The organism is Prochlorococcus marinus str. MIT 9314 (assembly GCF_000760035.1).
In the GTDB taxonomy this organism is placed as follows: domain Bacteria; phylum Cyanobacteriota; class Cyanobacteriia; order PCC-6307; family Cyanobiaceae; genus Prochlorococcus_A; species Prochlorococcus_A marinus_B.
In genome coordinates, this window is the sequence record NZ_JNAO01000013.1 from 341,345 (window position 1) to 393,049 (window position 51,705).

The window sequence follows — 51,705 nt, forward strand, 5'->3', positions numbered from 1 at the left end:
TTTCCCTTCTTCAAATAATGAGAGATCTCCTCTGAATCTATTTATAATAATTCCCTTAATAAGTTTTTTTTCTTCTGGTTTCATTAATTCAAGGGTTCCAATTATTTGTGCAAATACTCCTCCCCTTTCAATATCAGTAACTAAAATGCAATTAGCATTTAAATACTTAGCAACTTTTAAATTAGTGAGATCTCTATGAATTAAATTCATCTCGACCGGACTTCCAGCCCCTTCGACAATTAAACGGCAATTCGGATTTCGTTCGTAAATAGACTTTAAACTTTTTTTAATTACTTCCCAGCCTGGAATAAACCAATCTTTATAGTAATTTTGCGCAGTTGTAGTCCCTATGCTTTTGCCAAGGTGAATGACCTCGCTTATTGAGTTTCCTTGTGGTTTTAATAAAATGGGATTCATCTCTGCAGAGGGATTAATGCCACAAGCAAAAGCTTGAAGTGCTTGTGAATAAGCCATCTCTCCACCTTCCCAATCAACCCAAGCGTTGTTACTCATATTTTGTCCTTTAAAAGGTATTGGTTCTTCTCCTAAATTTTTAAGAATCCTGCAAATAGCAGTAACCGTTAACGATTTCCCTGCTCCACTGGAAGTCCCTAGGACCATTATTGGTTTCTTTGTTTCATGTAATTCTGCTTCTAACTCCATTAGTAATTTTTATTAATTTTAAAATTTATTAATTATTAAATTGAATTATAATTTGATAAAAAATTTGTGTTAATTCTAGCCTCTGCTTCTCAATCTAGAAAGAAATTACTAGAAAATTGTCAAATCGAATTTATCCAAATATCAAGTGACTTTGATGAAACTACTATCCAAGAAAAGAATATATTAAATTTAGCTTTGGAATTATCTTTTCAAAAGGCTAATAGTTTATCTGAAAATATTCAAAATATATCATTGCCCGAAGAATTTAATTATGGTCTTTTGGAAATCCTTGGGTGCGATTCAATTTTTGAATTTAATGGAAAAGCTTATGGAAAACCATCTAATAAAGAGGAAGCATTTATTAGATGGAAAAAAATGTCTGGAGAATTTGGATTTTTACATACTGGTCATACTCTAATAATTGGAAATTTTAATTCAACATCCAAAATTTTTAAAATCACTGAAATAATAAAAAAAACAGTAAGTTCAAGAGTTTATTTTTCTAATTTGGAAGATTGGGAAATTAAGAGTTATGTAGATACAAACGAACCTTTATATTGCGCCGGTGGATTTGCCTTGGAAGGTATAGGCGGTAAATATATAGAAAAAATAGAGGGTTGCTTCAGTAATGTTATGGGTTTAAGTTTGCCATGGCTCAGAGAAAATTTATATAGATAAAAAAATTGAGCAAAAAAAAACCCTATCTTTAGATAGGGTTTTTTAGTAGAAGTAGAAATTAATCTAAATCAGGCATTTCTAGAGCTGGTTCACTCTTTCTGTCGATTCCTTTTTCGAAACCAGCAGCGGCTGCTCTAGCACGTCCAGCATGCCAAAGATGACCTATGAATGTAAACCATCCTAGGAAGAATTGAGCTGCAGCTAACCATTGTCTTAAATTAACAAAGTTAACAGCATTTGGCTCTGTAATGATTCCACCAACGGAGTTGATAGAAGCGTTAGGAGCATGAGTCATGTATTCAGCAGCTCTTCTTACCTGCCAAGGCTGAATATCATTTTGGATTTTCTCAAGGCTTAATCCGTTAGGACCCCTTAAAGGCTCTAACCATGGACCTCTGAAATCCCAAAATCTCATTGTTTCACCACCAAATATAATTTCACCAGTAGGAGATCTCATGAGATACTTACCTAAACCTGTTGGTCCCATTGTTGAACCTACATTAGCTCCAATTCTTTGATCTCTCACTAGGAAAGTAAAGCTTTGGGCCTGTGAAGCTTCAGCATTTGTTGGGCCATAAAATTCTGAAGGGTAAGCAGTGTTGTTAAACCAGATGAAAGTTGAAGCAATGAAACTTGCTACACAAATTCCACCAAGAGCGTAACTTAATAGTCCTTCACCATTCCAGATGAATGCTCTTCTTGCCCATCCAAAGGGTTTAGTAAAGATGTGGAATATTCCTCCAATTATTGCAGTAATACCCACGTAAACATGTCCACCAACAATATCTTCAATGGAGTTCACACCGATTATTGAACCAGCTCCTCCCCATGGAGATCTGAATAGATAACCAAGGATAACTCTTGGATCTAAAGTTGGATTTACGAGTCTGACTTCACCACCACCAGGTGCCCATGTGTCATATGCACCACCAATAAAACACCAGTTTACTGACCATGCTAGTGCACCTACACCTAAAACGATCAAATGATATCCAAGGATATTTGTCATTTGATTTTTATCTCTCCAGTCGGTAGAGAAAAATGGGAAATCTTCTTCGAGTTTTTCTGGACCTGCTAATGAATGGTAAATACCACCAAAACCTAGAACAGCGGAGGCTATCAAGTGAACCACGCCTGCTTGGAAGAAAGGCATGATATCAGTAACTTCACCACCGGGGCCTATTCCATAGCCAAACATTGCAACGTGTGGCATACAGATTAAACCTTGCTCCCACATTGGTTTATCAAAGGTAAAATGATTAACCTCAAAGAGCATCATTGCTCCTGCCCAAAAGACTATTAATCCAGAGTGAGCAATGTGAGCTCCTAATAGACGTCCAGATAAATTGATTAATCTAGCGTTACCTACGTACCAGGCATAACCAGTTTCCTCAATACTTTGGTTTGGAGCTCTTAATAAATTATTAAAGGGCGTTTCCACGTGGAAGAACCTCCTCAGGGAATACAAAGTTTTCGTGTGGTTGATCCACAGAAGACATCCATGCTCGCATACCTTCGTTCAAAAGTATATTTTTTGTATAGAAAGTTTCAAATTCTGGATCTTCTGCTGCACGGATTTCTTGGCTTACGAAATCATAAGCTCTTAGATTTAGTGCTAAGCCGACAATACCAATTGAAGATGTCCACATACCCATAACAGGTACAAATAACATCAAGAAATGTAAGAAACGCTTGTTTGAGAAAGCAATACCGAAGATTTGACTCCAGAATCTATTCGCTGTAATCATTGAATAAGTTTCTTCTTCTTGAGTTGGGTCAAAAGCTCTAAATGTTGAACTTTGAACCTTACCATCTGTGTAGATACTTGTATCTTCATACAAAGTATTTTGTACTGTAGCTCCGTGAATAGCGCAAAGTAGAGCACCACCAAGAATTCCAGCAACTCCCATCATGTGGAATGGATTTAGAGTTATATTGTGAAAACCTTGAATAAACAGGATGTAGCGGAAAATTGCTGCAACACCAAATGAAGGAGCGAAAAACCAACTATGCTGTCCTAAAGGATAAATAAGGAAAATACTTGTAAATACTGCGATTACTGCTGAAAAAGCTAATGCGTTGTATGGTCTAATTCCAACAAGGCCAGCAATTTCAAACTGACGAAGCATAAAACCAATTAGGCCAAATACTCCATGTAATGCAACGAAGTTCCAAAGACCACCAAGTTGTAGCCATCTTACGAAACTACCTTGGGCTTCAGGACCCCATAAAAATAGAAGACTGTGTCCCATGGCATCACCAGGGGTGCTTACAGCTGCTGTTAAAAAGTTACAACCTTCAAGGTATGAGCTTGCAACTCCGTGTGTGTACCAAGAGGTAACAAATGTTGTTCCGACAAACCAACCACCTATAGCAAGGTATGCACAAGGAAGTAGAAGTAGTCCGGACCAACCAATAAATACAAAGCGGTCGCGCTTCAACCAATCATCGAGGATATCAAACCATCCTCTTTGTGGGGCGCTACCAACTGCGATCGTCATGAGAAATCGTTTTTAGCTTCGGGATACGCAGTGACTGTAACAAAGATTGAGAGTAATGTGGGGAAATATTTGTATATCTGAAATGCCTTGTAAAGCTTTCCTGACTTTTTTATTAAAAATTAGGTAAGAATACTCCCTTAGTTTGTTAAATTATCTGAATTAGCACTAAAAAAAGATAAAAATGAATTCAGACCTCACTTCTTTCGATAAAATCGAACAAAAAATTGGTGGATCAAGAAAAATTTCAAATTATATTATTGGAGGAATGTTAACTATTGGAGGTATTGGTTTTCTTTTGGCCTCTATTTCTAGCTACACAGGAAGGGATTTATTACCTTTAGGAAATCCTTCAACTTTATTGTTTATCCCTCAAGGAATAATAATGGGAGCATATGGAGTAATAGCCAATTTATTAAATTTTTACTTGTGGTATTTGGTTTATATAGACTTCGGTTCTGGAAGTAATTATTTTGATAAATCTTCAAAATCTGTAGAAATAAAAAGAAAAGGATTATTTAAAGATGTTGAAGTTCAATTGAATTTCGATGAAATTAAATCTGTTAAGTTGGATATAAGTGAGGGTTTTAATCCTAGAAGAAGAATTACCTTAATATTAAAAGGTAGAAAAAAACCTCTCCCTTTAAGCGGAGCAGGTGAACTTAAACCACTGCTTCAGGTTGAAGAAGAAGGAGCTCGTCTGGCTAAATTTTTAGATGTAAATCTGGAGGGCCTAAAATAAAAAAAAAATATTTTTTGAAAACATTATCTTTTATACAGGTTTTGTTTTTGTTTCAAGCTTGTACTTATAAAAATAAGATTGATTCAAATTATTACTGCCAAAAACTTAAATTTAGTTGTACTAAGAGTAATAAAGTAGTCAATTTCAAAACTTCAAAAGGTGATTTCGAGGTTCAATTATATGGTAAAGATAACCCAGTAACAGTATCAAACTTTCTGGAAAATATAGACAAAAATATTTACGTAAATCAAAAATTTTATAAAAAAATTAACCTTACCCATATAAGTTTTATACATGGTGGTGTTAATCCAGAAAATAAACACTATTTTGAACGAAAACAAAACCTTAATAAGACAAGTCCATCAATACCTTTAGAAATAAAATTCAAAGAAGAAATAAAACCAAGATATAATTATCAGATAAAAAATCCTAATGAAACTGAAAATTTAGTTAATACTTTTGAGAGTGGCTCAATCGCTATGGTTAAGAGAGGTAAGAATAAGTCTTCATCTACTGAATTTTTTTTTGTAACTGGCAAGATCCCTGAACTAGATGGAAGATATTCGATTTTTGGAAAGATTATTAAAGGATTAGATGTACTCGAAGAAATCAATAAAGAAGACTACATCAAGACAATCCAGATAATTAATTAAATTTCTAGAGAATATTTGTTTATTTTCAACATTTCTGTATTAACTCCTGAAGAGCGTTTAAGAGCTACCTTACCAGTCCTCGCTATTTCAAGGATGCCGTATGGTTCGAGTAATTTCTCTAAAGCAACTAACTTACCAGGATCTCCAACTACCTCAAGAGTTAAGGCCATATCTGATACATCAACAACTTTTGCACGGAAAATCTGTACTATATCAAGGATATTACTCCTAGTATCTTCTTTCGATGAAACTTTTAGTAACATCAATTCCCTCTCAACAGCTGCGAGATTAGTAAAATCTACAACTCCTAGGACATTAAATAACTTATTAAGTTGCTTAGTCATTTGTTGAAGAGTTTCATCATCACCTTCTACTACCATTGTTAACCTTGAAATCCCTTTGGATTCTGCAGGCCCTACTGCAAGACTATCTATGTTGAATCCCCTTCTAGCAAAGAGACCTGAGATCCTACTCAATGCTCCAGATTCGTCTTCTACAAGAACTGATAATGTATGTTTCATATTTTAAAAGGTTTTTAAATCTTTAATCCATTCATAAGAAATTCTATTGAATATTGAAGGGTCTTCATCATGGATACAATGTCCTGAATTGTATACTATTTTTAATTTTACCCATCTATGGAAATTTGCAATCTTTTTACCAACAAACAAAGGTATGAAATTATCTTTTTCGCCCCAAATCAATAAAAAAGGAACTTTTTTTGAGGCGCTAAGTTTTCTCAAAAGGTGAGAAGCTTTAAATTTTTCATCTCTTGAAGACATTCCAATACACATAGCTCTTAATGATCTAGCTGAAGTTCTCCTTAAAACTGGTTTTGTTACTAAATCTATTAGTTCGCGATCAATATTATCCTTTTTAAAATAGGCAGAATTTAGTCCCAGTTTAATAACCCCTAATTTAGTTATTAAAAATAAAATAATCTCCAAAGGGAAAAGCAAAAAAAATATTGTTATTAATCTATCTTGAAATTTCTTAAATGATGATTTTTTTGTTTTGGACTTTTTAATTTCTTGAATTTGATCTGGCAAAGGCGATGCAATAACTGTTGCAATCTGATCTTCCAATGAAACAGCACATGTTAAAGCAACTAGTGATCCAAGGGAATTGCCAATAAGAATTACTTTCCCAGAATTCTTTGGTCTTATTATCTGTGCAATAAAGTCTTTCACTTGATCACACCAAATCTCATTATTTAATTTTCCAATTTGTCTAATCCCAGGTTGATCTGAATCCCCAAATCCTATTAAATCCAAAGAATAAGAGGCAAAATTCTTTTTCGCAAAATACTCTAAGTTGTTTCTCCAATGTTTTCGACTTGCTCCAAATCCATGGAGAAAGATAATTGGAATCTCATTATCTTCGCCTCTAACGCTCCAACAAATTTTAAAACCATTCCAATTCCAGTAATTAGGAATGTTTATATTTTTTTTAAAATTATTATTCATATTTTCAAAAAATTTTCAAGATATTTGAATTATCTACATTTTTAACAAATAAATGTATTTTGAATGTAAATTATAGTAATCATTAAATTTTACTATGGCTAAAGAAATTTTTAGTATTGCAGCAGTTTTTTGGATACTGATACCAATAGGATTAGTTGGTGGTGCTTTGTTATTAAAGTTTCAGGGAGATTGATTCTCACAGATACATCACAATTTGAGTTATGGTCTTAAAGTTAAGTAAATCTTAAGTATGAAGATTCTTTTAGTAGGAGCAACAGGGACACTTGGTAGACAAATAGCAAAGCAAGCTATAGAAGATGGACATGAAGTAAGATGCTTTGTAAGAAATCCAAGAAAAGCTTCCTTTCTACAAGAATGGGGTTGTGAGCTAACAAAAGGTAATTTATTAAATTCTTCTGATATCGAATATGCATTGCAAGATATTGAAGTAGTTATTGATGCAGCTACTAGTAGGCCAGATGATCCTAAAAGTATTTATGAAATTGATTGGGATGGAAAACTTAACTTATTCAATGCTTGCGAATCTTTAAAAGTAAAAAGGGTAATATTCCTTTCTATCCTCCTAACAGAAAAGTTTAGAAATGTTCCATTAATGGATATTAAATTTTGCACTGAAAAACTTCTTGAAAAATCTGATTTAGACTATACAATCTTCAAATGTGCAGCTTTTATGCAAGGAGTTATTGGTCAATTCGCAATCCCAATCTTGGATAGTCAAGCAGTGTGGATGAGTGGGACTCCAACTAAAATTGCTTATATGAATACACAAGATATGGCGAAAGTTGTTGTAGCAGCAGTAAATAATCCAAAAACTCACAGAACATCATTGCCATTAGTAGGTCCCAAAGCATGGGATTCAAATGAAGTTATATCTTTATGTGAAAAATTTAGTGAAAAAAAGGCGAAAATTTTTAGAGTTTCCCCCTTCCTTATTAGGGTCACTCAAAAAGTAGTTTCCTTTTTCCAAGATTCTCTTAATGTTGCTGAGCGATTGGCTTTTGCTGAAGTAACTAGTAGTGGTGAATCATTAGATGCTGACATGAGCAAAACTTACGAAATATTGGAAGTTAAAAAAGAGGATATGACCTCATTAGAGAGCTATATAAAGGAGTACTATCAACAAATACTTAAAAGATTAAGGGAAATGGAAGCAGATCTTAATATTGAAGAAAAAAAGAGATTACCTTTTTAATATTGCAATTTTAGAATTAGATAGTATATTTGTACTATATTAAATATTGTTGACCTATGTCTGTTTCTAAGTCTAAAAACCTTGAACGAAAACTAGATAATTTTGCAAAAGAAGCAAAAAATGAATTGAATAATGTTTGCGGATCTTCATTATGGGAAAGCCTTGGGTTTGTTTTTTTTGATCAATTAAAAGATTCTGAAAAAATTGCGAAAGCAAATTTTTATTACGGTCAACTTCAAATAATTAATGAAATTAAATTTTCTATTTGAGTTGAATTTCATATTTTTACGTATGTAATTTTTTTTAAATCAATTTTGGCCAATCTTTTTCTGATAATATGGACTTAGTAAAAGATTAATTAATGATTGAAACTTCAGGTGTAATAGAAAAAGAGCAGGGGAATGGATTTTATTTGGTTACCTTAGAACAACCTGAAGGACATCAATGTTTATGTAGAGCTGCAGGTAAATTGACTAAATTTAGAATTAAATTATTAGCTGGAGATAAAGTTTTAGTTGAGATAAGTCCTTATGATCTTTCTAGAGGGAGGATAACTTATAGAGAGAGGAATGCAGGCAATGCCAGACCTACTACTAATAAAAATAATCCCAAGAGAAATAATAAATAAAAAGTTACTTTAGATAATATTTTTTATCGCTTCTTTAAACTCACTTCTTTGCTTAACACCTTGCCATTGTTTTTTTAATAATTTTTCTTTAAAAAGTTGAACTGTTGGTGTGCCATTAATACCAGCTTGTTTTGCAATATCTTGATCTTTATCAATATCTATTTCAACGCCAAGAACTGCACCATCAAGTTCTTTAATTACCCTTTTTAACTGAGGTTTCAAAACATGACATGGACCGCAGCTAGGGGAACTAAAAATTACTAAGATAGGTTTTTTACTCTCGTGATAAAGTTTCCTTAATGCATAACTGCCTTTTTGCCATTCAGAATTTGAATCGAAAGTCTCTTCATTAACTTCTTCTTCATTAAAATCTGATGAATTAAGCTTTTTTTCTGGTTCTGGCGTTTCTCTGACTATAGTTTTTGCTAAGTTTTTCTCGGCTAGCCATCTTTCAGTAGCTAATGCTGCCATGCATCCAGTTCCTGCAGCGGTAACTCCTTGTCTCCACTCTGAATCAACAACATCACCTGCAGCGAAGATGCCTTCAATAGATGTTTCTGGCCTTCCTGATTTGCAAGCAATATAGCCTTTATTATCTAAATCAATTTTGTTGCCCAAGAATTTCGTATTAGGTGTGTGCCCTATCGCGTAAAAAAGACCTTTTATATTGATTTCCCCTTTACCTTCTTGAGAGTGAATAGTTTCTATTTTCTCAAGCCATTCAGTACCATCCGCTTTATCAACTTTTGTATTCCAATGAATTTCTATCTTTGGATTAGCTTTTACTCTGTCAACCATTGCTGCGCTAGCCCTTAATTTTTCTGATCGAACAATCAAATGCACTTTGCTTCCATACTTTGTGAGATATGCTGCTTCTTCACAAGCAGAGTCGCCCCCTCCAATAACAGCTAATTCTTCATCTCTAAATTGTGGGGTGGCTCCATCACATATTGCACAAGCGCTTATTCCTTTACTCCAGAATTTATCTTCATTAATTACGCCTAATCTATTTGCACTTGCTCCAGTTGCAATAATAATTGAGTTAGATTTTATAGTTCCTTCTAAAGTTTTTAATTCAAAGGGATGTGAATCGGTATTAATTGAGACTACATCACTTTCGTATAAATTAGTGCCCCATCTTTCTGCTTGAGCCTTCATTAGATCCATCAATTCAGGACCCAGTACTCCATCTGGGAAACCTGGATAATTTTCAACAAATGTTGTAGTCATTAATTGCCCACCAGGAATTCCACCAGAATTAAATCCTGTTACAAGTAATGGTTGAAGATTTGCTCGTGCGGCATATATTGCAGCGGTGTAACCTGCAGGTCCCGAACCTATGATTACAACATTTTCTACGTTTGAAATCTTCTCTTTATTTTCCATTTATTTGCTAATTTCAATATTAATAATAATAAACTAACCCAAATAATGTAGGGCGGATTTCACTCGATAGATTTATAACTCAATCGTTGACTTTTTGATCTAATAACTTTTTTAATTCCTTTGGGAAGTTTAAAACAGAATCGTTTAAGTTTTCGTCCTTTTCTCCAATATGTAATATCCACTCTCTAAATTCTTCTGCGATTGCATAACTGTCTTCATACCTTTCTAAAGTGTCCATTGCAGAAATTCTATTGGTTGCCCAACAGGTCGCTATGTCGATCCTTTTTCTAATGAAATTGTCCATTCAAAGATTTAAGTTGTATATAGATAAACACACCAGAGAACGTATGTATTGTCTAATAAGTTACAACTTTGTACTTCCAAACAATAATTTAAGCTTTAATTTATATTTGAGAGGATTTTTACACTAATTATAAAGAAAATATAAAGAAATAGAATTAAACAGCCTCGCTATGATTTGCAAGTAGCCTTTCAACTTCCTCAAAACCCTCTTTAGCTGAATTTATTGCAAGTTCCTCGCTAACTTTTTCTTCTGATATTAATTTTGCGGATATTTTTTTTAAAAGAGTTTCTTTTTTTTCTCTTAGTGAACTAACAATTTCTTCTTCAATGATAGATTTTATTGCTTTAGAAATTATTTTTTTATCATTTGCTTCCTCGAATGTGCCCTGAACTAATTCTTGAATAAATAATCGATGAACCTCACTACTCCTTAGAAAGCTTTCTGTGGCATTAATAATTCCTTCAACAAGAGCTTCATCAGGTTCAGAATCATTTTCTGCCAGCTTAAATTCCCAATCTAAATGTCTTCTTTGCCAACCTGCCGAGTGGAGACTTGGCATGACTGTCTGTGAATAAGTATCAACTGACATTTCATAAATTCTCTCTGCTAATTTCTCGCACCAGTCTTTACCATGTTTTTCTAGATTTTTTTGCATAGCTTGCCTTGGAACAGCATGACCACCATGATGGCTGTGGCACACTCCATCAGGACATTCGATTGCTTTTATGCTCATTGGATTATTTAGTACTTATATATTCTAGATAGCTATTTTTTATAGAAAAGAAAATATATTTTTAACAAAAATCCAAGACTTTTGACTTTCTTCAATTTATATTTAGTATGTTAAAAAAATAAATAAATTGACAAAGATACTTATTCCTTCCGAAACAAGCTCTGGTGAAAGGAGAGTTTCAGCTACACCAGAAGCGGTAAAGAAATTAAAAAGCCTTGGATGTGATGTTTATATTGAAAGTTCAGCAGGGAAATTATCAGGATTTAGTGACTTATCATATAAAGAATCGGGCGGAACAATAATAAACAACTTAGATCAAAAAATTTGGGGTGAAGCAGACTTAATATTTTGTGTTCAAACTCCATCAGAGGGTAATTTAACTAAGTTAAAGAAAGGTGCTGTTCTTCTCGGTCTTCTTAACCCATATGGTAATAAGGAGCTTCTAAGGATTATAAATAGTAATAAGATTTCAGCTTTATCACTAGAGTTGCTTCCGAGGATTAGTAGAGCTCAATCTTCTGATGTTCTTTCTTCACAGGCCAATATTGCTGGATATAAAGCAGTTCTTTTGGCTGCAAGTGAGTTAGATAGATATTTCCCAATGCTTATGACTGCAGCTGGGACAGTCCAGCCTGCCAAAGTAGTGGTTCTTGGTGGAGGCGTTGCAGGATTACAAGCAGTTGCGACAGCAAAAAGACTTGGAGCAATAGTATTTGTATCTGATATTAGACCTGCTGTTAAAGAACAAGTAGAGTCTCTAGGAGCACGATTTATAGAACTTCCTGAAGTTGAGGAAAAGCCAGGAGAGGCAGGAGGTTATGCAAAAGCTGTAACACCCGAATTCCTCTCAAAACAGAAGGCAACTTTAACTAAATATTTATCTGAAGCTGATGTTGCTATATGTACTGCGCAAGTTCTAGGTAAAAAGGCCCCTGTTTTAATAGACTCACCCATGATTAAAAAAATGAGGCCTGGAGCAGTAGTTATTGATTTAGCAGTTTCTCAGGGAGGGAACTGCGAAGGAACAAAATCAAATGAAACTATTATTAAAGATGGGGTAAAACTTATAGGAGCGGGGGAATTACCCTCTTCAGTTCCTTATGATGCAAGTTCACTTTATGCTAAGAACTTAACATCTTTGATTACACCATTTATAAAAGATGGTCTAATTAAATTAGATAAAGAGGATGAACTCATTTCTGGATGTTTATTAAGCGATGAAGGAGTTGTTCTTCAAAATAAAGTTTTTGAAAATTGAGGTTTTAAAATTATGTCTTTTATAAGTCTTCTTTGGGTTCTTTTACTTGGTAGTTTATTAGGCCTCGAGTTAATTGGGAAAGTTCCTCCTACTCTTCACACACCTCTAATGAGTGGAGCAAATGCAATTTCGGGAATAACAATGCTTGCAGCCTTGACTTTAATTGTAAAAGCAGAGGGTAACGTACCACTTTTAATCATTGGTTCAGTTTCTCTTGGATTTGCTCTTTTCAACGTTGTGGGCGGTTTCTTTGTAACTGATCGAATGCTCGCGATGTTTAGTCGCAAACCATCAAATAAGAAGTAATTTTTAAAATGAATCTACCTGTAATCATTAAATTCGTTATTGACCTTCTAGCAGTACTTTTACTGGCGTTGGGAATAAAAGGGTTGTCAAAAGTAAAGTCTGCGAGAGATGCCAATAGATTAGCTGCATTTGCAATGTCGCTATCAGTAGTAGGATTACTTGCTTATTATTTAGGCACTTCCGGTATTGCTATACAGTCTTGGATTTGGATAATAATTGGATCAATCATAGGTAGTTTATTCGGAGCAATTCTTGCAAAAAAAGTACCTATGACCTCCATGCCTGAAACAGTGGCATTGTTCAATGGTTGTGGAGGAATGTCATCACTTTTGGTGGCCTTAGGAGTAGCTATTTTCCCTATTTCTAATAGTGTAGAAAATCTTGATTTTTTTAAGTCACTGATTAACGAAGTTTCAATATCTGTCTCTATATTTGTTGGTGCCATAACTTTCACAGGTTCAATTGTGGCGATGGCAAAGTTACAGGGTTGGTTGTCAACTCCAGGATGGACTCAGAGCAAAGTTAGACATTTTGTAAATATTGTTTTTGCAGTTGCTTCCTTGATAGCCTTTTTTGATTTGATAAACGGGAATACAAGTTCTATTTGGCTTTTAGTTATAGTTTCTTCTTTATTAGGTATTGGAGTTACCTTGCCAATTGGTGGAGCTGATATGCCAGTCGTTATATCTTTATTAAATAGCTATTCAGGGATTGCAGCAGCAGCAGCAGGTTTCGTTGTAGATAGTCAGCTTTTGATAGTAGCAGGCGCAATGGTTGGAGCGGCAGGTCTAATACTTACTCAAGTAATGTGCAAGGGTATGAATAGATCATTAGTCTCAGTTCTTTTTGGAGGATCTTTATCGGCACAAAGTACAGCCTCTTCTGGTTCAGGAGAATATACAAATATAACTTCTTGCAGTGTTGAAGAATGTGCATTGACTTTAGAGGCAGCCAATAAGGTAATTATTGTTCCTGGTTATGGTCTAGCTGTAGCTCAAGCTCAACATACTTTAAGGGAAGTGACAAAAAAACTAGAGCAAAACGGTATTGAAGTTGTTTACGCAATTCATCCTGTAGCAGGGAGGATGCCTGGACATATGAATGTACTTTTAGCAGAAGCAGATGTTCCTTACGAACAACTTAAAGAGATGGACGTTGTAAATCCTGATTTTCCAGCAACAGATGTTGTTTTAGTTTTAGGAGCAAATGATGTAGTTAATCCTCAAGCTAAAAATGATAGCTCTTCTCCTTTATATGGCATGCCAGTTCTTGATGTGCAGGAAGCAAGAACGGTATTTGTAATTAAACGTGGTATGAGTGCAGGTTACTCTGGAATAAAAAATGATTTATTTGATCTGCCAAATACCTCAATGGTCTTTGGTGATGCAAAAAAGGTACTGAATGATTTGATTGGAGAATTAAAGGATCTTGGAGTTGGGGAGAAATAATAGTATATCTTTTAGTTTTTCAGATTACTTAAAAAATAAGCCATTTCGAGAAGTCTTACCTTGGATAGGTGGCGACTTACAAACTTTGCGAGATACTTTTGTTATTGATTTTGGTAAATCAAAAAAAAATAAAAAAATATTCTTTCCGATAAATAAAATTCTTTCTAAAAAATTTGAATGTGATTATCTTCTAGGTTTTTTAGAATTACCTGAAAACTTAAACTCTCTTAGGGGTTTTGTAATCGTTACACATGGTTTAGGGGGCTCAACTAAACGTTTTGGTTTAAGAAGAATCTCTAGGAAATTAGTAAATAATGGTTTTGGAGTTCTTAAATTAAATCTAAGAGGATCTGGATCTGCGAGATATTTAGCTAAAGGAAATTATTGTGCTAAATGCTCCAGTGATGTTATTTCAGCAATTAATTATTTTAAAAAATTGATTAATTTAGAGTTTAAAGATCTCATAAAGATGAATAATCTTCCAATTTACGGAGTTGGATTATCTTTAGGCGGAACAATTCTTTTAAATGCCTGCTTAGATTACGATGAAAAAAAAGGAGAAAAACTTTTAGATGGCCTAGCCTGTGTGAGTAGCCCTTTAGATTTATCATCATGCAGTCTCTGTATTGAAAAATCTAGAAATTATATCTACCAAAAATGGTTACTTCATCGCTTAAAAAATCAGTTATGGGACGGATTTAATGATGAAGGTAAAATTCTTAATAATGAGAAATTAAGTAAAAAAATTAGAGATTTAAAAAGTATAAGGGAATTTGATCAGAAATTTACAGCTCCAAGTTGGGGATTTGATTCTTTAGAAGATTATTATGTTAAAGCTTCTCCAATATTTAGAATCCAAAACTCAATAAAAAAATTACCTCAAATCCTTTTTATTCATGCCAAGGATGATCCTTGGGTTCCTTATAATACAACTTTTAATTTAAGAGGAAAATTTATTGATAAATTGACTGTTTTTATAACTGAAAAAGGCGGTCATAATGGTTTTCACTCTATTAATGGCTGCTGGTCAGACGAAGTAGTAAAGAACTGGTTTATTAGTATCTAGGACTATTTAAAAATGGTGTTTTTTTAAAAATCCATTTTTCTATTGGCTTACCGTTAATAATATGTGAGGTAAAAATTTCTGAAATTTTTTCTGGAGAAACTTTCTCGTACCAAATGCCATCAGGCCACACAAGAAGAATTGGGCCGTTCTTACATATCCTTAAACAGTCAGCTTTTGATCTTAATATATGAACGTTTTTTATATAGGGATCATTCTCAAATTTTTTTAAAGTCTTTTTCAGACATTCCCATGTTTTTTGACCTTCATTGCCTTTAAAGCATTTCTGTTTTGTGGGTGTTGCGCATAGTAGAAGATGTTTTTTTATATTCACTTTTATCCAATACTTACGTTTTTTTTCCCTTTTTTAATTTCTTGCTTAACAAAAAGTCTGGCCCAATTGTCTACTTCAAGAATATCCTCCAATTCGGGACTCAAATTCAAATTCTCCATATGTGATTCACAAGCTTTACTTATAAATGTTGGAATTTCTTGAAAAGAAATTTTTTCTTTAAGGAATTGTTCAACAGCCATTTCATTAGCAGCATTTAAGACTGCGGGCATAGTCCCAGAAGATTTTCCTGCGGCATAGGCAAGTCCCATACATGGATATTTAAACTCGTCTGGCTTTTTAAAAGTTAATTTTCCAATTTCACTTAGGTTTAATCTTTTCCAATTTGTTTTAAATCTTTCAGGCCAACTCATCGCATATAAAATGGGTAGTTTCATATCTGGCCAACCTAATTGAGCTAATACTGAAGAATCTTCCATCTCAATCATTGAATGAATAATACTTTGAGGATGGATAACTATTTCGATATTTTCGTAAGAGGTCCCAAATAAATAATGAGCTTCTATAACTTCTAATCCTTTATTCATAAGAGTTGCAGAATCTACAGTTATTTTTTTTCCCATATCCCAATTAGGATGTGAAGTTGCATCTTCAACTGTGACATGCTTTAAATCCTCAACGGCCCAATCTCTGAAAGCACCACCAGAAGCTGTTAAATGTATGGCTTTTAAACCTTTAGGTATCTCTCCTGTTGAAAAATCTGCATTTTCATAATTGGGTAATCCTTGTAAACATTGAAAGATGGCAGAGTGTTCTGAATCAGCAGGTAAAAGCCTACTATTATTTTTCTTTAATGCAGGAATAACAATTGGCCCTGCCGCAATTAAAGTTTCTTTGTTAGCAAGTGCAATATTTTTCCCCGCACTAATTGCTGACATTGTTGGGATTAAGCCTGCACAGCCTACTATCCCTGTAACCACAGTATCTGCCTTATCCCATGCTGCAACTGCGTTAATCCCCTCCTTTCCACTCAAAACCAAGGGAGCACTATCTAAATCTAAGTTATTAATATTATCTTTTAAATCTTCTATAAGATTTTCATCCTCAATCGCAACTACTTCTGGTTTATGTGTTTTAACTTGTTCGGTTAATAAATTAATATTTCTTCCTGCCGAAAGAGCTACCGCTTTAAACTTATCAGGCTGCTCACAAGCTATTTCGAGAGTTTGAGTCCCAATTGAACCAGTAGAACCGAGCACAGTAATGTATTTCAATTTTCTCTGATATTTCTAATATCTTCCCATTTAAAGGTGTATTTAAAAAACAAAAATTTCAAATTGGTTTTTTTCTTAAAATTTAGACCCTTATCCATGTTGTTATTTCCTTTGATTGATCAATAAGTTCAATACCTTTTTCTTTTAACAAATTCCTAATTTCATCGGCCTTCGTATAATTCTTTTCTTTTTTTGCTTTCAATCTTTCATTAATAAGCATTGATATTTCTTCTTCTTTTATCTTACTTTCTTTTACTAAAACCTCTTTTCTAAGACCAAGTACCTCAGTCAACTTTTCAAGAGTTTTGAAATTCTCAAGTAAAAAGAATTTTTCATTTAGGTCTATTTTAAAACCTTCGACCCTTTGAAATTGGTTTAAAAAGTTTTTTAATGGTTTTGCTAAATCGTAAATAATTGCAATAGCACCTGCTGTATTAAGGTCATTTCCAAGAGCCTCAGAAAATTTAAGCTTTTTTTGAGATAATTCAAAGCTTATTTTCTCTTTATATTCGTCTTCGATAGATTCATTCTTATCAATAGATTTAAAAGCATCTTTTGTAAGGTCCAAAAAAGAAAGGGCTACATTAATGTTTTTCCAAGCTTCTGAAGCACTCCTTAAAGCTTCTTCAGTAAAATCAAGTGGTTTTCTATAATTCACAGTCATAACAAAATATCGCAAAGTCATAGGGCTTATACCTGACTTAATTAGCTCTCTGATAGTTTTAAAATTTTTAAGGGATTTACTCATTTTTTGCCCATTTACATTGACCATCCCATTGTGTAACCAATAGTTCGCTAGCTTTTTGCCATTGGCTGCTTCTGATTGGGCGATTTCATTCTCATGATGTGGGAAAATCAAATCAGAACCACCTAAATGAATATCGATAGTATCTCCTAATTCATCTTTAACCATCGCCGAACATTCAATATGCCATCCTGGCCTACCTTTACCCCATGGCGAATCAAAAAATGGTTCATCATCTTTAGCTTTTTTCCATAGCGCAAAATCTTGCGGATTAAGTTTTTTACTATTTTCTTCTTTAACCATTCTTCCTTGCTGATTGATATTTTGTTCTTGTAAATTTTGATTACTTAACTTTCCATAATTTTTATTTTTGAAAACAGAATAATAAACATCTCCATCCCTCGAGTATGCATAACCTTTGTCCTCAAGGATTGTTATGAAGGAGCAGATATTGCATATATGATTCGTTGCTCTTGGCATGCTATCCGGACGCATTATCCCTAAAGAATCCATATCTTTATGAAATTCAATGATATTTTTTTCAGATACTTCCTTCATTGAACTGCTTTCTTCTTTCGCTCTTTTTAAGATCTTGTCATCAATATCTGTAAAATTTTGAACATACTTCACTTTGAAATCACTGTAAATTAAAAATCTTCTCAATACATCCCAAGCGATATAACTTCTGGCATGACCAAGATGACATAAATCATAAACAGTTACCCCACAACAATAAATTTTTACTACATCATCAATAGGCTTAAAAACCTCAACTTTTTTGCTTAAAGTATTAAAAAGTTTGATCATCTTAAAATAAGTATTTCATAAGGTTTATTTTGTCTCCATCCAATTGTCTCCAATTCCAATATCAACTAAAAGAGGCACATTTAATTTTACACAATCTTCCATAGTCTTCTTTACTAATTTCGTCGTAATTTCCAAAGAATCTGGTTCAACTTCAAACAATAATTCATCATGCACTTGTAAAAGCATTTTTGCAGGAACATTCATTTCTATGAATTTTTTATTTAGTTGAACCATTGCAATTTTAATAATATCTGCACTTGAACCCTGAATTGGGGCATTGGCTGCGGCTCTTAGTGACTGTGCTTCCATGCCAGCTCTTCTTGCGGATTGCAAGTCAATTTCGTAAGGATCTTTTCCTATTAGTCTTCCAAGTCCATTTTTATCAAACTTAAATTCTCTTTTTCGACCAAAAATTGTTTTTACATAACCTTTTGATAAGGCAAGCCTTTCTTGCAGTTCAAGAAATTTGAAAATTTTTGAATATCTTTCTTTGTATTTTATTAGGAATTCTTTTGCTTCTGGAGTACTTACTCCTGTTGAACGGGCAAACTTTTTTATCCCCATACCATAGATAACTCCGAAATTTATTGTTTTCCCAACTCTCCTTTCATCAGAAGAAATTTCTTCTTTCTCAAAAATTAATCTTGCAGTCAAAGAATGAATGTCATCATTTTTATGAAATGCATTTATTAGTATTTCTTCATCAGCTAAGTGAGCGAGTATTCTTAATTCGATCTGAGAATAATCAGCTGATAAAAGTTTCCAATTTTTTTCAGGCAAGAATGCTTTTCTGATTCTCCTACTAAATTCAGTCCTAACCGGGATATTTTGAAGATTAGGATTGCTACTACTTAGTCTCCCAGTCGCTGTAGCAGCTTGATTAAAGTTTGTATGAACTCTTCCCGTCTTTTCGTTAATAAGATTTGGAAGAGCATCAATATAGGTGCTAAGTAATTTGCTAAGAGTTCTATGTTTTATTAAATGTTGGATTATTTCATGTTCATCGACTAATCTTTCCAGAACTACTGCATCTGTACTCCATCCTGTTTTTGTTTTACGTGATTTTTTCTTATCCAAATTTAATTTTTCAAATAAGATCTCACCAAGCTGTTTTGGTGAAGATAGATTGAAACTCTCCTCTGCTAACTCATAAACTTTACTTTCAATATCTTCTAAGGTACTCTTTAATTCTTTTGAGAGTTTATCCAAATAAGGGATGTCGATGGTTATGCCATTCATTTCCATTTGTGACAATACCGGCTCTAAAGGCAGCTCGATTTCTTCGAACAATTTGATTAATTCATCTTTTTCCTTTGAAAAACTTTCTTTAAAAATTTTGACAATCTTAAAAGTTAGAAAAACATCATAACCGCAGTAAATACTTGCTTCATCAATATCAACAAATGAAAAGTCTTTATTTTTTCCAACTGTGTCCTTAAATGAAGGAGGCTTAAATCCAAATAATCTAAAACTAATTTCACTTAACCCATGTTTCTCCTGATTATTAAGAAGGTAGTCTGCTAACAAGGTGTCAAAGGTTACGCCTTTAAGATCAAGTCCATGATTAAAAAATATTTGCCTATCAAATTTTGAATTTTGGAGTGCCTTTTCTTTCTTTGGATCTTCTATCCAATTTCTTAACTTTGAGAAAACATCTTCTATTGATAATTGATTGGAGGTTTCCTTTTTTGTTTGATGACCAACAGGTATATAAAATAAATCATCATTTTCTTCTCCAAGACATAACCCTATCCCAACAAGTTCCGCATCAATTGGATTCAAACTATTGGTCTCTGTATCTAAAGAAACTATTTGATTAGTCTTGTCTAATCTTTGAATTAATTTATCAAGTAATTCGAAATCATTTACAACAGTTACGTTGATTTTAGGGATTTTATTTTCACTATTTTCTAATTCATTATTGCCTGCAACTTTTGGTGTCTTCTCCTCCTCTTTAGCTACATTATTTTTGTCAAAACCACCTTTGCTGAAAGTTGAATTAAAAATATCAATTTGTCTAAGTAGTGTTGATAGTTCTAATTTTTTCAGTGACTCTGAAAGTAGTTCTTGATTTATATTTTTTAATTCATAACCATTACTTAAAATTAAAGGCACTTCAGTATTTATTTTTGCTAAATCCCTAGAAAGAAAAGCATTATGTTTATCGTTTCTTAGCTTTTCTATAACTGAACCTTTGATGAATCCTTTATATTTCTTATCGTTGTTCTGCTGAATCTTGTCCAAAGCCTGATAGATTCCATCAAGCGTGTCGTTCTCTTTTAGTAGATTAATTGCAGTTTTTGGACCTACCCCTTTAATACCTGGAATATTGTCAGAACTATCACCAGTTAGGGCTTTAAGATCAACTACTCTTTCTGGCGCAACACCTAATTTTTCTTTTACTCCATTTTCATTCATAAGAGTTGGATTTCCACTTTTCGCATATGGACCACCACCCATATAAAGTACATAAATATCTTTTTGATCATCTACTAATTGAAATAAGTCCCTATCTCCAGAAAGAATATTCACGCACCATCCTTTAGAAGAAGCATCATTTGCAATTGTGCCTAGGAGATCATCTGCTTCGTATCCTGGAGATTTAAAAATTGGTAAATTAAGGCTTTCTTCTAAGATGATTTCTAGTTGTTCAATATCCTGAAAAAAAACATCTGGTGCCACATCTCTATTGGCCTTATAATTTGGATCTAATTCATGTCTGAAAGTTGGTTTTTCGGTATCAAACGTAATACAAACACCCTCAGGACTAATATTTTTGCAATTATCCAGAAGACTTTTTAGGAATCCATAAGTGACACTTGTTGGAAATCCCTCTTTGGTAGTTAACCCTCCATCAATCCCTTTGCTAAATGCATAGAAGCTTCTAAAAGCAAGTGAGTGGCCATCGACTAAAAGTAAAATTGGTTTTTTAGAGTTTTCAGATTTTAAACTCATTTTTTCTTCTTAGCCCAAGGTGGAATATCAATAAAGATTTGCTCTCCAGGTTCTAATCCATCAATGACTGAAGTTTTATTTCCACTACTAATACCAATTTCGATTTTTTCAAATTTGGGAGAATTGTTTTTATCAACTTTCAAAATTCCTTTTTCACCTTTTTCAGTGACAATAGAAACTGTTGGTACTAAGATTTTTTCTTCATTACCTTCGACTCTAAATTCAAGATCTGCAGTCATTCCAATTTTAATTTCTTCAGAAATATCTTTAAAATTTAAAGTTACTTCGAATGAGGTTACATTATTATCTTTTACAGCTCTTGTAGCTATTTTGTTTACTATGGCACTATATTTTTTTGAGGGATAAGCCTCAATTCTTACTGAGGCTTCTTGACCTATTTTTATTCTGCCAATGTCACTCTCAGGAACTTTAGCAACAATTTCTAGGCCCTCAGATAGTTCAAAAATAAAGTTTTTGGTTTTAGGGTCTGAACTTAAGTTTGTACTTGGTGAGACATAAGATCCTATCTCAGCATATTTTGCAGTTATCTTTCCTCCATAAGGAGCTTTAATTAGATAGAAACTTTTTTCAGCTTTTGCATCATTAAGTTTTGCGCTACTAATGTTGTAGTTATTTTTATAACTTTCATAGTCTTCTTTACTTACCGCGCCTTCTTGATATAAATATTCCCTTCTTAAAAATTCAGATTTTTGTTTTTCTACATTTAATTCAAGTTCTTCAATTTTATAGATAAAGTCTTCATCATCAAGAGAAGCTAAAACCTGATCTTTTTTTACATGATCGCCCTCATCTACTTTGATTTCTTTTATTACGCCTTGCTTCCGAGGCCCAATATTGCTTGTCCTTATTGCTTTTACTTCACCACTAGTATTAATTGAATCTGAGAGGATTCCTTTTTCAACTTGAACTACAAAATCAGAAATATCTTTTGACTTATTTTTCTTGAAGGAATTGGTTATAAAAACGAAAAATATAGCTAGAGAAAGCAATATAATTCCACTTCTTAGATTTATATTTTTTTTTATTAAATCAAGCATTTCTTTTTAAAAGCAGAAGTAGAGAATATTTAGGAACTAAATAAATAATCAAGACGATTATAATTAACTTATCCAAGATTGGTTAAGTAAATACTATATTACTAGAAGATGTTTTCTTGATAATTTTTCCATAAATTTTTTCAAATGTTAAAAGCAGGTATTATTGGATTACCAAATGTTGGAAAATCAACTCTATTTAATGCACTTGTAGAAAATGCTAAGGCCCAAGCGGCTAATTTTCCCTTTTGTACTATAGAACCTAATAAAGGCATAGTTTCAGTCCCAGATCAAAGGTTACAAGAGTTAGGTGATCTAAGTTCTAGCCAAAATATTATCCCAACAAAAATCGAATTTGTAGATATCGCAGGACTAGTAAAAGGAGCCAGTAAAGGTGAGGGTTTGGGAAATAAATTTTTATCAAATATTAGGGAGGTTGATGCAATAGTTCATGTTGTGAGGTGCTTTGAAGATAGTGATGTAATTCATGTTTCCGGTAAGGTAGATCCCTTGGATGACATTGAGATAATTAATCTGGAATTGAATTTAGCTGATTTATCTCAACTCCAAAAAAGAAGAGAAAGAATTAAAAAACAGGTTAGAACTAGTAAAGAAGCAGCAAAAGAACATAATTTACTAGAAAAAATTGAAGAAGAGCTACAGAAAGGTCTTTCAGTTAGATCAATATCTTTGAGTGAAGAAGAAAATTTAATAATTAAGCAACTAGGCTTCCTTACTGCTAAACCAATTATTTACGCAACAAATTTGAATGAAAATGATTTGGCTGAAGGTAATGATTTCTCATCAAAAGTTCAGAGTTTTGCAACCAATGAGAATACAGAATGTATAAAAATATCAGCGCAAGTCGAATCAGAATTAATAGAGTTAGAACCAGAAGATAAAAAAGATTACCTTATTGGTTTAGGAGTAGAAGAAGGGGGATTAAGTTCTTTAATTAGATCAACATATAAATTATTGGGATTAAAAACTTATTTCACCACAGGAGAAAAGGAGACAAAAGCATGGACTATAAAAGATGGTATGACTGCGCCACAGGCAGCAGGAGTAATTCATACTGATTTTGAAAAAGGATTCATAAGGGCTCAGACTATTTCGTATCAAAATTTAATTGATTCAGGTTCAATTGCTAATGCAAAAACTAAAGGTCTTTTAAGAAGTGAAGGTAAGGAATATATTGTTAATGAAGGTGATGTAATGGAGTTCTTATTTAATGTTTAGTAAATCTCTTAAGGCTTACTATTTTGCTTTTTGAGTTTAAATTCAAAAAATGAAACTATCAAAATTAAGACACATCCTAAGCAACTTCCTATTAACCCAAAAACAATGGTTGTAAAGCCATCATCGTAGCCATATTGTAATTGTGGTAAGTGAGGGGGTATTGGCATTATTTTTCAACAGAATTTTCAATATCTTCCAGTAAATGTTTAGTTGATCTACTAAAACCATTTGTTTTTAAATAGTTTTGAGCCTCTCTAAATTTTTCAGCTACTCTTTTTGCATAAGGAGTATTCATGGAATTTTGAGTCATGTTGAAAGTGCGACTAATTTTATAATCTGATTTAGGTAAACCCTTGATAAGTATTCAAAAATACAAGAATATAAAAATAGGATTTTTTACTTACTAAGAAATTTATTGTGAAAAGTTCTTGATTCTCCAAAATAAAGTTTTTTCAAATAAGAAAAATTGACAATGACAAATATATTATTAATTCTTTTTTTTGCATTTATATTATTATTTTTTTATTCAAAACAAAATAGAGGGTTAGCCCAAAAAAAAACAATTAGTCCAACTTATGTTCCTTTCTTAAAGGAACAAGAATTTAATCCTGATATAAGTACTGATAATTGGGATTTACACAAACTTAGATTAGATAAATTTAAAAGATCACAATATAAGGGATTAACTTTCTTCGTAAGTTCAGAAAATAAAATTTACTATCTTTCGGAAGAAGGGGATAAGGTTTATTGCTAACTGGTGAAATTAATTTTATAAATAAGAAAAGTAGATAGAAATTATCAATATTAATGAAGTATTTATTTTTATTATCAGAAAATTTCTATAGGTTTATCAAATGGGAGTGGAATACTTTAAAAAATCTAAGAAGAACAAAAAAAAAGAATTTTTTTCTAAGAGGATCATTTGTTTTATTTAGTTTATTCTCTATTCTTTTTTTAATATTTTCTCCTCCTATCGCTTTTGGATTGTTATTTGGAGAGGGATTGAAATTTAGTACTTTTTTTATTTGGATTTGGATTTTAAATTTAAAGTTTTTTTGAAAATTTATGATTTATTTCACGAGATTATTTAAAGTTAAGAATATAAAAAATTTACTTTATGCCAAAAATATTCAAACAAAATAAGTTTGCTTTGTTGGGAGCAAATATATTTATAATTTTACTTTGGGTAACTATATCTTCCTTTTTGATGAATTCATTTCAAAGTGAAAATGCCCCATTTTATATATATAAAATTTCTTTTTTAATCAGATTCCTTCCTCCTATTTGGGTTACATGGTTCCTTTGGATAAAAAGAGGTGGTTTAAAAAGATAAATTACAAAAGCATTTTTACGGATTTACTATAAAAATAAATCAGTTAAGATCTGAAAGCTTACTTGAAATTTTCATTTAAGAATTAGGTAATTGAGAGATTGTTTTTAGCTAAGAAACAATCTCTTTTTTTTTATAAATATTTTTTCTCATGAAAAAGTGCTTGTCAGTATCCCTATTGACAAACACTCATGACGATCAATTTTAAAAATTAAACAGGCAATCTATTATCAATTTCCACTACTCCAGAATCCATAAGACGGCCGATTTTAATAACTAAAGCCATATCTAGTCTTGAAAAGTCAGATTGATGGTTAGTTATCCAATCAAGTTCAGAAAGAGTTATAACTCCCAAAGTATTTACTTTAAGAAAAAGTAAGCCTAAGTTCATTTTAAAAAATTCCTGGGATTATCCATCCGAATAAGCCATAATTTACAACTAATGCAAATAAGCCCATCATTGCCATTCTTCCATTAGTTCTTTCGGCGTTTTGCCAGTAGGTTGTTTTTGAATTTTCCATTTTTCTGATTTGTAGATTTGTTAAAAAGTAGGTTTTTAAACGAAGCCAGGAATTATTTGACCTGTTGTTAGGTATGCTCCAACAGCAGCAATTAATCCAAGCATTGCGAATCTGCCGTTAAGAGTTTCTGCAACAACTTTTTCTTTTTCGATTGTTTTGACTTTTGTGTTTGTGTTTTTCATTTGATTAGAAGATGAATAGTTTAAATTTTCGTTTTGAAATTGCTTGGTTAAATAAGCAACGAGGAAGGCTGTAAGGAATACAATTACGGCTAAAAAACCTGAAAGTGGACTCATTAAAAAATGCCGGGAATAATTTGTCCAGTTGAAACATAAGCACCTACTAATGCAACAAGGCCAATCATTGCCCAACGACCATTAACTTTTTCTGCATTTTGTGGGTAGCTGTCGTATGAAACAGACTCATCTATGTAAGGACGTGTTTCAGTAGGAAACATATTCTGTCTTCCGCCTGATTCAGTAGTAACGTTTGAATTAGCCATTGAAATTTTGTAATTGTTAATTAATGTAACACTACTATTAACAAATGTAAAGTATTAAGCCGAATTTAAGTTATTTTCAAGATATTTACTACATAAATGCAACATAAACGTGACATATACTTTAAATAGTTGTTTTTTAGGCTTGCTTCGCTTTACAGATTGGCTCGAAAACTATTAAGAGTTCAATTCGTTGTTTAAGTATTTATTTTTAAATCTTTAGAAAGATATCAATTTGGTAGAAAAAACTACATCATTCTGAAATTTTAATAATTATTTTTTAGATATACAATATTTCACTTTATTATGGAATTCGCAAAAAAAATCATGACCGAAAAAGCTGAAAAGCTTAATGGTAAAGCTGCTATGCTTGGAATGTTTGCTCTTGTAGGAGCTTATTATTTTACTGGTCAAATTCTTCCAGGAATTTTCTAGTAGAAATCCTTTTTAATTTTTTTTCAGGGCTTTATCAAGCCCTTTTTTACTGGATGATTATATTATTCCCTTTTTAATTATCTAATAATTCAAATAATTTATTTATTAAAAGCTTTCTTTTGAAAAAAGTTTTATCAATATATTTTTTATTCTCTTCTTTTAAAATTTCCTGACCATTTGAGCCTAATCCTTTAAAAACAAATTCTTTATCTTCTTTAATCCACTTATTTATCATTACTCCCGTGGTCTCTATATGGAATTGTAATCCGTAAGCAAAATTACCAATCCTAAAAAACTGTTCCTTACAACGTGCACTACTAGCAATGAGTTCTGCTTTATTAGGTAATAAAATCCTATCTCCATGCCAATGCAGTACATGAAAAGGGTCTTCAAACAGTGTTTTAAAGTCTTTATTCGATTTGTTTATAAAAATCTGAGACCATCCAATTTCTGGCAATGCTTTTGGAGGTGATCCATATTTAAGAATTTCTACATCTCCCCCAGCAGCACTCGCAAGCAACTGAGCACCTAAGCAAACACCGATTATAGGTCTCTCATTCTCTAATTCTTTTTTTATAAAATCTCTTTCTAACTTAAGCCATGGATATCTGTCACTTCCAATATCTTTAACTCCCATTGGTCCACCCATAATTAAAATTAAGTCACCATTTTTCGTTTGTGGCAGAGCATTTTTATTATCTAAACGAATTATTTCAATTTTTAAATTTCTTTCTTTAGCAAATTGTTCAAAAAGACCTGGCCCCTCTATTTCTAAATGTTGCAAAACTAATAGGCGTCTTATTCCCTTCATTCACTTTCCATAATTTCAGCTGATTCAGAACAGACGTTAACGCTAAACCACTTTATTGCCGACCAAGTATCTTCTTGGTATATACCTGATGCAATACTTACAAAACAATCATTTTCATACCAACTTCGATAACTGGGGGTTACTCCCGTTCCTTTTAATCTATTTTCTAGGCCTTTTCCATATTTTTTAATGACAAGATTTATAGCTTCATTCTCAATTTCTCTTTGCTTTTCATCAGCAAAACCTCCTAGTGGTATAAAAAAAAGAATTGATGCAATAAGTAAACGTATCATTGAGTCTTTTTTATATGTAGCTGATTTCATTTAGGATAATTATTTTTTTAAAATCATCAACTCTATTTTGTCCATTTTTTAATGGTCTTGAGGAGTCAAGAACTGCTGCACAGCATAAATGCCAACAAGATTTCTCATCTAGTCCTAATTTCTTGCATATGTTTTTAGGGGCTTTGATTACTGTATTTATTTCTGCGATATGTTGTGTAGTTTCCCATAATTCTCCTTCAAGAAAGTCAAGTTCAATACTTGATAATAATTCTGTAGCAACGTAATCCCTAATTAGCTCAGTTAATTCCACAATATTTCATTGAAGCAGAAGAAGTTAAATCATCTTTTATTATTTGTATAGCAAGATAAAAAAAAAGGAGCTAGTTTTCACCTTTCATCTATAAAGGCTTTTTCTTGGCCGGATCACTTATCCGTAATTATGAGATACTTCTGTCCATCCTTTTTGGTGTAGTTCGTGCCACTTTTCCCAGGCTGAGTCTATGTTGAGTTTTTCAGAGGATTTGTATCCTCCAGGTTCGCCAAGGTGATTTGTAAAGAAAAGATGAGTATGAATTTTTGAATTAGGTTCAAGAGAATTTTTGCATTCTTCGAAAAAGATAATTTTGCTGCCTTCAGGATTTAGTAGGCATCCGTTGGGCTTGCTCGTGCTACAACCAAATGAGTACTTAGGCTCCATACTTTATCTTTAATTGGCTGGTTGATTATTAATACGTTTGTACTATAAATTATATCTTCCTTGTTTTGCTGTCAATCCTTTTAAGGTTAAGTACTTATTTACTAATAATTATTTTGTTTTTTAATAAATAAGATAATTTCTTTAAGCTTATGAATTACAGGGAAGATCTAGAAATCAAACTACAAAAAGTAACACTTGCAATGCAGGAAGTTTTAGATGATAGTCATAAAACTGATCCTGATAAGCAAAGAATAATCTCCAAACTTATTGAATTTAAAGAAGCAATTATTTCAAAGGGAATTGAACTTAAGATTGAATTAGAGGCAGCCTAGAAATATTGAATATCTCATGAGTGTTTAATAACTTTTAGAATAATGTTATTAACAAAGAAGGGTTATTTATCAAATGCAGCCTGGTACTTTTGAATTATTAATCCTAGTATTTATCTTTTTAGGTCTTCAAGCCTGGTGGATTATCCCAATAGTTATTAAAAATAATAAATTAAATAAGAGGGGTAATGATTTAAGAGAAGAAATTAAGCAATTAGAAAAGTTATATAAAAAATAAATTAGTTATTATTTTTGCAAAATACCTATTATTAGTGAAAATCAAATATCTAATGAAAATAAAAAAAATTATTACATTTTGCTTTCTTTTTATTGGGACTTTAGCTTTACCACAACCTTCTTTTGCTGAAGAAAAGATTGAAATTATACCTATTATTCAAAGTTCAAAGGGACTTAGTGGTAAAAATTTTAATTATCTCGAGGGTAAGCCTGAATTAAGACTCTTAAAAGTAAAGATTCCAGTTGGCTTAAAAACTCCAATTCATACTCATCCTTCCCCAATGTTGGTTCATGTCACTAGAGGAAGATTAAAACATGTGAGGGGTGAAGAAATTAATTTCTTTAAAGCGGGTGATGCATTTATAGAAAGTAATAATGGGGGGGGCCACTATGTGAAAAATGTTGGGAAGAAGCCGGCCATACTTCATGTGGGAGTTGTATCAGTAGTTGGAATGCCTACGGCCATAAATGAATAAAATTTTCTCTAAGTTTTTCAATCTGCATTTTTAGGATTTACCTTTTACGAGGAACAGCTGTAATGAGATACTCCTCCATAATTAAAATACTGGCTTGGCTTTAGTCGATTATATTTTTGATCTATTTCTGGGGATTGTTCTACATATGGATTACTAAAGACTTCCTGTAACTCTTTTATTTTTTTGTAATTTCCCTTTTCAGCTTCTTCATATGCGGGAACGACCATCCATTCGCGCCAAGTATAGACTGGATTAAGGGATTTCATAGATGCCGATTTTGCTTTAATATTTCCCTCTTTCTTCAAGACTGATTGCCAGCTTTCAAGCCATACTTCCCACCTATTATTGAGCTCGTCATTAATTGGTAAATAGAAACAGTCTTTTAAAGAATCTAAGTTATCAGGGATTTCAGAGAGTTTACGGAACAAAATTGTATAGTCTGCTTTTGAAATGACCATGAGATTAAAAAATTCATTTATTAGAGTTTCGTTGTAATGTTCTAAACCAAGCTTGTTTGCCCACATTTTCATCAATTCCTTATTCATTAATTCAGAAAAGTTTTTTTCGATTCGATCTAACTTTTCTTGATCTTTTTTGCTTTGTGAAAGTAACGGACTAAGAGAGGAACAGAATGTTTTAAAGTTGACTGCCGCTGCAGATGACTGGTTAAAAAATGAGAAATGTTCACCTCCACCTGTCCATGGTTGAAATCTTGGATCAAATAATTCACAGAATCCAAAGGGGCCATAATCCAAGGTATAACCTCCAGCAGCACAATTATCACTATTGAAATTACCCTGGCAATAACCAACTCTCATCCAGTTGGCTATAAGTGATATAAGTCTTGATCTGTATAAAGAAGCCAGTTTTATTACTTTACTTTCAATTGAAATCTCATATTCAATTTCATCTTTATAATTTCTATCAATTAGATGTTGAACTATCATCTTTAGTTCATTGAGGGCCTCATCATGCGCATTATTACGAACTCGTCTTGCAAAAAGTTCAATCTGGCCTACACGTAAAAAAGATGGAGCGACTCTCGTAGTAATTGCTGCTTGATTATCAATCATGATGTCAGGTTCAAAATACCTAGAGCCTTTGGAATACCAAGGTCTTCTAACTATTTCTGAACGTGAGACATAAAGTGTTAAAGATCTTGAGGTAGGGATTCCCAAGGCATTCATTAATTCTTGTGCGAGAAATTCTCGTACGCTAGACCTTAAGACAGCTCTACCATCTGCTCCACGACAATAGGGAGTTGGACCTCCTCCTTTAAGTTGCATTTCCATTCTTTTCCCATTGAATAAACCTTCAAAAACAGAAATTGCTCTGCCATCGCCATAACCATTGCCAGTTCCAAAAGGACATTGCTGGGTATATTCAGTCCCGTAAATTGATAATGCATAACCTGTTGCCCAACCAACAGGACTCATTGGATATTTAGCAACAGAAATATCACCTGAGAAAAAACGACAAAAATTTTGGTCTTTAGTAAGATCTGAGCTTAGCCTTAGTTCTTTAAAAAGTTTGTTGCTATGGGAAATATATTCTGGATCTGGAATAGCAGTTGGAACAACTGGTACGTAATGACCTGAATATACTGAACGCGGCTTATGATCATTTCCATCTTTTGTTGATTTAGGATCTGCTTTAAGAGAATTCATAAAAGAATAGTCAGATAGTAGAGAAAATTCATAAAAATTTTCTGTAAGCTTTCCTTTTAATGAATCAGATTTGGTTGACATCAAATTTGCTATCTATTCTTGTAGGAGTTCTAATTTCTTTAAATAAAACATCTAAATGTATTTTATATAGATTCTATTAGGGATGGTTTTTGCCGATACGTTCGAGATTAAATATAAGTTAAATTTTAATACTTCATTAAAAAAAGGTTCCGCAGTAAAACATTTTCTTGAGAAAAATATTTAGACTTTAGTCATAAAACAAACCACTTAGCCTTCATATCAATTTTTTAATTAATAACCACTGCAAATACTTAATTATTGACTAGTATTTTTTGAGTTTGATCAAAAATAATGCGAAAAATTAAACTATTTTATCTTTTTTTGACTTGCACCCCTCCCCCTATTTCCGCACTATATCGCAGAAAATTTATTCAATTTTATAAATAATAATTTTTATTTATTTTTAACTTACCCAGCCTTTAAGCAAATCAAACACACTAATAAATAGTCCAAAACCAATAATTGGGGGCGCAACCCATCTTGTCATGAATTTCAAATAAAGAGTTGTTTTGATTCCAACTTTTGAATCACTAAGTTCTTCATTAAACTTTCCAGGTACTACCCATCCCATAAAGAAAGTAACCAAGAATCCACCAAAGATAAGTAATACACCTCCAAAAATCGAATCAATAGTTCCAAGAATGTTTAAGTTTAATGCAGAGGGAATGCCTGCTAAAAATAAGAAAAGAGTTATCAGCCAAACAGATTTTTCTCTTTTGAAACCAAATTTATCCATTAAAGAGGAAACTGGAACTTCCAATAATGAAACAGAGGAAGTTATTGCTGCAATATAAGCTAGTGCGAAAAATGCAACAGCTACAATTCTTCCAACCGCTCCATATGAACCAAGGCCCGTAGGAATTGATATAAATAATGCACCAACCGTTGATTCAGAAATAGCATCATTTAAACCAAACGTTAAAACAATCGGAAAAGTAATAAGTCCTGCCATAAGACCCACCAAAGTATCCAATGATGCAACTCCAACACTTAGTTTTGGAAGATTACTCTTTTTATTTAGATAGGAAGCGTAAGTCACCATAACTCCAATTCCTAAACTTAAAGAAAAGAAAGCTTGAGTAAAAGCATTTCTTATGGTTTGAGGGTTCCTTAATTCATCAAAGTCAAATTTAAATAAAAATGTTTTATATCCTTCCCATGCGCCTGAAAGTGAAGTGCCCCATATTGCAAGAGATAGAAGAATTATAAAAAGTATAGGCATAAAGAATCTTGTTACCTTTTCGATTCCTTTTTTTATCCCTGATGAAACTATTATGGCAGTAAGAACGAGACTTAATAGGTGCCCCAATAAAACACTGCTACCACTACTAATTGAGCCAAAGAAAGTTTCTGCTTCACTTAAATTTTTGGGTAATCCAAAAAATAATGAATGGAACAAGGTATCTGCGGTCCACCCCATTATGACTGAATAATATGATGCTATTCCCAAGGGAGCTATAAAGAAAAGAATTCCTAATGGATACCAATTTTTTCCAGCTAATTTTACTGGTGCAAGCAATGTGCTGGCGTTAGCGTTTCTTCCTAAAGCCATTTCAGCAACAAATACCGGAAGGCATACAATTAAAACGATTAGTAAGTATAAAAGTACAAAAGCAGCACCTCCACCTTGAGAGGCTCTATAGGCGAAACCCCAAAGGTTACCAAGACCTACTGCGCTACCAGCAGCTGCAAGAATGAATCCCAACTTACTAGTCCATTGTTCTCTTGGAGAAATTTTTGAGTCCAAAATTAAAATCTGTTTTTAATAGTTGATTTATAACTCATAAGTAAAAATTAGTTAATACCTTGCTTAATAAAAACTAATCTTTATTCAATTATTTTTTTGCAAAAAGATTTAAAATCTAAAAAACATTTTATAACTACCATGACCATTGAAACGACTATTCTAGATTTTCAACTAAGTAATACGTTTGAACAATATGAATCTCATATGAATGCTGAGGAACAGCAGTCGATGTTTAAAGAAATGGGTGTAAAAACATTTTATATTGGTAAATCAATAGATGATCCTAAAAGGGCAACTGTAATTTTTCAAGGACCAGAAAATGTTCTATATGATATTTTTATGAATCCTGAAACAAAACCTATTGTTGAAGCTTCAGGACATATTTATAAGGGTACAAAAATAACTCGATGGATTTCTTGAAAAAATAAATCTTTTATGAATTATCAACTTTTAATTGAATCATATTCTTTTGGGACATCCCTTTCTGAGCAAGAAATAGAACTTTTAAGTCTGGAACTTGAAACTCAAATCATGAACATTAATATATCAACAGATTTTGGCTGTTTCAAATCGGCCCCTACCCATATTTGTGAAGGTCTAAATTTTAAAAAAGATACTTATTGGATTATGTGCCTTGCTGCAATATTAGATTTACATAAACCCCCCCAATTTGGAAAAACTAAAAGTGTGGAGGTTTTCGATTTACTTCTTGAAAAAGGACTTGTTATTGGTTAATTATTTAATTATTTGATTATTAAAAAAGTTGTTTTTTCTTTATTCTGATAGCATTAACCTAGGCTCAGATAAAGAAATGAAAGATTCTAATGAATTGATTTTGGGAAATATTATTAAGCTAACTAGATCAAGTGAGAAGAAATTTAAACAAGGAAATTTTAAAGGGGCAATAGATGACAAAATGAAGGCAAATGCAATTTTGAAATCCAAATCTTGTGATAAAAAAATTATTGAAAAATATAGAGAAGAATTATCTAGATTGTATTCCTCAAAATTTGATCTTATTTTCGATCATAAGCTGAAAATTGATGAAATAAAGAGAAATCAAATAGTAAAAATGCTGGAACAAAAAAGTAAGGAAAAATTAAAAAGTCTTGATTATAAAGGAGCAGTAAAAGCCTTTAGGAGGGCTGAAAAATATTTTTCAAATTAAAATTAATCTAAATCTCAGAGATCTTATAAGATAAATTAAATTTATAAGTTTGAGAATAAAAAATGATGGAAGGGTTGATTTTTTTTCAGAATTCGTTTCTTTAAAGATATATCATTTTTGGTACTACTCATGGTTATGCCCCAATCTACCTTGGAAAGCTTATTATTTTTTTTGATACTCTCTCTTCTTGCAACGTACATAGTTAATTTAAAGTATTCTTCAAAATTAAAAATACAGAAGTAGTTTTTTTTATCTATCTTTTTTCTTTATTAGATTTATTTCCTTGGATCACTCCAAGTCTCTTTGTATAACCAGCTCAAAAAGGTAAGAGTAAGTATATTCCCAAATGCATAAGTTATTCCTAATAATGGGTCGTAAATATTGGCAATAATCGTAGACATTATAAAGATTATTAACCCTGAAACAACCAAATCCTGAATAGGCAAATGGTTAAAATTCACCGAATTTATCATTTGATAATTTTTTAATAGATTAAATTAATTATAAAACCAACAAGTACCTTATTTTTTTATAAGGAAATATCATTTAAGGTATGAATAATTTTAGGATTGCTAAAGTAATTATAGTTTTTTCATCATTATCGTATTTGAGTGTTTCTTTTTTAAGAAATTATAATTCTCTAGAAAATATAGAAAAAAGGTGTATTCTTAAATTTGAAAAAGATTTTAAAAATAATTTGGAAACATCTCATGAAAAATGGAATCAAACTTTAGATTTAGCTGATAACAATTATTTAAAATGTATGGGAATACCTCAGTATTAATTATGGGAGAGGCAAAGAGAAGAAAAAATTTAGGTATTCCGCCTAGAGAAAAAACTGAAGATATAAAGATGCCTCAACTTGATAAAAAAGCCATACAACAAAAAGTAAGGTCTACATTGTATAAATATCCAATTATCCCTTTTCTTTTTTATGGAGCTGCAATATTGATCCTAATCGGAGGTCTATTTTATGTTTTCAAATCCTTCAAAATAGCTTAATTAAAAGGATTATTAATTTTGATATTTATGATTTTTTGGCATGATCAATTAAAAAACTTGAAGGATAATAAATGAGCAATTTTTATTTTGCAAAAATAATCAAAGAAATAATATATGAGAATTATTTACAGTTGACACCATCATATGGTGTTGTAATTTTAGATTAAATTAAAACTATTTATGAAGAAAATAAATAAAAAATATTATGAAATAATGCGTCAAGCTGATAATGCAGTTGGAAGAAAAGAAGTAGTTAGTTTATTAAAAAAAGCTGCAATAATTATGTCTAAATCTGAGGAAAACTTAGCTGCTTAAATTAAAAAACTATTTTATTAGGATAAATAAAACACCATAAAGGATGATTGATGAGGATGCAGCCATAATGATAAATGGTAGTATCATTCCTGAGTTTAACCATCTTAAAAGTCTAATTTTTTTGTTAATTACTCTTGGCATCTTTTCTGATTCCCTTAATTGCAACCTAACAAGTAAATAAATGGTGTAAATGATTAATTAATCTTTTTAAATATGATTCTTTAGATATTTTGGAATTAAATTTTTTAAAGAAAATTATTTTAATTGTATCTGGATTTTTTATCTTAAGAGAAATTTTTAGGTAATTAATACCTTGTATTCTTAAAATTTCTTATGCAAGATTTAGAAACATTAGATTTCTAAATAATGATTAAAAATTTTAAAGAGGGCCCTGAAGAATTTAAAGATTATGATTCAGAACTGTTACTTAAGATTCTAAATAAGACATCACTGGAGAATGAAAAAGGCGATGATAAAGAACTATTTGTAGATGAAAATTGGAAAATTAATTCAAAAAATATGAGTAATATAATTCATTCAGATAATTCAAATTTGAAAAGAATATTATCAGATATTTTCCCTAATAAAAAAATAGTGATTCAGGATAATAATGATGGGTCGCAAACAATTTTCTTATCCTAATTTAGGAAATGTTAAAAATTTGTTTGTGCTATCTATTAAATATTTTTTTTGAGAAAAATTTAGTAAAAATTACTCTCGCAGAATTGATTTAAAGATGTTATCGTTCTCTTACGTTCATCCAAGTTTATATCTCTGGACGCATGAAATGGGAGTAGGGAACGGGATTCTCATTAACTGCAAAAGATCATGAATAACCTCTTACAAATAAGAGAAAAAATCAAAAGAGCCAATAGGCTATATGAAGCCCAGCTTTTGGCTACTAAAAGTGGAGAAGTTACTCCATACAAAAGATCCGTCTTTGAAGAAAGAATCAGGAAAACACAAAAAGAAATGAAATTGAAAAACTCAAAAAATTAAATCTTTTTTGAAACTGATCAATTAAGAGGGGGTTTTATCCCTCTCTTTTTTTATTTTTATAAAAACAACGTAATTATTCTTTTATTTTTTCGATTATCGATTATTAAAAAGAACATAATTTTGATGCTTTTACTATTGATTTAAATTATATAAATGGCAAATTTAATTCATTAATTAAGAGGTAAATAAATATGTTTAAAAAGAAAAATAAAAAAATTAAAATCTTACCCAATAAATCAAATTTAGAACAAGTTTTATGGTTTATAGAAAATTATTTGCCCCAAAAGAAAGATCGAGATGTTCAAAAAAAATTGCATATGGATAATCTAGAAGTAGAGAATATTAAGATATTTTCTAAATTAGCCTCTACACGTTCTAAAACATTATTTCCGATTACAAAAAATACGACAATCTCTTTTACCTTTGGTAATTGGGCCTTGCCTTACCTGAAATTGCTTAAGAAAATAGGAATAGCTAAGTAAGAAAATTGTGATCGGCTAGAACTAGATTTATCCCGCAAATAAAAATAAATAAAGATTAAAAAGTCTCTGAAAGTTCTTTTCGAAATTTAAGGAGGAATACTTACTTTACATAAAAAATACAATTGCTAAGTTTAAGATAAGAGATCTATTCATTAATGTTTCTAAATTATCTGCCTAGTGAAATGGTTGAAGTTGTTGGTTTGACAATGATTTTTTCATTTCTAGTTGGAACTATCTTAATTTTGTTATTTACATCAGATCAGGCAAATACAAAGAATCTATATTTAAAGAAGGCTAAATAAATTTTAAATAATTTGTTTATCTACAAAGGACTTCTGTTTTTAATAAAGTTAACTCGCAGGTGTAGAACATAATTTTTAATATTAATACATAAACAAATTTAAGATTATGGGCGAAGCTAAAAGAAGAGAAGAATTAGGATTGCCACCTAGACAAAAAAATGAATTAAATAAATCTGATAGATACTTTTCATGGCTTCCAATTACTAAATCAAGAATTAAGAAATATCCTTATATGGGTGTAGCAACAATGGCACTTGGAGCGATAATTTTCTTAGTAAGTGGAGGCGCAAATAGTATTAATTAGTTAGATTTTGGCTTGACTTAGAATATATCTAAGATTTTTTTTGTAATAGTTTAACACCAGATATTATTGAGATTATTGAAGCTATACCAAGAAATATCGAGTAAAAAGGTTGCAAATTAATAATGCCAAAATTACCCGTATGCCATTTTATTAACCAAAAAGCATCTACTCCTAATGGTTGAAGAATACTATAAATAGTCCCAGATACAATAGTAATTAGTAAGGGGATTGCTGAAATTGCGGTTATTTTTCTGTGAATTTTTCTTTGAGTTGTTTTTAATTTTTCCATTTATTTCCTCAAATAGATATGTAATTCTTTTTCGTTTTTGCATGGCATCCATTTATCTTGATTCTTATGTATTCCTTCGCAACCAAGTTCTATAGATCTATTTTTGGCCTCCTCTTCAGAAAGAAATGTACCCCTCATATGTGCATACGAATAACTATTGAAATTTAGAGATAAGAAAAATAAAAAAATTAAAAATTTAAATTTTCTAAGAAAAATATGCATTATTTCAAATAAGTATTTGTATTAAGGAGAGATCTTATCAAATATTTTTGTTTTGCCAGTACTACTAAATGAAACTACTTTGTAGTTCTCATAATCATGCGAGTGTGAGCCGTGAGAATGCATTTCCATTCCTGGAGAGCCAAGTGGCATGCCCGGAACTGCTATTCCATTGATATTTGGTTTTTCTCTAAAAAGTTTGTTGATTGATTCAATCGGGACATGTCCTTCAATCTTATAGTTAGCTATTTGAGCTGAGTGACATGATCTCAGGTTATTGGGAATTTGATATTGGTTTTTAATTACTGAAACATCCTCAACTATATTATCAACAACCTCGAATCCATTATCTCTTAAATGATTTATCCATTTTTTGCAACAACCACATGATGCTGATCTGTAAGAAACAACTTTTGGGATATCTATATTTTCTTGAGTTAAAGCAATGCTCTTATTTGGATCAATTATATTTGTAAAAAGAATTCCAGAAAAAATTAGATAATTTAAAAATCCTCTTTTCATAAATATTTTATTAAATGCCATACTAATTACTACGATTAAATTTAATATTTAAATAAAACATAAATGAAAATTTATTAAATCGCTATTAAATTAAAATTAAGACACTCATAATTGCCATTAAAAGATTTTCGATAAAACTAATAATTCCCAAAGGAGTTTTTGCATATCCACCAATACATGCACAATTTAATTTTAATTTATCCAAATAAACAGCCTTAAATACTGAAATCATTCCAGAAATTCCCAGTATTAGAGCAATAAAAATAATTAAAGAGGGTGGAGAAGAATTAAGAAAACTTATTCCAATTAATAATTCGCAAAAAGGATAAATATATATCCAGCCATCAAATTTAGAAGATATTAAATCATATTTCTTATAACTTGTTCCAAAACCTTCAATATCCATAAGCTTGAGCATCGCTAAAAGACAAATTGATATTCCCATAAAAATTTGGAAACTTTTAAGCAATGAAATGGTTATCAGAAATGAAGTACCAAAGACCGCTATTAAGGGGGTAAATGACTTAATCTTCATTTTTAACTTTTGAGGATAGAGTCACAAATACTAGATGGGTTTGCTTGTTTAACTATTTTTAGTCTTTTGATAAGCTTTTCCCGATCTATTTGATGTTTTAAATATTTAATACATAAATTTTTTTCCTTATATACCTTCGCTATTGGAGTAATCTTTAAAGCAATTGCAAAAGTACCAATAACTAAAAGAATGTTTGTAAAAAGTCGAATGTTTGGTCGAAAATTAGATCTCATTCGTATTCTTTATTTCTGTCAATAACTTCCCTTAAATATATATCTTTTAGCTCGTCATTGTATCCATTTTCTTTTGCAAATTTCTCTAATTCCTTCAACTCTTTTTCTGTCATTAATCAGATTTGGATATGTTGTTTTTCATATCTTCAATTTGGTTGATTAATTCATCTAACCATTCTGTATTATTTTCGGATCTTTTCTGAAAATATCTAATTTTAGGTTGATTTATTTCTAGTGTCTCATAATCTCCACTCATAAAATACGGCTAAATTTATACTCTGCATAATTTAACTAGAGAGATTAGGCACATCAATAGGTTCTATTACTTATTAGACATTTACTATGAGTAAAAAGTCGTTTTTTAATAGTATAAATATGAATGAATTTATCTTTATAAAATATGGCAACTAATGAAGAACTAGAAAAAAGAATTGAGATTTTAGAAAAAGAAGTACAACATCTAAAAGCTGTTCTGCAATATCAAATGAGAAATAAGAAAAAGTGATTATTGTATAGCAATGACTCTTGGTCAGATAAGCGTTTTTCTCCTGGTTGTTATAGGTACCTAATGAAAAAGCTAAATATTAAAAATTAGTCCATAATTAAATACTTTTTAGAAAAAATAAATTTAGTCATTGATATTTAGGACATATTTGTTTTTATATATATAAAACTACTTGATATGATTAACTCAATAGCTATTTCATTGTTATTATTAGGCTCTTTAGTCGCTTACAAGAGACTCAAAAGAAAGAAACGGCAATTTCACGCGCCACCTACAAATCAGCTCCCTAGTTGAAGATTAAATTCCGTCTTCGTCTTCTCCAAAAGGATTGTATCTAATATCCCAGATGAGAACTACTGCTATAGATAAAAGCAATAGTCCAAAAATAACTTGAGGAGGTGGGAATAACATTAATGAAATATAACAATTATCAATAATTTTTGCTTATGAAAATTTTAAAGGGTAATCGATATTGCTTGGATCTAAATGTTTTGCATAACATGCTGTAGTGCAATCTACTCCCTCACTATTGATGCTACAAGAAGTTATACATTCAAAAAAACTTTCCAAAGCATCTGAATCTTTAAAATTTGAATAAATGTCATTTTTCATGTTCAATCTTCCATTCTGAAGCTTATCTAGCAATTAATTTTTAATAATGTCAAATTTTAGGTAAAGTACCTAATAACCATTTTTTTTAAAATAACTATTGAATCTATAAGTTTTTTCCCACCCTTCCTCTAATAGTTTTTTATATTCGTTTCTCGCTTCTTCGATAGATTCAACCCTAGAGCCTTTCATAACTGGCTTACTTGGTCGCTTAAAAACGCAACCATAAGAGATTAAAATTGCATTGATCATGAATGAGTTCTTAGAACTATCTTCAAAAGATTCAAATATTTTAATCCTCGATTTGGCTTTATTGATTAAAGTAAATTTTTCCATAAAAAAAGGGCGTTAGCTTCGCCCCAATCAAAAAGCGGGATAATCCCCATCACCCAGCCTTTTTAAAATCTTAGCACTACATATGGTGTTTGTAAGTATTTAAAATTACCTATTGATGGGGTTGTTTGTTCCTGTTTAATTTGTCATTATAGGAGTCCCCATCACCTAGGCTCGTAAGAGTCTTTTTTTTTGCTATTTTCCCTTTTAGGCTTAAGCCCTTTTTAATTAGTGTTTAAAGACTTTTTATTTAATTTTTAAATTCGATAATTAATAATTAAAAAAATAATTTTATTCATGCAAACTTACATCGTTCACTGGCAATTTCCAGATCAAGAAAGTCATATGCAAGGGGCCGAAGCTTTTGCGGGTTTTGTGGAAGGAGGATGCGAAGGTGATGAATTTGATGGGTTTAAAGTTCTTAATAGAGTAGTAAATCCTGAGGGGGCTAATGGTTGGGCAATAGTTGAATCTTCAAACCATCAGAACATTTGGAAATGGAGTAGTATCTGGGTCGATAATTTTGGTGTAGAAATTGAAGTTACACCAGTTTTAACAGATAAAGAATTTCTTTCTGTCCATAAAGAAATTGCAGCAGCTTCTAACTAATAGTTAATTTTTTAAGTGTTTGACTGTTTATCTAAAATAAAAGGTTATTACCTCTTTTCTATTGGAAAATTTTCTTCTGAAGAAATTGAAAGTCAATACAATTTAATAAAAATGCTTTTAGCTGAACCTGAAAAGTATAGAGATGCCATTAATGCAATAAAAAAAAGATATTGCATATATGCCTATAGAGCTTAAAAAAAACTTGAGGAAGAAAATATTATCTTATGGATGAATCTTAAATCGGCTTAATCATAACCGTTAATTTTAAAAATTAGTAAGTAGCCATTCTCGTAAACTATCCGAGAGAGTCTAAATCTCTACGATGGTGAACTGTATTTGTGTAATCTTGTGGAACTTTCTGCTCTCTCATTAAATCTGCAATTGTTGGATAATCTTTTGCATTATCAAGATCTCTTGCATTTTTATCTTGAATTGCGAATGGTGATCTTTTTAAATTCATAATTAATTTCCTCAAAATTTTTGTTGGATTCTGATTACAGATCCTGGATGGTCATGTACGTAAGTGTTGAATTCTCTCGCAAGCATTAGGCAATCGTATGCATCTCGCGCGTAGAAGCCAACTTCATGTGTCTTATTTGTTGAATCTTTGTAACTCAACACATATTTATTACAAGATTTTATTGGTGTTGAAGGCATTTAATTTATCTCCGTTATTAATAAGTTCTAACTAGGGATGCTTATCAATTGACTAATAAAAATGTACGGTTTAAGGCACAAACATATACGGATAGAGGACCAACAACCAAATTTAAAAATTAATATAATGACGAAGTAGATTTTGCAAAGAAAGAAAAATTTTTGATACTCCTATAAAACTATTTTCAGTAGTAGCCTGTTTTTGCGAGAAACTTTTTGAAAATAATGTGTCTTTATAGACAAATCAACTATCTTGCTAAATAAGTTTGTTCGAGATTATAAATATATTTTTCTCCATCATCATCATCGCCATCGTCATCATCATGGAAGGAGGAGATTAATACAAAAACTCCTCCAAGTCCTAATAACATAGATAAATAAAGAATAGGATCCGTCATAGGTCAATATTGAATCATTCAAATTAAATTTGAGGAAGCTTTTCAATATCTATATTTTCTTTTAATTATTTGGGTACAAAAATTTCTACGATCAAAAAATTGTTTTTTATTTGAGAAAACTGTAAGAAGATTTAAAATGAGGTAAATTTACTGTTTTTTTAGTAAGTTTTAAAAATATTTTAAAAATCAATGTGCGGAAGATTTGAGCTGAAAACTAAATTTGAGAAGTTGCCAAAGGTTTTGAAACAAGACTATCCAAGTGGACTTGATTCTAAATATGAAGCTCAAAGTCTAATAAGACCAAATGATCCTGTTCTTGTAATTAAAAACGAAGGAAGAATTAAAACTACTTTTATGACATGGGGCTTTATTTCTCCTTGGGCTAGAGACCCATTTGATAAAGAGAGACCAAGACCATTTAATGCAAGATCAGAAACCGTAGAAGAAAAAAAATTATTTAGTGGAAGTTGGAAACATAAAAGGTGCCTAATACCTGCCAGCGGTTTTTTTGAAAAAAAATATCGTGTTCGAAAATCGAATTATGAAACTTTTTGGTTGGGCGGAATTTGGAGTAAGTGGACTTCACCAGATGGAGTAGAACTTGAGAGTTGCTGCGTTTTAACAACTGAACCAAATGATTTAATTAAACCTTTATATCACCGCATGCCTGTAATAGTTCCCAATGGATATGAGGAACAATGGACAGAGCAAGTTAAAGATGCAGATGAATTAAGAGGATTATTTGCAATCATGATTAGTTGGTCCCCTGATGGTTGGCTAGTAGAGGATGTAAAGAAAAAAGAAACTGATCAAATGAGTTTGTTTTAAATGGAACGCTTACTAATTCCAAGGTTATATTAATGGTTAAATCTTATTGGTTGATAAATTCAGATAGGTCAGAAGTTAAAAGATTTATGAAAAATGATAAAAGTATTAATGGAGTTTTTGAGTATATGTTTATAGATACTGGAAAAATAGCAGGAGGATTAGGAAACAAACCACCACTTATGACAAATACAGTTTCTGTTGAAATAGATTTAGCTAGAGAAATTTATGAAAGATTACTTTCTAAGGGATGGAGGAAAATTGAAAAAAATTGGAATTCAAAAGAGAGTTAGGTCTGTGCGGTATAAATTACTGATGAAAATAATCTGAAATTCAATAATGAGAATATCAACTAAAATTGACAGCCGATCTAAAATATGAGGAGACTAGTAAATTATTTAATTTAGTGCAGACAAAAATGAAACATCTAAGATGGCTACCAGAATTAATAAATATTTAAGTGAAGTCGGTTATTGTTCTAGAAGAGAAGCAGATAGATTAATCTTTGAAGGAAAGGTAACCATTAATGGCAAAATTCCAGAAATTGGCGCCAAAGTAGAAGAAAGTGATCAAGTAGAAGTTAAAGGTCAAAGAATAGAAAAATCAAAGAGACAAAAAAACATATACTTAGCCTTTAATAAACCCGTAGGAATTGTTTGCACAACAGATAGAAAAGTAGAACCCAATAATGTCATAGATTTCATTAATTATCCTAAGAGAATTTTCCCTATCGGAAGATTAGATAAGCTCAGTGAGGGATTGATTTTTTTAACTAATGATGGAGATATTGTAAATAAAATACTCAGAGCAAAAAATAATCATGAAAAAGAATATATTGTAAAAGTTAATCGTCCGATTAATAGCGACTTTATTCAAAGCATGAGTAATGGAGTTGAAATATTAGACACAATAACTAAAAATTGTTTCGTTAAACAATTAGGTCCAAGAAATTTCAAAATAATACTCACACAGGGACTTAACCGACAGATAAGAAGAATGTGTGAGGCTTTAGGATATAGAGTACGATCATTAAAGCGTGTAAGAATTATGAATATTAAGCTAGACGTGCCAACAGGAGAATATAGAGAACTTAGTAAAAAAGAACTCTTAGAATTAAATAGATTACTCGAAAACTCCTCAAAAACATATGACTAATCAAAAACCAAAAAAGTAATTTGGGAGTTGAACTGATTAGCAAAAATGCAAGATTTATACTTTTCGACTTTGGTAGAAATAATTTAAATAGTATGAAATGCTTACTAATTTAATCCTCATTAGTAAGTAATTAAGTGTTATTTGACCACCTATTAAGGATTAGCAATCCTAGCTCTCTTTTCTGGTCCAATCTTCCTCGGTTCTTCTCCAACCCTGAGCAATTAATTTTTTCCATTCTTCTCTAGCTGTATCTTTCTTTAATTCTTCTCTGGTTGTCATGACAGGTGGTTCATTACCCCATAAAGAAGTAACCTTAACAGAATCAATAAACATATATTTCAAAAATTGATCTTTATTATTTGTATTTTCGATAAAGCTTTTTACACTTGATCTATTTGAATTAACCAACCAATAAAACTTTGCCATTACTTTTTTAAGGATAAAAGTCTACTTTCCAACGCATCAAGCAATAACTTAATGAATTATATCCATTACAATTCCAGAACTTGAATATTTTTACAGCGAAATGGTGGAAATTAGCATCATTGAAAAATGCCCAGCCAAAATAAATAGCAAATGCAGTTATAACAAACGCAGCAAATTGAAGCCAATGTGCCCCAAACTTGTCTATACCATTTTTGTCAAAATTAGTATTACCCATTTAAAGGATTGGATAAGCTATCCATCCAAATAAGGTGTAGTTAATAATGACAGCCATAAAACCTATCATTGCAAGCCTTCCATTTGTTCTTTCAGCAATAAACCAATAGGTATTTGGCCATTCAAAATCGCCCCCATTATTAGATTTTTGATCTTTTGAAATTGGTTCATCTTGAGGAGAATTGTCTTGGTCAAGATAATAATTACTATCTGGGTAAAAACTTTCGCTTGAAAAGTTATCTTTAAATTTACTCATTTTTTGAAAAGCTTAATTTTATTTTTATCTTAAAAACAAAAAATGCTAAATAGGTTTAAAAAGGTATTTCATCAATCAAATTTTTATCTTTTATAAGCTACTTTACAGAAACAGATCCACCAAGTACGCCAAAAAGACTCGATTTTTGAAATTGATATTTATTTTTATAACTTTAACCAGCTTCTTGTTAAGTGGCGAGAATCAGTTTGAGTCTCAATGTTGTATGAGGTATATATTTTATATATAAATACATAAGCTAAGAGCCTCTTTTATGCCCTCCTTACCGACCTAAAGCCACATGCCGAGTAGATAGATGGATAATAATAATCATATATAAAGTTATAAATAAAAATAAATAAATTTTTTAATTACTTTAATTCTTAATTATTTATACGAAAATATATTAATTAAGCAAAATTTTTTAAACTTCAATAAAAATAATGCAGAAAGGATTCGGGAGTGCACCCAAAAAGAAATTTCTAAAAGATTCTAGATATTTAAAATTTTATAATGATGAGAAACATGCTGAAGATCTTTTAAAAAACAACAAATACAAAGAGGCAAAAAACTTATATTTAAATCTTTTAAAAAGTGGATATCAAAGTTATGAGATTTTCTTAAATTTAGGATTCATTGAAAAAAATCAAAAGAATTATAAAGATGCAATTAAGTATCTCACAAAGGCAAAATCATTGACTAAAGAAAATAATCTTAACTTGCTTTTCGGACTTGTTAATTCTTATATTTCATTAAAGGATATTAAAGAAGCTAGATTAATACTAGATGAGGCTACCAATAATAATCCTAAATCAGAGTTACTAATATTCAATTATGCGAAGCTTGAAGAAGATTTATTTAATTTCAAAAAGGCTATAAAGCTCTATGAAAAAGGATTAAAATTAAATACCAAAAACTACAAAGCATTATCAAATTTGGGAGGGCTTTATCAAAAGACTGAGAAATACTCAAATGCAATTGAAGTCTATAAAAAGGCAATTAAATTACAACCTCAAATTGGCCATTTAAAAATAAGTCTTTTGACCTGTAAATCATTTGCTTGTGATTGGTCTGAACCTAAATACGTCAAGGATACTTTAAATAAAATTGATGATTTGGAGCAAGAGATTTGTCCTTTTAATCTGCTATATCTTGAGGATAATCCTAGTAATAATTTGAATAGAGCTAAATTTTATTTTCAGAGCAAATATAAAAGGGTTTCCCAAAATATTTCGTACACTCCAAAAAAGAAAATTAGAGTAGGTTATTTTTCTGCAGATTTTCGAAAACATGCAGTTATGTATCTCATAAAAGGATTATTCGAGATGCACAATAAAGATCAATTTGATGTTTATGTCTATTCACTAAACTCAGTAGAAGATGAATTAACAGGTGAATTAAAAAGGAATGTAAATGTTTTTCGGAATATATCAGATATTTCTGATGAAAAAGCAGCTTTTATTGCAAGAGAAGATTCTTTAGATATTGCTATTGATCTTATGGGATATACAAAAAAAAGAGGGCTTTCAATTTTTTCTATGAGAGTTGCTCCTATTCAAATTTCATATTTAGGTTATCCGGGTACTACAGGTTCTGACGGTATTGATTATTTACTCGCTGATAAAGTTATCATCCCTGATAAATTCAGAAAATTTTATAGTGAAAAAGTTATTTATATGCCTAATTGTTACCAATGTAATGATAGTAAAAGGAAAACTTCTAAAAAGGAATTCCTCAAAACTGAACTAGGCTTGCCAGAAAATGCTTTTGTTTTTGCCTGTTTTAATGCAAATAACAAAATTACGTCTGAGGAATTTGATATCTGGATGAGCTTATTGAAAAAAATTAAAAATAGTGTCTTATGGCTTTACAAATCTAATGATTATTCTCAAATAAACCTAAAAAAAGAATCAGAAAATAGGGGGGTAGAAAGTTCAAGAATTATTTTTGCTGATAAGTTATGCAATGAAGATCATTTATCAAGGATAAAATGCGCTGATCTTTTTCTGGATACTTTTAATTTTAATGCTCACACTACAGCATCAGATGCTCTTTGGTCAGGAGTCCCTGTAATATCTAAACAAGGAAAAAGTTTTTCGGCAAGAGTCTGTTCTAGTCTTTTGACTTCCTTGGGATTGGAAGAGTTAATAGCCCAAGATAATGAAGAATATGAAGAGAAGGCATTTAGCATCGCAACCAATAAAATATATTTAGAGGATTTAAAATATCGTCTAAATCAAAGCAGAACCACATCTACCTTATTTGATACAAAAGGATTCACAAGAAATCTTGAAGAAATATTTTTTAAATTGGTTAAGAATTTATAGAAATGTAGATATTCTGATACTTTAAAAAAAAGTAAAGTAATCAAGAGAAATATTTGATAACTTTATATAAATTTATTTTGATTTGATAGGTATATTTTAGATCAAAGTACTTCAAACGATTGCCCCTTTCTCAATTTGATAACGTAAGCAACAAAAAAGCGAGTTGGAAGATTCATTAGTATAACTTGGCTTTTAAGAGTCGGGACGACAGGATTCGAACCTGCGACCTAGTTCTCCCAAAGCACAACATAATTTATTTAAGATTATCCAATAAAAAATTGTTATCACAAGAGTTTAAGGTATAAATTGGAATGTATTCTAGATTCAATATTGTACAAATTATATACATTTTTATACTCAATATATAACCATAGCTCACTCATCCACGACATAGTACACTCTGTTAACTAGGTGGGGTATTTGATAGTTTTTTTTAGAAAGTCAGTCTATAAAAATGGGCAATTAAAACTATTTATTTTCAGAAATTATTTTTTCTGCTAGTAATAGAAAGCCTATAAAAATTAAAAAATAAAATGCTTTATGTTCAGCATTGGTCATTTAAGGCCGGATATCATCAAAAAGGTGCAGAAAAATTTCTTGGTGGTGGGGGAGATTATCCTGGAGTTGAGATGATTGGAAGATATCACGCACCAGGTTCTTTAGAGGGTTGGATAGTTTTAAAGACTGATGATCCAAAAGCAATATATCAACATGTCGCTGAATGGGGTGAATTTCTTAATTGGGAAACCACACCTGTATTTACTGATGAAGAAGCTGGTCCAATAGTTGCGAAAGTCTACTCATAGAAAGAGATTGACAGTCGATCTAAAATAAGGGGCAATTAGCTCCTTTTTTTTTATGAACACTCTCATTATTTCAACTTTTAGTTGTACATTTGAAGAATTTAAAAATGATGTAACGACATTATTTCTTGAAGAAATGTGCAAGGAGTTTGTAACAGATTATGAGTTTGTAAAAGTGAACGAACACAAATCTCATTTATTAATGAACTGTACCGACTTAGAAAAATTAGGCGCAGAGATGGAATCTCCTTTCGCGAAGGAATGGGATAAAAAAAATAATTGTAAGGATGCCGTATATTCGATCAAACTAATTGCGTAAATAAAACGCTTACTAATTTTCTATCACTCCCGCTACTTTTCGTTCCGCTAGTCGTTTTTTTAGAATTGAATAATTTTGTGAAGCCCATTTTCGAGAAATATCAAATTCAGAATCTAACTTCTCTTTAAGTAATTTGCCAATTTTAAATACCTCAACGAAGCCTAGATAAATTATTACCAGTATCTTAGTTATGTTTACTGCAACAGCTGCTATCTTTTTAATTTTTAAATCTTGCATTTGAATTTATTGAAGCTCACTAAAATTACCAGTTGTAAGAAATTATGCAAATTAATTAGATAAAAAATTTTTGGGTGTTATTCTCATTCGGTAATGGCTATGAAGTATTGAAGGAATTTTTAAAGGAGCTTTGGCAGAATCATCATGACCCAACCCATGCAGCTTATGGTGTTGGTGGATTAATAGTATTATTAATAATTTATAATCGATTACTCAATAAATTTCAGTAATATGGGTACTCACTGGGACGACAAATCTTGGCAAAAAGACTTCTTAAACATGAAGTCTTTTTGCCAATTGCTTTAACTGGGATAGTTTTTGAAATTCTACTTATAGCTCCTACTAATAACTCTTCACCTTTCAATTAAGCATCTTTTGTCACCAATTTGTCCTCATTGGACAATGACGATTAATTATTAATTTAGTTAGTTATTTTTTTTATTTTTTCTAAATTCCATTTATCAAATATTAATTTCATTTCTCTTTCGTAGTACCTTACTTTCTTTGCGAAAGGTAGTTCTTGAATAATTATCCCAAAGGGGAATTTAAAAAAAGAAGAAACATAAACAATATAAAACTCGACAAAAGATGGTTTTTTTGGAAGCGGTAAATCTTTTACATATGCCCAATCAATGCAAGATTTTAGTTGCTTATCACTAGCGATAATATTTCTTTTACAACTCCACCAAGAGAATAGATAAATGCAAATAAAAATCGGTAACGGAAGCAGTCGCAACATTTTACTTAGTTATATCTAATAAAAATATATAAATCCCCAACAATACTGCTGTAGCTAAACCTACACCAAAAACTAAATTTGGTTGATTATTCCAAAGATTAGTTAAAAATTCCATAGAAAAATTATAGGAAATTAACTTCTTTATCAGTCATATTTATTATTTGAATCTAAGAATATCTACTAACAACCAAGAAAAGACATACATATGACATCAAACTGACATCAAGAGAGTGATGTCAATAATTACCCAATATAAAAAGATAGGCTGGAAAACCTTTCTATCAATTGGATTCTAAGAGTCGATGCGGCAGGATTCGAACCTGCGACTTAGTGCTCCCAATGCACTTGTATGTAAAAATGAGAAAAACTTAAGAATTTTGACTGTGACAAGAGTTATCTATTGTGTTGGAACGTATTTGAATCTCAAAATCATGCCTTGCGATCGCAAGAAATAGCATGAGATCTTCACCTAGCGCCCCCTCTAGCCCCCTTTTGCAATTTAATAGTTATTTTAAGCAGCATCATATTCTTCATCTTCAAGCTCTCTCATAAATCTTTTATCTAATAAGTAATTGTCTATAAGCTCTGCTGCCATCACTATCTCAGCAGGATTTTTAGATAGTTCTTGTGGATCTTTGTCTAATAAGTAATTGTCTATAAGCTCAAGATTATACTCGTTTTCTTTAATTGGTTTCTCGCTTTCTAATAGCTTTCTTATTTGTGTAAATACAAGCTCTTGATCGTATCCACTTTCTCTAATTTCTTTCAACATTTCGTCTGGAATTTCCATAATCGTCAACCCCTATGTGAAAGTTTTTTAGAGCAAATTAGAGCCTATATACTCATACTTACGAAGAAATAAGAAAAAAGCAAGAAAAGAACAAGGCACTAGATAAGTAAGTGACTATCGCATGAACTGTTTACTAGCGCCCCCTCTAGCGCCGCTTTCGCAAAATGAGACAAGCTATATTATTTCTAGTCCGTTGGTATGACTGATCGGGGCGACAGGATTAGAACCTGCGACCTAGTGCTCCCAAAGCACTTAACAACCCTAGTATGGCACTATGTCTACAAGCCATGATTAAATAAATTTATCTCTTGCCCAAGTTATTTCTTTAAAATTGACAATTATTGTTGGCTATTTGTTGGCTAATTACATCTGGGTTTATTCTTCCAAACTGGTGAATCACAGTTTATAGTAACTGCTCCTTGTTGAACATATTTTTTAATTTTCTTGCTCTCAATTGTCTTAATTACTTTTGTCGCCCATTCAGGTTGATATTCATTTTTCGTATAACCCTCAACACCAGTTAAGTAGCATAAATTATCTGCCAAGGGATAACCAATGCTATCTGGTGTAATTTTATAAGTACTTGTCGCAGGGAAAAGACCTCTCCCTGTTTTTGCAGTTATTTTCATTTTGAATTTCTTGCAGTCAACTTGAACCTTTCCAGTCCAACTCATAACGTAATATCCATCTGATTGTTCATTTTCTCCTTGTCTTCTTGTTATCCCAACAGTGATTTTGGAACCAAGTGCTTTAGCATCTAGAGTATTTATCTGAACCTTCCCAGAGCCGGTATTCTCTATCTCCATCCAAGCGTCTTTGTCTTCCGGGATTCCAGCTTTAGATTTATTTGCAAAAGAAATAAATAATAAAAAAACAATCAAAAGTTGCTTCATTACAAATAATGGATTTTCAATAATATTAATTGAAACTTATAATTTGTCCTTGTTTTAAGAAGGTATTTGTTGTCTATTTGTTGGCCACTATGAGCCAACAAGTTAAAGCAATAAAAAAGCTGAATGCCAAAATTAAAAATGAAAGGTTTTCATAAAGGTATTTAATATCTACAAATCATTAACGCAGAAATTGATAAAAATCCTTCGCAATATAAAAAAAAGAGCTTTATTAAATATTTTTGGGCCGGATAAAAAATCAAGACAATATTTAAAATTATTCTTAGAAATATTCGATGAGTGGGCATTTAATAGAGAACGAAATTTCGTTAAAAGAAATATACAAAAATAAGTAAAGTTTTAAATAAAACCAATTGAAAATTAAACAAAAAAAAGCCCCCAAAAAGGGGGCTTGTAAGTTTAAGAACTTTAAACTTAACCGATAGCTGGAGCTGAAAGAGCTACTGTTGTAGACTCAGCTGCTGCTAGATCAAGTGGGAAGTTGTGAGCGTTACGCTCGTGCATTACTTCCATACCTAGGTTAGCTCTGTTAAGAACGTCACCCCATGTAGGAACAATCTTACCGTTTGCATCAACAACTGACTGGTTGAAGTTGAAACCGTTAAGGTTGAATGCCATTGTGCAGATACCCATTGAAGTTAACCATACACAAACAACTGGGAATACAGCTAGGAAGAAGTGAAGA

Annotated in this window: 77 protein-coding genes and 2 pseudogenes (1 of these 79 running past the window's edge); 36 read left to right on the forward strand and 43 right to left on the reverse strand. The window is 31.4% G+C overall.

The annotated features are described in order from the left end of the window. Positions 1 to 663 carry the 5' portion of a cobyric acid synthase gene (locus EU98_RS00325; RefSeq protein WP_032516536.1) on the reverse strand. The gene continues 867 nt to the left of window position 1, outside the view, so only the first 663 of its 1,530 coding nucleotides appear in the window; its start codon is at positions 661 to 663; its stop codon lies beyond the left edge, outside the window. Between the two features lie 66 nt (positions 664 to 729). On the opposite strand from EU98_RS00325, the gene EU98_RS00320 reads away from it, so the two are divergent. Continuing rightward, positions 730 to 1,341: a nucleoside triphosphate pyrophosphatase gene (locus EU98_RS00320; RefSeq protein WP_032516537.1), complete on the forward strand. Its 612-nt coding sequence runs from the start codon at positions 730 to 732 to the stop codon at positions 1,339 to 1,341. A gap of 58 nt (positions 1,342 to 1,399) precedes the next feature. Here EU98_RS00320 and psbC read toward each other — a convergent pair whose 3' ends face one another. Together psbC and psbD are read right to left on the reverse strand one after the other, a co-directional pair. Continuing rightward, positions 1,400 to 2,782, reverse strand: coding sequence for a photosystem II reaction center protein CP43 (gene psbC / locus EU98_RS00315; RefSeq protein WP_011818757.1), 1,383 nt, complete (start codon positions 2,780 to 2,782; stop codon positions 1,400 to 1,402). Beyond that, positions 2,766 to 3,842 (reverse strand): photosystem II D2 protein (photosystem q(a) protein), encoded by a 1,077-nt coding sequence (gene psbD, locus EU98_RS00310; protein WP_012008034.1) that lies wholly within the window; start codon positions 3,840 to 3,842, stop codon positions 2,766 to 2,768. The genes psbC and psbD overlap by 17 nt, the downstream gene beginning before the upstream one ends. A 181-nt stretch (positions 3,843 to 4,023) precedes the next feature. Here psbD and EU98_RS00305 point away from each other — a divergent pair, with 181 nt between their 5' ends. Beyond that, on the forward strand, positions 4,024 to 4,581 hold the full coding sequence (locus tag EU98_RS00305) for a photosystem I assembly protein Ycf4 (protein ID WP_032516538.1): 558 nt from the start codon (positions 4,024 to 4,026) through the stop codon (positions 4,579 to 4,581). Between the two features lie 41 nt (positions 4,582 to 4,622). Then, positions 4,623 to 5,234 (forward strand): peptidylprolyl isomerase, encoded by a 612-nt coding sequence (locus EU98_RS00300; RefSeq protein ID WP_342665662.1) that lies wholly within the window; start codon positions 4,623 to 4,625, stop codon positions 5,232 to 5,234. Here the strand turns inward: EU98_RS00300 and ilvN are convergent. Continuing rightward, complete coding sequence (ilvN, locus tag EU98_RS00295; RefSeq protein WP_011818754.1) at positions 5,231 to 5,755, reverse strand: acetolactate synthase small subunit; 525 nt, start codon at positions 5,753 to 5,755, stop codon at positions 5,231 to 5,233. The two genes, EU98_RS00300 and ilvN, sit on opposite strands and share 4 nt — an antisense overlap. Before the next feature lie 3 nt (positions 5,756 to 5,758). Then, positions 5,759 to 6,700 (reverse strand): alpha/beta fold hydrolase, encoded by a 942-nt coding sequence (locus tag EU98_RS00290; RefSeq protein ID WP_032516540.1) that lies wholly within the window; start codon positions 6,698 to 6,700, stop codon positions 5,759 to 5,761. Positions 6,701 to 6,794: 94 nt separating this feature from the next. On the opposite strand from EU98_RS00290, the gene petM reads away from it, so the two are divergent. The 4 genes from petM (at position 6,795) to infA (ending at position 8,541) form a co-directional block, all read left to right on the forward strand. Beyond that, a complete protein-coding gene (gene petM, locus EU98_RS0109275) occupies positions 6,795 to 6,893 on the forward strand; it encodes a cytochrome b6-f complex subunit PetM (RefSeq protein ID WP_011132786.1) in 99 nt (32 codons plus the stop codon). Between the two features lie 57 nt (positions 6,894 to 6,950). Continuing rightward, positions 6,951 to 7,913: an NAD(P)H-binding protein gene (locus tag EU98_RS00285; RefSeq protein ID WP_032516541.1), complete on the forward strand. Its 963-nt coding sequence runs from the start codon at positions 6,951 to 6,953 to the stop codon at positions 7,911 to 7,913. A 56-nt stretch (positions 7,914 to 7,969) separates the two neighbouring features. Continuing rightward, positions 7,970 to 8,182: a hypothetical protein gene (locus EU98_RS00280; RefSeq protein ID WP_032516543.1), complete on the forward strand. Its 213-nt coding sequence runs from the start codon at positions 7,970 to 7,972 to the stop codon at positions 8,180 to 8,182. A gap of 92 nt (positions 8,183 to 8,274) precedes the next feature. Continuing rightward, a complete protein-coding gene (infA, locus tag EU98_RS00275; protein ID WP_025938552.1) occupies positions 8,275 to 8,541 on the forward strand; it encodes a translation initiation factor IF-1 in 267 nt (88 codons plus the stop codon). 9 nt (positions 8,542 to 8,550) lie between these two features. On the opposite strand, the gene trxB is transcribed toward infA, so the two are convergent. From trxB to EU98_RS00265, 3 genes are all read right to left on the reverse strand, one after another. Further along, entirely contained in the window at positions 8,551 to 9,927 is a 1,377-nt protein-coding gene (gene trxB / locus EU98_RS00270) for a thioredoxin-disulfide reductase (protein ID WP_032516544.1), read from the reverse strand. Positions 9,928 to 10,006: 79 nt separating this feature from the next. Continuing rightward, entirely contained in the window at positions 10,007 to 10,231 is a 225-nt protein-coding gene (locus EU98_RS0109280) for a hypothetical protein (protein ID WP_032516545.1), read from the reverse strand. Positions 10,232 to 10,385: 154 nt separating this feature from the next. Further along, positions 10,386 to 10,964 carry a hypothetical protein gene (locus EU98_RS00265; RefSeq protein WP_025894761.1) on the reverse strand — a complete coding sequence of 193 codons (579 nt, stop codon included), beginning with the start codon at positions 10,962 to 10,964 and terminating at the stop codon, positions 10,386 to 10,388. Between the two features lie 127 nt (positions 10,965 to 11,091). Between EU98_RS00265 and EU98_RS00260 the strand changes: the two genes are divergently transcribed. The 4 genes from EU98_RS00260 to EU98_RS00245 are packed head-to-tail and all read left to right on the forward strand — an operon-like array spanning position 11,092 to position 15,042. Beyond that, the gene (locus EU98_RS00260; protein ID WP_032516546.1) at positions 11,092 to 12,222 is read left to right on the forward strand and encodes a Re/Si-specific NAD(P)(+) transhydrogenase subunit alpha; all 1,131 of its coding nucleotides are present in this window, start codon (positions 11,092 to 11,094) and stop codon (positions 12,220 to 12,222) included. Positions 12,223 to 12,234: 12 nt separating this feature from the next. Then, a complete protein-coding gene (locus EU98_RS00255; protein WP_011863273.1) occupies positions 12,235 to 12,528 on the forward strand; it encodes an NAD(P) transhydrogenase subunit alpha in 294 nt (97 codons plus the stop codon). An 8-nt stretch (positions 12,529 to 12,536) separates the two neighbouring features. Continuing rightward, positions 12,537 to 13,976, forward strand: coding sequence for an NAD(P)(+) transhydrogenase (Re/Si-specific) subunit beta (locus EU98_RS00250; protein WP_032516547.1), 1,440 nt, complete (start codon positions 12,537 to 12,539; stop codon positions 13,974 to 13,976). Then, a complete protein-coding gene (locus EU98_RS00245; RefSeq protein WP_032516548.1) occupies positions 13,957 to 15,042 on the forward strand; it encodes an alpha/beta fold hydrolase in 1,086 nt (361 codons plus the stop codon). Before EU98_RS00250 ends, EU98_RS00245 begins: the two co-directional genes overlap by 20 nt. Here EU98_RS00245 and EU98_RS00240 read toward each other — a convergent pair. From EU98_RS00240 to EU98_RS00220, 5 genes are all read right to left on the reverse strand, one after another. Beyond that, positions 15,032 to 15,373: a (2Fe-2S) ferredoxin domain-containing protein gene (locus tag EU98_RS00240; protein ID WP_032516549.1), complete on the reverse strand. Its 342-nt coding sequence runs from the start codon at positions 15,371 to 15,373 to the stop codon at positions 15,032 to 15,034. The genes EU98_RS00245 and EU98_RS00240 overlap by 11 nt on opposite strands. 2 nt (positions 15,374 to 15,375) lie before the next feature. Continuing rightward, positions 15,376 to 16,605, reverse strand: a complete 1,230-nt coding sequence (locus EU98_RS00235; protein ID WP_032516550.1) for a 1-deoxy-D-xylulose-5-phosphate reductoisomerase — start codon at positions 16,603 to 16,605, stop codon at positions 15,376 to 15,378. A gap of 82 nt (positions 16,606 to 16,687) precedes the next feature. Next, positions 16,688 to 18,157, reverse strand: a complete 1,470-nt coding sequence (gene cysS, locus EU98_RS00230) for a cysteine--tRNA ligase (protein WP_032516551.1) — start codon at positions 18,155 to 18,157, stop codon at positions 16,688 to 16,690. 24 nt (positions 18,158 to 18,181) lie between these two features. Beyond that, the gene (gene polA, locus EU98_RS00225; RefSeq protein ID WP_032516553.1) at positions 18,182 to 21,112 is read right to left on the reverse strand and encodes a DNA polymerase I; all 2,931 of its coding nucleotides are present in this window, start codon (positions 21,110 to 21,112) and stop codon (positions 18,182 to 18,184) included. Beyond that, positions 21,109 to 22,170, reverse strand: coding sequence for an efflux RND transporter periplasmic adaptor subunit (locus tag EU98_RS00220; RefSeq protein ID WP_032516554.1), 1,062 nt, complete (start codon positions 22,168 to 22,170; stop codon positions 21,109 to 21,111). The genes polA and EU98_RS00220 overlap by 4 nt, the downstream gene beginning before the upstream one ends. A 144-nt stretch (positions 22,171 to 22,314) precedes the next feature. On the opposite strand from EU98_RS00220, the gene ychF reads away from it, so the two are divergent. After that, the gene (gene ychF / locus EU98_RS00215; protein WP_032516555.1) at positions 22,315 to 23,406 is read left to right on the forward strand and encodes a redox-regulated ATPase YchF; all 1,092 of its coding nucleotides are present in this window, start codon (positions 22,315 to 22,317) and stop codon (positions 23,404 to 23,406) included. A gap of 166 nt (positions 23,407 to 23,572) precedes the next feature. Here the strand turns inward: ychF and EU98_RS10035 are convergent, their stop codons facing one another. Further along, a complete protein-coding gene (locus tag EU98_RS10035) occupies positions 23,573 to 23,716 on the reverse strand; it encodes a hypothetical protein (RefSeq protein WP_011863263.1) in 144 nt (47 codons plus the stop codon). Positions 23,717 to 23,878: 162 nt separating this feature from the next. Between EU98_RS10035 and EU98_RS00210 the strand changes: the two genes are divergently transcribed. Beyond that, entirely contained in the window at positions 23,879 to 24,160 is a 282-nt protein-coding gene (locus tag EU98_RS00210) for a hypothetical protein (RefSeq protein WP_032516556.1), read from the forward strand. A gap of 787 nt (positions 24,161 to 24,947) precedes the next feature. Here EU98_RS00210 and EU98_RS00195 read toward each other — a convergent pair. The 4 genes and pseudogenes from EU98_RS00195 to EU98_RS00180 form a co-directional block, all read right to left on the reverse strand. Continuing rightward, positions 24,948 to 25,127, reverse strand: a complete 180-nt coding sequence (locus EU98_RS00195) for a hypothetical protein (protein ID WP_032516559.1) — start codon at positions 25,125 to 25,127, stop codon at positions 24,948 to 24,950. Position 25,128: 1 nt separating this feature from the next. Then, positions 25,129 to 25,236 (reverse strand): annotated as a pseudogene (locus EU98_RS00190) (chlorophyll a/b-binding protein); the annotation flags it as partial. Positions 25,237 to 25,292: 56 nt separating this feature from the next. Then, positions 25,293 to 25,553 (reverse strand): chlorophyll a/b-binding protein, encoded by a 261-nt coding sequence (locus EU98_RS00185; protein ID WP_032516560.1) that lies wholly within the window; start codon positions 25,551 to 25,553, stop codon positions 25,293 to 25,295. Continuing rightward, positions 25,553 to 25,759 (reverse strand): high light inducible protein, encoded by a 207-nt coding sequence (locus tag EU98_RS00180; protein ID WP_011376777.1) that lies wholly within the window; start codon positions 25,757 to 25,759, stop codon positions 25,553 to 25,555. The genes EU98_RS00185 and EU98_RS00180 overlap by 1 nt, the downstream gene beginning before the upstream one ends. A 303-nt stretch (positions 25,760 to 26,062) precedes the next feature. Here EU98_RS00180 and EU98_RS00175 point away from each other — a divergent pair, with 303 nt between their 5' ends. Next, positions 26,063 to 26,191: a high light inducible protein gene (locus EU98_RS00175; protein WP_011863249.1), complete on the forward strand. Its 129-nt coding sequence runs from the start codon at positions 26,063 to 26,065 to the stop codon at positions 26,189 to 26,191. A 73-nt stretch (positions 26,192 to 26,264) separates the two neighbouring features. On the opposite strand, the gene EU98_RS00170 is transcribed toward EU98_RS00175, so the two are convergent. The 4 genes from EU98_RS00170 to EU98_RS00155 all read right to left on the reverse strand — a co-directional run bounded on the left by EU98_RS00170 (position 26,265) and on the right by EU98_RS00155 (position 27,983). After that, complete coding sequence (locus EU98_RS00170) at positions 26,265 to 27,002, reverse strand: type 1 glutamine amidotransferase (protein WP_080725826.1); 738 nt, start codon at positions 27,000 to 27,002, stop codon at positions 26,265 to 26,267. Continuing rightward, positions 26,999 to 27,325, reverse strand: coding sequence for a heat-labile enterotoxin alpha chain (locus EU98_RS00165; RefSeq protein ID WP_241466408.1), 327 nt, complete (start codon positions 27,323 to 27,325; stop codon positions 26,999 to 27,001). Before EU98_RS00165 ends, EU98_RS00170 begins: the two co-directional genes overlap by 4 nt. Beyond that, entirely contained in the window at positions 27,306 to 27,596 is a 291-nt protein-coding gene (locus EU98_RS00160; RefSeq protein WP_032516561.1) for a hypothetical protein, read from the reverse strand. Before EU98_RS00160 ends, EU98_RS00165 begins: the two co-directional genes overlap by 20 nt. Positions 27,597 to 27,713: 117 nt before the next feature. Next, a complete protein-coding gene (locus tag EU98_RS00155; protein ID WP_032516562.1) occupies positions 27,714 to 27,983 on the reverse strand; it encodes a DUF1651 domain-containing protein in 270 nt (89 codons plus the stop codon). Between the two features lie 149 nt (positions 27,984 to 28,132). Here EU98_RS00155 and EU98_RS00150 point away from each other — a divergent pair, with 149 nt between their 5' ends. The 3 genes from EU98_RS00150 to EU98_RS00145 all read left to right on the forward strand — a co-directional run bounded on the left by EU98_RS00150 (position 28,133) and on the right by EU98_RS00145 (position 29,025). After that, positions 28,133 to 28,315, forward strand: coding sequence for a hypothetical protein (locus tag EU98_RS00150; protein ID WP_032516563.1), 183 nt, complete (start codon positions 28,133 to 28,135; stop codon positions 28,313 to 28,315). Positions 28,316 to 28,388: 73 nt separating this feature from the next. Continuing rightward, positions 28,389 to 28,550 carry a hypothetical protein gene (locus EU98_RS10040; protein ID WP_193743049.1) on the forward strand — a complete coding sequence of 54 codons (162 nt, stop codon included), beginning with the start codon at positions 28,389 to 28,391 and terminating at the stop codon, positions 28,548 to 28,550. 52 nt (positions 28,551 to 28,602) lie between these two features. Next, positions 28,603 to 29,025: a cupin domain-containing protein gene (locus EU98_RS00145; RefSeq protein ID WP_032516625.1), complete on the forward strand. Its 423-nt coding sequence runs from the start codon at positions 28,603 to 28,605 to the stop codon at positions 29,023 to 29,025. A gap of 44 nt (positions 29,026 to 29,069) precedes the next feature. On the opposite strand, the gene EU98_RS00140 is transcribed toward EU98_RS00145, so the two are convergent. Together EU98_RS00140 and EU98_RS00135 are read right to left on the reverse strand one after the other, a co-directional pair. Continuing rightward, positions 29,070 to 30,773: a protein adenylyltransferase SelO family protein gene (locus tag EU98_RS00140; protein WP_032516564.1), complete on the reverse strand. Its 1,704-nt coding sequence runs from the start codon at positions 30,771 to 30,773 to the stop codon at positions 29,070 to 29,072. A gap of 403 nt (positions 30,774 to 31,176) precedes the next feature. Next, entirely contained in the window at positions 31,177 to 32,520 is a 1,344-nt protein-coding gene (locus tag EU98_RS00135; RefSeq protein WP_032516565.1) for a sodium-dependent transporter, read from the reverse strand. A 138-nt stretch (positions 32,521 to 32,658) separates the two neighbouring features. Here EU98_RS00135 and EU98_RS0109285 point away from each other — a divergent pair, with 138 nt between their 5' ends. The 3 genes from EU98_RS0109285 (at position 32,659) to EU98_RS00125 (ending at position 33,688) form a co-directional block, all read left to right on the forward strand. Then, positions 32,659 to 32,940, forward strand: a complete 282-nt coding sequence (locus EU98_RS0109285; RefSeq protein WP_032516626.1) for a DUF3764 family protein — start codon at positions 32,659 to 32,661, stop codon at positions 32,938 to 32,940. A 15-nt stretch (positions 32,941 to 32,955) separates the two neighbouring features. After that, positions 32,956 to 33,255 carry a hypothetical protein gene (locus tag EU98_RS00130; RefSeq protein WP_032516566.1) on the forward strand — a complete coding sequence of 100 codons (300 nt, stop codon included), beginning with the start codon at positions 32,956 to 32,958 and terminating at the stop codon, positions 33,253 to 33,255. Between the two features lie 76 nt (positions 33,256 to 33,331). After that, positions 33,332 to 33,688, forward strand: coding sequence for a hypothetical protein (locus EU98_RS00125; RefSeq protein WP_032516627.1), 357 nt, complete (start codon positions 33,332 to 33,334; stop codon positions 33,686 to 33,688). A 275-nt stretch (positions 33,689 to 33,963) separates the two neighbouring features. Here EU98_RS00125 and EU98_RS10180 read toward each other — a convergent pair whose 3' ends face one another. Beyond that, positions 33,964 to 34,089 carry a hypothetical protein gene (locus EU98_RS10180; RefSeq protein WP_275040625.1) on the reverse strand — a complete coding sequence of 42 codons (126 nt, stop codon included), beginning with the start codon at positions 34,087 to 34,089 and terminating at the stop codon, positions 33,964 to 33,966. Positions 34,090 to 34,241: 152 nt separating this feature from the next. On the opposite strand from EU98_RS10180, the gene EU98_RS0109290 reads away from it, so the two are divergent. The 8 genes from EU98_RS0109290 to EU98_RS00105 all read left to right on the forward strand — a co-directional run bounded on the left by EU98_RS0109290 (position 34,242) and on the right by EU98_RS00105 (position 37,092). Beyond that, positions 34,242 to 34,472 carry a hypothetical protein gene (locus tag EU98_RS0109290; protein WP_032516567.1) on the forward strand — a complete coding sequence of 77 codons (231 nt, stop codon included), beginning with the start codon at positions 34,242 to 34,244 and terminating at the stop codon, positions 34,470 to 34,472. After that, positions 34,448 to 34,690, forward strand: coding sequence for a DUF2839 family protein (locus tag EU98_RS00120; RefSeq protein ID WP_080725827.1), 243 nt, complete (start codon positions 34,448 to 34,450; stop codon positions 34,688 to 34,690). Before EU98_RS0109290 ends, EU98_RS00120 begins: the two co-directional genes overlap by 25 nt. Positions 34,691 to 34,870: 180 nt before the next feature. After that, a complete protein-coding gene (locus tag EU98_RS10185) occupies positions 34,871 to 35,005 on the forward strand; it encodes a hypothetical protein (protein ID WP_257469985.1) in 135 nt (44 codons plus the stop codon). Positions 35,006 to 35,371: 366 nt separating this feature from the next. After that, entirely contained in the window at positions 35,372 to 35,647 is a 276-nt protein-coding gene (locus EU98_RS00115) for a hypothetical protein (RefSeq protein ID WP_032516569.1), read from the forward strand. 186 nt (positions 35,648 to 35,833) lie between these two features. After that, positions 35,834 to 36,004 (forward strand): hypothetical protein, encoded by a 171-nt coding sequence (locus EU98_RS10045; protein ID WP_193743050.1) that lies wholly within the window; start codon positions 35,834 to 35,836, stop codon positions 36,002 to 36,004. A gap of 191 nt (positions 36,005 to 36,195) precedes the next feature. Further along, positions 36,196 to 36,486, forward strand: a complete 291-nt coding sequence (locus EU98_RS00110) for a hypothetical protein (protein WP_032516570.1) — start codon at positions 36,196 to 36,198, stop codon at positions 36,484 to 36,486. 155 nt (positions 36,487 to 36,641) lie between these two features. Next, entirely contained in the window at positions 36,642 to 36,788 is a 147-nt protein-coding gene (locus EU98_RS10050) for a hypothetical protein (protein WP_187146050.1), read from the forward strand. A gap of 106 nt (positions 36,789 to 36,894) precedes the next feature. Beyond that, positions 36,895 to 37,092 carry a DUF2839 family protein gene (locus EU98_RS00105; protein WP_025933764.1) on the forward strand — a complete coding sequence of 66 codons (198 nt, stop codon included), beginning with the start codon at positions 36,895 to 36,897 and terminating at the stop codon, positions 37,090 to 37,092. 28 nt (positions 37,093 to 37,120) lie between these two features. On the opposite strand, the gene EU98_RS00100 is transcribed toward EU98_RS00105, so the two are convergent. From EU98_RS00100 to EU98_RS0109310, 7 genes are all read right to left on the reverse strand, one after another. Next, entirely contained in the window at positions 37,121 to 37,381 is a 261-nt protein-coding gene (locus EU98_RS00100) for a hypothetical protein (protein WP_032516571.1), read from the reverse strand. Next, a complete protein-coding gene (locus tag EU98_RS0109295) occupies positions 37,382 to 37,519 on the reverse strand; it encodes a DUF3721 domain-containing protein (RefSeq protein ID WP_032516572.1) in 138 nt (45 codons plus the stop codon). Between the two features lie 105 nt (positions 37,520 to 37,624). Next, positions 37,625 to 38,143: a DUF411 domain-containing protein gene (locus EU98_RS00095; protein ID WP_032516573.1), complete on the reverse strand. Its 519-nt coding sequence runs from the start codon at positions 38,141 to 38,143 to the stop codon at positions 37,625 to 37,627. 64 nt (positions 38,144 to 38,207) lie between these two features. Then, complete coding sequence (locus EU98_RS0109300) at positions 38,208 to 38,657, reverse strand: MauE/DoxX family redox-associated membrane protein (RefSeq protein ID WP_032516574.1); 450 nt, start codon at positions 38,655 to 38,657, stop codon at positions 38,208 to 38,210. A 345-nt stretch (positions 38,658 to 39,002) separates the two neighbouring features. Then, on the reverse strand, positions 39,003 to 39,146 hold the full coding sequence (locus EU98_RS10055; RefSeq protein ID WP_193743051.1) for a hypothetical protein: 144 nt from the start codon (positions 39,144 to 39,146) through the stop codon (positions 39,003 to 39,005). Positions 39,147 to 39,839: 693 nt separating this feature from the next. Beyond that, complete coding sequence (locus tag EU98_RS10060; RefSeq protein ID WP_193743052.1) at positions 39,840 to 40,007, reverse strand: hypothetical protein; 168 nt, start codon at positions 40,005 to 40,007, stop codon at positions 39,840 to 39,842. A 69-nt stretch (positions 40,008 to 40,076) separates the two neighbouring features. Then, entirely contained in the window at positions 40,077 to 40,340 is a 264-nt protein-coding gene (locus EU98_RS0109310) for a DUF1651 domain-containing protein (protein ID WP_032516577.1), read from the reverse strand. A gap of 294 nt (positions 40,341 to 40,634) precedes the next feature. Here EU98_RS0109310 and EU98_RS00085 point away from each other — a divergent pair, with 294 nt between their 5' ends. Further along, on the forward strand, positions 40,635 to 40,946 hold the full coding sequence (locus EU98_RS00085) for a DUF3303 domain-containing protein (protein ID WP_011818695.1): 312 nt from the start codon (positions 40,635 to 40,637) through the stop codon (positions 40,944 to 40,946). Between the two features lie 15 nt (positions 40,947 to 40,961). Next, a complete protein-coding gene (locus tag EU98_RS00080) occupies positions 40,962 to 41,141 on the forward strand; it encodes a hypothetical protein (RefSeq protein ID WP_032516578.1) in 180 nt (59 codons plus the stop codon). 100 nt (positions 41,142 to 41,241) lie between these two features. Here the strand turns inward: EU98_RS00080 and EU98_RS10065 are convergent, their stop codons facing one another. From EU98_RS10065 to EU98_RS10070, 3 genes are all read right to left on the reverse strand, one after another. Then, entirely contained in the window at positions 41,242 to 41,406 is a 165-nt protein-coding gene (locus EU98_RS10065) for a hypothetical protein (RefSeq protein ID WP_193743053.1), read from the reverse strand. 11 nt (positions 41,407 to 41,417) lie between these two features. Beyond that, a complete protein-coding gene (locus tag EU98_RS09605; RefSeq protein WP_072165477.1) occupies positions 41,418 to 41,603 on the reverse strand; it encodes a hypothetical protein in 186 nt (61 codons plus the stop codon). 248 nt (positions 41,604 to 41,851) lie between these two features. After that, complete coding sequence (locus EU98_RS10070; RefSeq protein WP_193743054.1) at positions 41,852 to 42,001, reverse strand: hypothetical protein; 150 nt, start codon at positions 41,999 to 42,001, stop codon at positions 41,852 to 41,854. 189 nt (positions 42,002 to 42,190) lie between these two features. Here EU98_RS10070 and EU98_RS00075 point away from each other — a divergent pair, with 189 nt between their 5' ends. From EU98_RS00075 to rluF, 3 genes are all read left to right on the forward strand, one after another. Next, a complete protein-coding gene (locus EU98_RS00075) occupies positions 42,191 to 42,829 on the forward strand; it encodes an SOS response-associated peptidase (protein WP_032516579.1) in 639 nt (212 codons plus the stop codon). Positions 42,830 to 42,861: 32 nt separating this feature from the next. Continuing rightward, positions 42,862 to 43,119 carry a DUF1651 domain-containing protein gene (locus tag EU98_RS00070; RefSeq protein WP_032516580.1) on the forward strand — a complete coding sequence of 86 codons (258 nt, stop codon included), beginning with the start codon at positions 42,862 to 42,864 and terminating at the stop codon, positions 43,117 to 43,119. Between the two features lie 139 nt (positions 43,120 to 43,258). Then, entirely contained in the window at positions 43,259 to 43,981 is a 723-nt protein-coding gene (rluF, locus tag EU98_RS00065; protein WP_032516581.1) for a 23S rRNA pseudouridine(2604) synthase RluF, read from the forward strand. A gap of 168 nt (positions 43,982 to 44,149) precedes the next feature. Here rluF and EU98_RS00060 read toward each other — a convergent pair whose 3' ends face one another. The 3 genes from EU98_RS00060 to EU98_RS00055 are packed head-to-tail and all read right to left on the reverse strand — an operon-like array spanning position 44,150 to position 44,897. After that, positions 44,150 to 44,407: a DUF1651 domain-containing protein gene (locus EU98_RS00060; RefSeq protein ID WP_032516582.1), complete on the reverse strand. Its 258-nt coding sequence runs from the start codon at positions 44,405 to 44,407 to the stop codon at positions 44,150 to 44,152. Between the two features lie 7 nt (positions 44,408 to 44,414). After that, positions 44,415 to 44,642 (reverse strand): hypothetical protein, encoded by a 228-nt coding sequence (locus tag EU98_RS0109315; RefSeq protein WP_032516583.1) that lies wholly within the window; start codon positions 44,640 to 44,642, stop codon positions 44,415 to 44,417. Continuing rightward, complete coding sequence (locus EU98_RS00055; RefSeq protein ID WP_032516584.1) at positions 44,643 to 44,897, reverse strand: high light inducible protein; 255 nt, start codon at positions 44,895 to 44,897, stop codon at positions 44,643 to 44,645. Positions 44,898 to 45,337: 440 nt separating this feature from the next. On the opposite strand from EU98_RS00055, the gene EU98_RS0109320 reads away from it, so the two are divergent. The 3 genes from EU98_RS0109320 (at position 45,338) to EU98_RS0109325 (ending at position 48,343) form a co-directional block, all read left to right on the forward strand. Then, positions 45,338 to 47,221 (forward strand): tetratricopeptide repeat protein, encoded by a 1,884-nt coding sequence (locus EU98_RS0109320; RefSeq protein ID WP_052045527.1) that lies wholly within the window; start codon positions 45,338 to 45,340, stop codon positions 47,219 to 47,221. Between the two features lie 533 nt (positions 47,222 to 47,754). Continuing rightward, complete coding sequence (locus EU98_RS00050) at positions 47,755 to 48,027, forward strand: DUF3303 domain-containing protein (protein WP_032516585.1); 273 nt, start codon at positions 47,755 to 47,757, stop codon at positions 48,025 to 48,027. Positions 48,028 to 48,079: 52 nt separating this feature from the next. Continuing rightward, positions 48,080 to 48,343, forward strand: coding sequence for a hypothetical protein (locus tag EU98_RS0109325; protein WP_032516586.1), 264 nt, complete (start codon positions 48,080 to 48,082; stop codon positions 48,341 to 48,343). A gap of 12 nt (positions 48,344 to 48,355) precedes the next feature. On the opposite strand, the gene EU98_RS00045 is transcribed toward EU98_RS0109325, so the two are convergent. The 5 genes and pseudogenes from EU98_RS00045 to EU98_RS00025 form a co-directional block, all read right to left on the reverse strand. Beyond that, entirely contained in the window at positions 48,356 to 48,580 is a 225-nt protein-coding gene (locus EU98_RS00045) for a hypothetical protein (RefSeq protein WP_032516587.1), read from the reverse strand. Positions 48,581 to 49,001: 421 nt separating this feature from the next. Beyond that, positions 49,002 to 49,319 carry a hypothetical protein gene (locus EU98_RS00040; RefSeq protein WP_032516588.1) on the reverse strand — a complete coding sequence of 106 codons (318 nt, stop codon included), beginning with the start codon at positions 49,317 to 49,319 and terminating at the stop codon, positions 49,002 to 49,004. Between the two features lie 511 nt (positions 49,320 to 49,830). Next, complete coding sequence (locus EU98_RS00035) at positions 49,831 to 50,109, reverse strand: hypothetical protein (RefSeq protein WP_032516589.1); 279 nt, start codon at positions 50,107 to 50,109, stop codon at positions 49,831 to 49,833. 359 nt (positions 50,110 to 50,468) lie between these two features. Next, positions 50,469 to 50,990: a hypothetical protein gene (locus tag EU98_RS00030; RefSeq protein WP_152557476.1), complete on the reverse strand. Its 522-nt coding sequence runs from the start codon at positions 50,988 to 50,990 to the stop codon at positions 50,469 to 50,471. A 444-nt stretch (positions 50,991 to 51,434) separates the two neighbouring features. Next, positions 51,435 to 51,705: pseudogene (locus EU98_RS00025) on the reverse strand (photosystem II q(b) protein); the annotation flags it as partial.

Excerpts from the sequence above, each read along its gene's own strand:
- EU98_RS00035 (WP_032516589.1), bottom strand. The coding sequence starts at position 50,109 with ATGGAAATTCCAGACGAAATGTTGAAAGAAATTAGAGAAAGTGGATAC.
- EU98_RS0109290 (WP_032516567.1), top strand. The coding sequence starts at position 34,242 with ATGAATAATTTTAGGATTGCTAAAGTAATTATAGTTTTTTCATCATTA.
- EU98_RS00060 (WP_032516582.1), bottom strand. The coding sequence starts at position 44,407 with ATGGCAAAGTTTTATTGGTTGGTTAATTCAAATAGATCAAGTGTAAAA.
- EU98_RS00170 (WP_080725826.1), bottom strand. The coding sequence starts at position 27,002 with ATGAAGGGAATAAGACGCCTATTAGTTTTGCAACATTTAGAAATAGAG.
- rluF (WP_032516581.1), top strand. The coding sequence starts at position 43,259 with ATGGCTACCAGAATTAATAAATATTTAAGTGAAGTCGGTTATTGTTCT.
- polA (WP_032516553.1), bottom strand. The coding sequence starts at position 21,112 with ATGAGTTTAAAATCTGAAAACTCTAAAAAACCAATTTTACTTTTAGTC.
- cysS (WP_032516551.1), bottom strand. The coding sequence starts at position 18,157 with ATGATCAAACTTTTTAATACTTTAAGCAAAAAAGTTGAGGTTTTTAAG.
- EU98_RS00185 (WP_032516560.1), bottom strand. The coding sequence starts at position 25,553 with ATGAGTCCACTTTCAGGTTTTTTAGCCGTAATTGTATTCCTTACAGCC.
- EU98_RS10050 (WP_187146050.1), top strand. The coding sequence starts at position 36,642 with ATGTTTCTAAATTATCTGCCTAGTGAAATGGTTGAAGTTGTTGGTTTG.
- EU98_RS00105 (WP_025933764.1), top strand. The coding sequence starts at position 36,895 with ATGGGCGAAGCTAAAAGAAGAGAAGAATTAGGATTGCCACCTAGACAA.
- EU98_RS00110 (WP_032516570.1), top strand. The coding sequence starts at position 36,196 with ATGTTTAAAAAGAAAAATAAAAAAATTAAAATCTTACCCAATAAATCA.
- EU98_RS00255 (WP_011863273.1), top strand. The coding sequence starts at position 12,235 with ATGTCTTTTATAAGTCTTCTTTGGGTTCTTTTACTTGGTAGTTTATTA.
- EU98_RS00250 (WP_032516547.1), top strand. The coding sequence starts at position 12,537 with ATGAATCTACCTGTAATCATTAAATTCGTTATTGACCTTCTAGCAGTA.
- EU98_RS00040 (WP_032516588.1), bottom strand. The coding sequence starts at position 49,319 with ATGTTGCGACTGCTTCCGTTACCGATTTTTATTTGCATTTATCTATTC.
- EU98_RS00265 (WP_025894761.1), bottom strand. The coding sequence starts at position 10,964 with ATGAGCATAAAAGCAATCGAATGTCCTGATGGAGTGTGCCACAGCCAT.
- EU98_RS00085 (WP_011818695.1), top strand. The coding sequence starts at position 40,635 with ATGCAAACTTACATCGTTCACTGGCAATTTCCAGATCAAGAAAGTCAT.
- EU98_RS00285 (WP_032516541.1), top strand. The coding sequence starts at position 6,951 with ATGAAGATTCTTTTAGTAGGAGCAACAGGGACACTTGGTAGACAAATA.
- EU98_RS00305 (WP_032516538.1), top strand. The coding sequence starts at position 4,024 with ATGAATTCAGACCTCACTTCTTTCGATAAAATCGAACAAAAAATTGGT.
- EU98_RS09605 (WP_072165477.1), bottom strand. The coding sequence starts at position 41,603 with ATGCCTTCAACACCAATAAAATCTTGTAATAAATATGTGTTGAGTTAC.
- EU98_RS10055 (WP_193743051.1), bottom strand. The coding sequence starts at position 39,146 with ATGAGTGGAGATTATGAGACACTAGAAATAAATCAACCTAAAATTAGA.
- EU98_RS00055 (WP_032516584.1), bottom strand. The coding sequence starts at position 44,897 with ATGAGTAAATTTAAAGATAACTTTTCAAGCGAAAGTTTTTACCCAGAT.
- EU98_RS00145 (WP_032516625.1), top strand. The coding sequence starts at position 28,603 with ATGAAAATAAAAAAAATTATTACATTTTGCTTTCTTTTTATTGGGACT.
- EU98_RS00280 (WP_032516543.1), top strand. The coding sequence starts at position 7,970 with ATGTCTGTTTCTAAGTCTAAAAACCTTGAACGAAAACTAGATAATTTT.
- EU98_RS00140 (WP_032516564.1), bottom strand. The coding sequence starts at position 30,773 with ATGTCAACCAAATCTGATTCATTAAAAGGAAAGCTTACAGAAAATTTT.
- EU98_RS00210 (WP_032516556.1), top strand. The coding sequence starts at position 23,879 with ATGACAAATATATTATTAATTCTTTTTTTTGCATTTATATTATTATTT.
- EU98_RS0109315 (WP_032516583.1), bottom strand. The coding sequence starts at position 44,642 with ATGGGTAATACTAATTTTGACAAAAATGGTATAGACAAGTTTGGGGCA.
- psbD (WP_012008034.1), bottom strand. The coding sequence starts at position 3,842 with ATGACGATCGCAGTTGGTAGCGCCCCACAAAGAGGATGGTTTGATATC.
- EU98_RS00290 (WP_032516540.1), bottom strand. The coding sequence starts at position 6,700 with ATGAATAATAATTTTAAAAAAAATATAAACATTCCTAATTACTGGAAT.
- ilvN (WP_011818754.1), bottom strand. The coding sequence starts at position 5,755 with ATGAAACATACATTATCAGTTCTTGTAGAAGACGAATCTGGAGCATTG.
- EU98_RS00070 (WP_032516580.1), top strand. The coding sequence starts at position 42,862 with ATGGTTAAATCTTATTGGTTGATAAATTCAGATAGGTCAGAAGTTAAA.
- EU98_RS10060 (WP_193743052.1), bottom strand. The coding sequence starts at position 40,007 with ATGAAAAATGACATTTATTCAAATTTTAAAGATTCAGATGCTTTGGAA.
- EU98_RS00125 (WP_032516627.1), top strand. The coding sequence starts at position 33,332 with ATGAAAGATTCTAATGAATTGATTTTGGGAAATATTATTAAGCTAACT.
- EU98_RS10045 (WP_193743050.1), top strand. The coding sequence starts at position 35,834 with ATGAATAACCTCTTACAAATAAGAGAAAAAATCAAAAGAGCCAATAGG.
- EU98_RS00050 (WP_032516585.1), top strand. The coding sequence starts at position 47,755 with ATGCTTTATGTTCAGCATTGGTCATTTAAGGCCGGATATCATCAAAAA.
- EU98_RS00115 (WP_032516569.1), top strand. The coding sequence starts at position 35,372 with ATGATTAAAAATTTTAAAGAGGGCCCTGAAGAATTTAAAGATTATGAT.
- EU98_RS00120 (WP_080725827.1), top strand. The coding sequence starts at position 34,448 with ATGTATGGGAATACCTCAGTATTAATTATGGGAGAGGCAAAGAGAAGA.
- EU98_RS00155 (WP_032516562.1), bottom strand. The coding sequence starts at position 27,983 with ATGGAGCCTAAGTACTCATTTGGTTGTAGCACGAGCAAGCCCAACGGA.
- EU98_RS10185 (WP_257469985.1), top strand. The coding sequence starts at position 34,871 with ATGAAGAAAATAAATAAAAAATATTATGAAATAATGCGTCAAGCTGAT.
- EU98_RS10070 (WP_193743054.1), bottom strand. The coding sequence starts at position 42,001 with ATGACGGATCCTATTCTTTATTTATCTATGTTATTAGGACTTGGAGGA.
- EU98_RS00100 (WP_032516571.1), bottom strand. The coding sequence starts at position 37,381 with ATGGAAAAATTAAAAACAACTCAAAGAAAAATTCACAGAAAAATAACC.
- EU98_RS0109310 (WP_032516577.1), bottom strand. The coding sequence starts at position 40,340 with ATGGAAAAATTTACTTTAATCAATAAAGCCAAATCGAGGATTAAAATA.
- EU98_RS00175 (WP_011863249.1), top strand. The coding sequence starts at position 26,063 with ATGGAATTCGCAAAAAAAATCATGACCGAAAAAGCTGAAAAGCTTAAT.
- EU98_RS00220 (WP_032516554.1), bottom strand. The coding sequence starts at position 22,170 with ATGCTTGATTTAATAAAAAAAAATATAAATCTAAGAAGTGGAATTATA.
- ychF (WP_032516555.1), top strand. The coding sequence starts at position 22,315 with ATGTTAAAAGCAGGTATTATTGGATTACCAAATGTTGGAAAATCAACT.
- EU98_RS10065 (WP_193743053.1), bottom strand. The coding sequence starts at position 41,406 with ATGAATTTAAAAAGATCACCATTCGCAATTCAAGATAAAAATGCAAGA.
- EU98_RS10180 (WP_275040625.1), bottom strand. The coding sequence starts at position 34,089 with ATGTCTACGATTATTGCCAATATTTACGACCCATTATTAGGAATAACT.
- EU98_RS00150 (WP_032516563.1), top strand. The coding sequence starts at position 28,133 with ATGAATTACAGGGAAGATCTAGAAATCAAACTACAAAAAGTAACACTT.
- EU98_RS00045 (WP_032516587.1), bottom strand. The coding sequence starts at position 48,580 with ATGCAAGATTTAAAAATTAAAAAGATAGCAGCTGTTGCAGTAAACATA.
- EU98_RS00165 (WP_241466408.1), bottom strand. The coding sequence starts at position 27,325 with ATGAAATCAGCTACATATAAAAAAGACTCAATGATACGTTTACTTATT.
- EU98_RS0109325 (WP_032516586.1), top strand. The coding sequence starts at position 48,080 with ATGAACACTCTCATTATTTCAACTTTTAGTTGTACATTTGAAGAATTT.
- petM (WP_011132786.1), top strand. The coding sequence starts at position 6,795 with ATGGCTAAAGAAATTTTTAGTATTGCAGCAGTTTTTTGGATACTGATA.
- EU98_RS0109300 (WP_032516574.1), bottom strand. The coding sequence starts at position 38,657 with ATGAAGATTAAGTCATTTACCCCCTTAATAGCGGTCTTTGGTACTTCA.
- EU98_RS10040 (WP_193743049.1), top strand. The coding sequence starts at position 28,389 with ATGCAGCCTGGTACTTTTGAATTATTAATCCTAGTATTTATCTTTTTA.
- trxB (WP_032516544.1), bottom strand. The coding sequence starts at position 9,927 with ATGGAAAATAAAGAGAAGATTTCAAACGTAGAAAATGTTGTAATCATA.
- EU98_RS00180 (WP_011376777.1), bottom strand. The coding sequence starts at position 25,759 with ATGGCTAATTCAAACGTTACTACTGAATCAGGCGGAAGACAGAATATG.
- EU98_RS00130 (WP_032516566.1), top strand. The coding sequence starts at position 32,956 with ATGAATTATCAACTTTTAATTGAATCATATTCTTTTGGGACATCCCTT.
- EU98_RS0109285 (WP_032516626.1), top strand. The coding sequence starts at position 32,659 with ATGACCATTGAAACGACTATTCTAGATTTTCAACTAAGTAATACGTTT.
- EU98_RS00195 (WP_032516559.1), bottom strand. The coding sequence starts at position 25,127 with ATGAACTTAGGCTTACTTTTTCTTAAAGTAAATACTTTGGGAGTTATA.
- EU98_RS0109295 (WP_032516572.1), bottom strand. The coding sequence starts at position 37,519 with ATGAGGGGTACATTTCTTTCTGAAGAGGAGGCCAAAAATAGATCTATA.
- infA (WP_025938552.1), top strand. The coding sequence starts at position 8,275 with ATGATTGAAACTTCAGGTGTAATAGAAAAAGAGCAGGGGAATGGATTT.
- EU98_RS00095 (WP_032516573.1), bottom strand. The coding sequence starts at position 38,143 with ATGGCATTTAATAAAATATTTATGAAAAGAGGATTTTTAAATTATCTA.
- EU98_RS0109320 (WP_052045527.1), top strand. The coding sequence starts at position 45,338 with ATGCAGAAAGGATTCGGGAGTGCACCCAAAAAGAAATTTCTAAAAGAT.
- EU98_RS10035 (WP_011863263.1), bottom strand. The coding sequence starts at position 23,716 with ATGACTCAAAATTCCATGAATACTCCTTATGCAAAAAGAGTAGCTGAA.
- EU98_RS0109280 (WP_032516545.1), bottom strand. The coding sequence starts at position 10,231 with ATGGACAATTTCATTAGAAAAAGGATCGACATAGCGACCTGTTGGGCA.
- EU98_RS00075 (WP_032516579.1), top strand. The coding sequence starts at position 42,191 with ATGTGCGGAAGATTTGAGCTGAAAACTAAATTTGAGAAGTTGCCAAAG.